A 57,671-nucleotide genomic window follows, 5' to 3' on the forward strand; every position below is an offset into this window, starting at 1 on the left:
AACTCTGAAGGATTTATTTTTATTTAACAACGATATTAACGAGTTTATTAGGGACACTAATCACTTTCACGATGTCCTTGCCATCGATTTCTGCTTTGACTTTTTCGTCAGCTAGAGCCACTTCTTGCAATTCTTCGCGTGAAAGGTCTTTCGCAACCATGAGTTTGGCACGGACTTTACCTTTGATTTGAACGACGATCTCAATTTCGTCTTCAATCAATTTGCTTTCGTCCCATGTTGGCCAAGCCACATAAGAGATAGACTCGCCTGTTGCTGCCACTGTTTGCCAGAGTTCTTCTGCCAAGTGAGGTGCAAATGGAGCGATCAATTGGATAAAACCTTTGGCATAATCCACATAGAGTTTGTCTTCCTTATTCGCCGCATTGACAAATACCATGAGTTGAGCAATGGCTGTGTTGAATTTCATAGACTCGATTTGCTCTGTAACAGCCTTAACAGTTTCGTTGTAAACCTTGTCTAGAGCGCCATTGTTTTCCGCAACGATTTCTTTACTTGTAATCAAACGGTACACACGGTCGAGGAATTTACGGCTTCCTTCCAGACCTTCTTCTGACCAAGCGATAGAAGCATCGAGTGGTCCCATGAACATTTCATAGACACGAAGGGTATCAGCACCGTATTGTTCCACCACATCGTCTGGATTGACAACGTTCTTGAGGGATTTAGACATCTTGGCTGGTGCTTGCTCCAACTCTTCCCCTGTTTCCACATGGAAGAAGGAACCGTCACGTTTTTCAACCTTGTCAGTTGCCACAAGCGCGCCACGGTGGTCACGATAGCTTGTTCCCAAGATCATTCCTTGGTTAAAGAGTTTTTGGAATGGCTCCTTAGTTGGAACAACACCAAGGTCATAGAGGAATTTATGCCAGAAACGAGCGTAGAGCAAGTGAAGCACGGCGTGTTCTGCACCACCTACGTAGATATCTACTGGCAACCATTGTTTAAGGAGATCCTCATCAGCCAATTTCTCAGTATTGTGTGGATCGATATAGCGGAGGTAGTACCAGCTTGAACCTGCCCATTGTGGCATCGTATTCGTCTCACGACGACCTTTGACACCATCCTCACGGGTCACTTCCAGCCAGTCTGTCAAGTTAGCCAATGGGCTTTCCCCAGTACCTGAAGGGCGGATGTCCTTGGTTACTGGCAAGACCAGTGGAAGTTCACTTTCTGGAACAGCTGTCGAAGTTCCATCTTCCCAATGAATGATTGGGATTGGCTCACCCCAGTAACGTTGACGGCTAAAGAGCCAGTCGCGGAGACGGTAGGTAACCTTTTCTTGACCAAAGCCTTTTTCTTCTAGCCAAGACACGATTTTAGCAATCGCTTCTTCTTTGTTGAGACCGTTCAAGAAGTCAGAGTTGACGTGAAGACCATCTTCTGTGTAAGCAGCTTCTGCTACGTTTCCACCTTCCAAGACTTCTACGATTGGAAGGTCAAACTGTTTAGCAAATTCCCAGTCACGCTCATCGTGAGCAGGTACGGCCATAACAGCACCTGTACCGTAGCTAGCAAGAACATAGTCGGCAATCCAGATTGGGATTTCTTTACCATTGACAGGGTTTACGGCATAAGCACCCGTCCAAACCCCTGTCTTTTCCTTGGCAAGGTCTGTACGAGCCAAGTCTGATTTAAGGCTAGCTTGGTGTTTGTAGTCCGCTACAGCCTCAGCTTGTTCAGGACTTGTGATAGCATCTACCAAGTCATGCTCAGGAGCCAAGACAGTGAAAGTTGCACCAAAAAGAGTATCAGGGCGAGTGGTAAAGACGGTGAATTCCTTGTCAGCCCCTTTCACTTTGAAAGTGACATTGGCACCAGTTGATTTTCCAATCCAGTTGCGTTGCATGTCCTTGATAGACTCTGGCCAGTCAAGGTCATCCAAGTCAGTCAGCAAACGTTCCGCATAGGCAGTGATTTTGAGCATCCATTGGCGCATTGGTTTGCGGACAACTGGATAGCCTCCACGCTCAGACGTTCCATCAGGAAGGACTTCTTCGTTGGCGATGGCTGTTCCCAACTCTTCCACCCAGTTTACTGGCACTTCAGCTTCATAGGCCAAACCTTTTTCGTAAAGCTTAGTGAAGATCCATTGTGTCCATTTATAGTAGTTTGGGTCTGTAGTATTAACTTCACGGTCCCAGTCGTAAGAGAATCCAAGGGCATTAATTTGGCGTTTGAAGTTGGCAATGTTTTCCGCTGTGAATTCTGCTGGGTCATTCCCCGTATCCATAGCGTATTGCTCAGCAGGCAAACCAAAGGCATCCCATCCCATTGGGTGAAGGACGTTGTAGCCTTGCGCACGTTTGAAACGGCTAAGGATATCTGTTGCTGTGTAGCCTTCTGGGTGTCCTACGTGAAGACCCGCTCCAGATGGATAAGGGAACATGTCCAATGCATAAAACTTAGGTTTTGAAGCATCCGTTCCTGTCTTAAAGGTGTGATGGTCAGCCCAGTATTTTTGCCACTTAGGCTCAATTTCTTTATGATTGTAAAAACTCATAGCGTCTCTCCAATTTTCGTGATGCTCCTATTATACCATTTTTAGGCGATTTTTAAAGGTTCAGACAAAGAAAAAGACAGGTCCCATACGGGACCTGTCTCTCCTGTTTTCTTCAAGAAAAGTCTATTTCACATGCTTTTCAAGTTCTTCTTGCGCTTTTTTATTGGATTTTTCTTTTTCTTTCTTCCATTGATCACGCGCTTTGTCGTAGTCTTTAGCCGATACGACCTTGTCTTGAACTTCCAAATATTTATAGTTGAAGGATTGACCCTTGTGGCCTGTCCAAGCAAAGGCTGCGGAGTATGGTACAGTCTTACGAACACCTGGAGAAGCTCCATCTGAATGGATCGGAATCAAGAGTGCACTATCGGTCAACCAAGCTTGAGCGGCAGCATATTTTTCGTAACGCTTGTTCACATCTTTGGTTTCATTGTGCGCATCTTCGATCAATTGATCGTATTCATCAAAACCAGCTGCTTTTGCGGCCGCATTATCCGTACCAGCATCGAATCCAAAGTAGGCATTGGCATTTTCGCCAGATTTACCACTAGTGATATCAATGTAAGAAGATGGGTCCGTATAGTCTGGTCCCCAACCCAAGTTATTGTTCAAATCCCAGTCTTGTTGCGATGCATTTTCAGCAAAGTAGGTAACCCGTTGCAGGTCATCATCTGAGATCATTTTCAGATCAATAACAATATTTTCTGCTCCTAAAGTTGACTCGATCGACTGTTTGAAGGATTGGGCTTGTTTGATTCCTTCTGTATAAGTTGAAGAAGTTGGAAGGTCCAAATGAATTGGGAATTCAACTCCTTGAGCCTGCAAATCTGCCTTAGCTTTGGCAAACTCTTCTTTGGCCTTGGTTGGATTGTAGAGGGTATCTTTTCCATCTGCGACAGAGACCCCTTTCCATTCATCCCCATAAGCTTCCAAGTCTTTTTCTACTGCATCCCCAAATTGTTGGCCATTGATTTGGACAAAGTTTGGTGGCGTAAAGGTATTACGGATGACCTTATTGGCAGCAGCTTCCCCGTTAGTTTGCGCTACATAAGCCTTGCGGTTAAAGGCAAACATAATGGCTTGACGGAAGTCCTTATTTAAGATTGCTTTCTTAGTTGAAATCTTTTGAGCATCAGTAGTCTTCTTTGTGATTTCATAGGCCTGACGGTCAATGTTGAAGGAAAGGTTGTAGGTTGAGGAACCTTGGTCAGTATAGACAATGTCGTCTTTATGCTTCTTCTCTACACTCTTATAGTTGGAACCATTTGGGAAAACACGGGCAACTGTATAGTCACCGTTATCAAATCCACGAATCAAGGATTCTGAGTCTTGTCCATCATAATAGGTCAGCTTCACTTTACTGATCTTAACATTATCCGCATCCCAGTATGTTGGGTTCTTTTCCAATATCGCAGAAGATTTAGAAGTGATAGATTTGATCAAATAAGGACCGCAGTATAGGATACTAGATGGAGAAGTTCCTTGACCATAGTCATCTCCTTTAGATTTCAGGAACTCTTCGTTAACCGGCATCAAGATCCCCATCGTAGTCTTAGAATTCCAGAAACTTTCTGGTTGGCTCAAGGTATATTGAACGGTATAATCATCAATAGCCTTTACTCCAACAGTTGAGAAATCAGATGTTTTCCCTGATACATAATCATCCAAGCCTTTGACAGATTTTTGGACCAAGTAAATCGCTTGTGATTTCTTGTCTGCCGCGTGTTTGAGGCCTGTGACAAAGTCTTTGGCCTTGACTTCTCCATATTCTTCCCCTTCAGAAGTCATCCATTTGACCCCTTTACGGAGTTTATAAGTATAGGTCAAGCCATCCTTGGAAACAGTCCAGTCTTTAGCAAGCGATGGGATCAAGTTCCCGTACTTGTCCACTTCCAACAAGCCATCTATCGCATTTCCTGTAAACTCGGAAGTCGATTTTTTATTGGAAATCGAGTAGTCTAAGGTATCCGGATCCTGGGTATAGACATAGCTAAATGTCTGACCACCAGAGCTACTAGATTTCCCTCCTGAGCAGGCTGCCAGTACACCAGCTGATAAAAGCAGAGCGCTGGTAGCTAAGAGTACCTTCCCTTTGTTCATATAAATCACCTCATTGTAAAAAATGTTATACTCAATTTAAATTATAGCACTTTCTAGGGAAATGTAAACGCTTTTACTGCGAAATTATTCTATTTTTCCTTTATTTTTTCAATTTCTACTTTTTCTAAAATTTTTTCAAGTTGAATCCCTGGCCTGTATGATATAATGGAATCTATGAATTATGTGAGACATTTACACAAACGACTAAAACACAGCCTCTTGTCCCTCCTTGTAGGAGTCTTGACATTAGGCCCTATTTCCACTGCCTTTGCGGACGACATCTACCAGCAAGAAGATGTCATGAAAATCGCAGCTGATGCTGGACTGGTATTGGACGATTTTTACAAGCCCAAGGCTGACATCGTCATCGACGCCAATACTGGAGCTATATTGTACGGAGACAATATCGACACGGTCCGGGACTCAGGAAGCATGGCCAAACTCATGAGTGCCTATGTAGTCTTTCGGGCCCTCAAAGAAGGCAAGATCAAATATGATACCGTGGTTACAGCAACAGAGGCAGACCAAGCCATCTCGGAAAACAATCTGTTAAGTAACTCACCTATTGTAGCTGGTGTTGACTACAAAGTATCTGAATTGATCAAGATGCTCTTTGTTCCATCTTCCAGTGCGGCCGTGATTATGCTCGCCAACGCCGTCACTGACAATGATCCCGATAAGTTTTTGGACTTAATGAATCAGTACGCACAAGAAATGGGGATGAGCCATACCAAATGGCACAATCCAAATGGGGCGATGATTTCGGTCCTTCAGGGCTACTACAATCCTCAGCGCTACGATGTCAATGCGAATAACGAAATCACAGCGCGGGACATGTCTATTCTGGCTTATCACATCGTAAACGACCTGCCAGAAATGTTGGAATACACCAAGCAAGCTCACACTACCATCATGGAAGGAACCCCCTACGAGCAAAGCTACGATAACTACAATACTTCGCTCGAAGGTGGAAAATTCGCCCTTAAAGGAACAGATGGACTCAAAACTGGATCTAGCCCGACTGCTGACTATAACTACACCGCGACCACCAAGCGGGGGAAACAACGGATTATCGAAGTGATTTTGGGGGTTGGGAACTACGACGTCGAGATCGCCGAAAGCTACCGCAATCAAATAGGGAATACCCTGGCTGAGAAAATGTTCGCAGACTACCAGTATAAAAAAATCCTTTCTGCAGGCGATCATACCATCGACGGGAAGACCATTCAACTGAAGCAAGACTTCTATGCGACCGTTAAGAAGGGGACGAAGCCAGCCCTTAAACTAGAAGACAACCGCCTAGTCGTCCAGAACGGCTTGCAACAGGTATCTCCAAGTATTAAACCGGGAGTGGCTGTAAGTGAGTCTAAAGCAACGACCTCTAGCAGTAAAAGCAAGGGACTCGATGTCACGTGGCTCTTCTGCTTCCTGCCTGCCGGAATTTTATACCTAATCTTTAAACAAACCGATCCAAAAAGAAGAAAATAGAAAAAGAACTCCCATTACCATAAGGTATGGGAGTTCTTGGTTTGGAAAGGAGTCACGTTCTCGGTGAATGACAGATATTGATTTAGTCTAAACCTTGAACGTAGGCATCTACTGCTACGATGGCTTGGGCAATATCAGAAGCCTTCACCTCAAATGGCATTTGATGGATGGTTTCTCCTTCGATGGTGGCTTGTTGACCAACTTTGAGAAGATCTTCATAACTTGCAGTTTCAAGATGCATTTCTTTCAGAGTTGTTGGCATGCCAATTTGTTGATAGAAACGAATGTATTTATTCAATTCTTCCTTAGGACGGTTTTCCAAGAACAATTGAACGAGCGTTCCGTAGGCTACTTTTTCACCGTGTGTCAAATGGTGGATGTCCCCAGTAAGAGCAGTAAAGCCATTATGGATGGCGTGGGCAGCTGCTAATCCCCCACTTTCAAATCCAATCCCACTGAGAAGGGTATTAGCTTCAATGATGTTTTCAAGAGCAGGCGTTACGACTTTGGCTTTACAAGCAGCCATGGCTTGAAGACCGTCTGCAAATAAGGTTTCTTCACAACGTTGTGCAATCGCAACACCCGCTAAGGTTTGTCGTTGACCCAACATGGTTTTTCCATTGGCTTGCATCACTGCACGCGCTTCTACCCAAGTTGCTAGGCCATCTGCGATACCAGAAGCGAGCAAGCGTTTTGGTGCTTGAGAGATGACTTTGCTATCCACCAAGACCAATTCTGGGTTTTTAGAATAGAAAATATAGCGCTCAAAGGCACCCTCATCTGTATAGATAACAGATAAGGCGGAAACAGGAGCATCTGTAGAGGCAATGGTTGGGGCAATCACAACTGGTGATTTTAGAAGATCAGCAATAGCTTTTGCACTATCGATGGTCTTTCCTCCACCAAGTCCAATGACCAAATCACAGCCATTTTCTTTAGTCAAACTAACCACACGATTGATTTCGTTATCAGAAGCTTCTCCATTAAAGAAGACTGGCAAAACCGTAAGCCCACTTTGACCAAGGTATTCTTCAAAACGTTTCCCTACGATATCATAGACCACTGAATCACATAGCAAAACAGGGTGAGTCCCTAATTCTGAAATAGATTGCGCATTTTCAAATAAGGCATTTTCACCTTGAATGTAACGTGACGGACTTGCAAAATTTCTCATAGTCTGCTCCTTTAAAATTTATTTAGTTCACACCCATAGTAGCATTTATTTCTATGAAATTCAAAGAATTATACAAGGCTCCAATCAATTAAATCTATCTGTTCACGCAGTCATTGGAAACGCTTCATTTTTATTTGATGAATCTTATTATCAAAAATCCCCACAGCTAGTTTCAGTAGGTTGAAACTTGGCTTTGGGGATTTTTTATTCTTTCACGAGCGATCAAGAAAATCAATCAATTGCTTAACTGAAGTCAAGACTACTTCCTTTGGAAAAAAGATAAATCAATTGGCATTCATGGAATGCGGCATTGATTTCCTATTTTTCTGCAGGAAGTTTCGGTAAACCGAATCGTCTCTCCTATCTTAATTTACCAAATAATCACACGATCCTCTGGTGCGCGCCACATGCCGTCGCCTTCTTTGACATCAAAGGTTTCAAAGAATTCGTCAAAGTTTGGTAATTGAACATTGGTACGGAGTTTTCCTGGTGCGTGGACATCGACACTTGCGAGGAGTTGCATGTACTCTGTCCGGGCTTTCATGCGCCAGATGCGAGCAAAGTTAGTGAAGAATTCTTCTGCTGAGAAATCTTCCTCTTTCTTCGCGGCTTCAAGGGCTGCAGCGATACCGCCGAGGTCTGCTACGTTTTCAGAAACAGTCAATTTCCCGTTGATCTTAGCACCGTATGAATCTTGGCCTTCGAACTGATCGATGACTTTTTGAGTCCGAGCGGTAAAGGCTTCGTAATCTTCTGGTTTCCACCAGTCTTTCAAGCTACCGTTCTCGTCAAAGGATGCTCCATTGGTGTCAAAGGCGTGGGAGATTTCATGGGCAATGACCGCACCGATTCCGCCGTAGTTGGCTGATGACGATTGGTGAAGGTCATAGAAAGGTGCTTGCAGAATTGCTGCTGGGAAGACGATTTGGTTCTGTTGCGGATCATAGTAGGCATTGACCAGGTGGGCTGGCATGTGCCATTCGCTCCGATCAACTGGTTGGTTCCACTTGCTCCAAGTATGGGCAATGGAAATTTCGTAAAGGGCTTGAGCATTTTCAACCAAGGTCTTGCTTTCGTCGATGATCTTTTTGGCGTATGTTTCTGGTAATTTTTCAGGGTAGCCGATATGTGGTGTGATGACATTGAGTTTGACAATGGCTTTTTCACGAGTTTCAGGAGCGAGCCAGTCTGCTTTTTCTAAGCGCTCCTTATAGACGTCAATCATGGTCGCTACTTTATGCTCTACGTCTGCTTTTGCTTCTGGCGAGAATTTTTCTCCCGCATACCAGAGTCCAAGTGCTTGGCTATAAGGTCCTTCTGCCAAGGCCAGAGCTGCTTTTTCTTTTGGACGAGGTTCTGGAATCCCCGTGATGATTCGTCCATATTCACCAGACAAGACACGGATTTCTTCCGTCAAGAAAGACGTCCAATCTAAAGCAGCACCAAGTTTCAATTTGGCATGAATGGTTTCCCAGTTGGCTGCCGAGTAGTATTTTGGTGCGAATTCCTTCCAGAAACGCTCTTCTGGCACGATGATTTTATCTGGTGTTTGTCCGATCACTTCAGTAAAGAAGGCATCGAGTGGCAATTCTGGGACCAAGGCCTTGAAATCTGCCCACTCATAAGGATGATAGAGTTTGTTGTACTCGGATCTTTCTTCGTTTGATAAGACATATTTGGCCAATTCTGCATCCGCCGCAATGACCTTATCCAGAATGTCTTTGATTTCTTCCTCTGAGAATTCAAATTTTGGTAAGAGTTTTTCCATCATTTGGCGCCAGATAGCCAGTAATTCTGGACCTTTTTCATTGCCTTCTTCATAGTAGGTCGTATCTGGCAAGATGAGAGCAAGAGACTCTCCCCACAAGACATTCATTTGAGCATTCATAAAGTCTGGTGACACGCTAAACGGCATGAGATTTGGTTTGCCAGCTAGTTCATAGGTCCCCAACTTGCTGGTATAGTCTTCAAAAGAAGTCAGAGCCTTGATTTCATTGATCAAGGGCATGACTGGTGCCACACCAGCTGCTTCTCGCGCATCAAAATCTGCCACCATTTTATGGTATTTGACAAAGTTTTGCAGAATGCTGTCTTCAGGCAACTCTTCTCCTCGTTGCCATTTTCCAGTGATATCCAACATCAAGTTTTCGATGTCTTGGATCAAGTCCATAAAACCACCAGTTGACGGTTTGTCATCAGGAATCACAGCTGTCTCAGCCCATTCCCCATTGACGTAATCATAAAAATCATCTTGTAAACGTACCATGATCTTCTCGCTTTCATTCTTTTCTAATAACCTTATCAAAAATAGGAACTTTTTTCAATGATTACAAGAGATTTAAGCTAAATTATTTTAAAAATTAACTTGACTTAATTTTTTTATTTATGTATATTAATGGTAAAGGAGCAAAATCATGATTCAAATTGAACATCTAAGTGTTGCCTACCAGCAAACACTGGCCTTGGAGGATCTTTCCCTCACCATCCAGGGTCCAACCATCCTAGGAATTCTTGGGCCCAACGGAGCAGGAAAATCAACCCTGATCAAGGCCATGCTAGGACTTCTCCCTCATTCGGGAAGGGTCCAGCTCGATCAACAAGATCTCAGCCAAGTTCTTCAACGGGTGGCCTACGTCGAACAGAAATCCGCTATTGATTTCCACTTCCCCATCACGGTGCGGGAGTGTGTCTCACTGGGCCTCTACCCCCATCTTTCTATCTTCAAGCGAAAAAGTAAAGAAGATCTCCAAAAAGTGGAAAATGCCCTGAAACTTGTCAATCTTCTTGATCTAGCGGATCGCCAGATTGGTCAACTATCCGGAGGGCAATTCCAACGGGTGCTAATCGCCCGCTGCTTGGTCCAAGAAGCAGATGTCATCTTTTTGGATGAGCCCTTCGCAGGGATTGACTCCGTCAGCGAAGACATTATCATGCAGACCCTTCAGACCTTGAAACAAGAAGGCAAGACCATTCTGATCGTCCATCACGATCTCAGCAAGGTCCCAGCTTATTTCGACCAGGTCCTCCTCCTTCACCGCAAGCTGATCGCTTTTGGAAAAACAGAGGAAACCTTTACCAAGGAGAATCTGCATGCAGCCTATGGGCATGAACTCTTTATAGGAGGTGGCGTCGGATGATTACAGAATTTATTGATGGATTACAGCAATTCCACTTCTTACAAAATGCCCTGATCACAGCTATTGCCATCGGGATTGTCGCTGGAGCTGTCGGATGCTTTATCATTTTGCGAGGAATGTCTCTCATGGGAGATGCCATCTCACACGCGGTCCTTCCAGGGGTGGCCCTGTCCTTTATCCTTGGCATCAATTTCTTTATTGGCGCCATTGTCTTTGGGCTTCTAGCTTCCATCCTTATCACCTATATCAAGAGCAACTCCATCATCAAGAGCGACACAGCGATAGGGATTACCTTTTCTTCTTTCCTTGCCTTAGGAGTCATCCTAATTGGAGTCGCAAAAAGTTCCACCGACCTTTTCCACATCCTCTTTGGGAATATCTTGGCCGTGCAAGACCAGGATATGTGGATGACCATCGGTGTTGGGGTGGCGGTCTTGCTGGTAATTGTCCTGCTCTTTCGTCCCCTACTGCTCACTTCTTTTGATCCCGTTCTGGCTCAATCCATGGGCGTTCGGGTCAAGATCTATCACTACCTCCTCATGGTGCTCTTGACTTTGGTTTCTGTCACTGCTATGCAAAGTGTCGGAACCATTCTCATCGTCGCCATGCTCATCACACCTGCTGCGACAGCCTATCTCTATGCCAATAGCCTCTGGTCCATGATGCTCCTGTCCTCTAGCCTAGGCGCTCTTGCATCCGTTCTGGGACTCTTTATTGGCTATAGTTTGAACATCGCCGTTGGGTCTTGTATTGTCCTCACTTCTGCCGTCTTCTTTCTCATCAGCTTTTTTATCGCTCCTAAGCAGAGAAAGAACAAGCACGCTCTTTCATCTCATTAAAGGAGAAACACATGAAAAAAATCGCTTCTGTCCTCGCCCTCTTTGTAGCGCTCTTATTTGGCCTTCTAGCCTGTAGCAAGGGTTCTTCTTCTGGAGCTTCTGGTAAATTGAAAGTGGTCACCACCAATTCGATCCTTGCAGATATGACCAAAAATATTGCTGGGGATAAGATCGAACTGCACAGTATCGTTCCCGTCGGCAAAGATCCCCACGAATACGAACCACTACCAGAAGATGTCAAAAAAACTTCGCAAGCAGACCTGATCTTCTACAACGGGATCAACCTTGAAACCGGTGGCAATGCTTGGTTCACTAAATTGGTCAAAAATGCCAATAAAGTAGAAAACAAGGACTATTTCGCAGTTAGCGAGGGAGTCGATGTCATCTACCTAGAAGGCCAAAACCAAGCTGGAAAAGAAGACCCTCACGCTTGGCTCAATCTCGAAAATGGAATCATCTACGCTAAAAACATTGCCAAACAATTAATCGCAAAAGATCCAAAAAATAAGGACTTCTACGAAAAAAATCTAGCAGCCTACACTGAAAAACTCAACAAGCTAGACCAAGAAGCCAAGCAAGCATTCAATAACATCCCAGCAGACAAGAAGATGATCGTAACCAGCGAAGGCTGCTTCAAGTACTTCTCCAAAGCCTATGGCGTCCCATCTGCCTATATCTGGGAAATCAATACGGAAGAAGAAGGCACACCTGACCAAATCAAAACGCTGGTAGAAAAGCTCCGTCAAACCAAGGTGCCGGCCCTCTTTGTTGAATCCAGTGTCGATGAACGTCCTATGAAAACTGTGTCTAAAGATACCGACATCCCAATCTATGCAAAGATCTTCACTGATTCCATTGCCAAAGAAGGAGAAAAGGGCGATAGCTACTACAGCATGATGAAATGGAACTTAGACAAGATCGCAGAAGGATTGAGTCAGTAGACCCTTTAGATTTCTAAACAAATCAGTGGCCCCTCCTCCGGTATTGCGGTACAATAAAAACAAAAAAAGGAGTCTTTTTATGGCAACATTTTTAGGAAACCCTGTTACCTTTACCGGATCTCAACTTCAAGTAGGGGAAATGGCTCATGATTTTTCATTGATCACTCCAGCTCTTGAAAAGAAATCTTTAGCTGATTTTGCTGGGAAGAAAAAAGTTCTCAGTGTGATCCCTTCTATTGATACAGGTATCTGTTCCACTCAAACACGTCACTTCAACCAGGCCCTCTCTGACATGGAGGACACTGTGGTCTTGACGGTTTCCGTCGACCTTCCTTTCGCCCAAGGCAAATGGTGTGCTGCTGAAGGGATCGAAAATGCCATCATGCTCTCAGACTACTTCGACCATTCCTTCGGGAAAGCCTACGGCCTCTTGATCAATGAATGGCATTTGCTTGCGCGTGCTGTCTTGGTCTTAGATGCAGACAACAAGGTGACTTACGTTGAGTACCTCGACAACATCAACAGCGAACCCAATTACGACGCTGCAATCGAAGCCGTCAAGGCACTTGGGTAAACGAAAAAGAGGTCTGCGACCTCTTTTTTTAATATAAACAAACTACTTTTACGTAAAAGAACCTAAATGATGCAGAAAAAAAAATAAAATGAGGTAGACACTATTAGGCTCATTCAACATATACTGAAACTTTCCGCCGTGAGAAAAGTGCTAGAAACATGATTGTTTCTAGCACTCGGGAGTTTTGAAACTTTAGGTTCAAAACTAAGTCATGGAACTTCGTGGATTGCTGAAATCATCCACTGGATAATTTTACCTAACGTCCATACTCACCTAAGGAAAGTTTCTAAGAGTCCTATTTCTTCAATCCGAAAGAGGACTACTATAAAATCCGGTGGAGTCCATTCTTGAGTAAAAGTCGCCAGCGTAAGCGAGGGATGCCTCTGAGGAAACTTCGCACGCACTTTGCTACTTGTTGCTTGTAGCTCTTACCTCCCTGTGCAAAAACTCCTTTTCGACTCCAATAACCTTGCTCTCCGCGGTCATTCTTCGGAGCTAGATAGCGAACACCTTGCTGATAGAGGATCCGCTTGCGAAAGGCTGGATCCCACGCTTTGACGGGGGCAATATCCAAGTTCTTATGGGTCCGGCCCCTAGCCAACCCGTAGTTAAAACTGGCACCATTGACAATGCCATTTTCAGAAACTTCTACTGGATCGACTTCATTGAGAAAATGCCCAGCTAGATCGAGAATATACTCCGTATGAAAATTTAACAAGACCTTGAAATTGACTTGTCGGGAGGCCCCTGATGGATAATGAAGGTGACCATCTGGCCCTAGGGAGACCTTGTTATGAAGGCGGGCTGCCGCATAGGCATCAATCTTAATTCCTTTTGTCTCCTGTAAGTAAGCTTGTAAGGCCTCCTCGTCAGTCTGTCCAGCTCTCGCATTATGCATTCGAATCCATTGTGCCTGGTAACTTGAAAGTAGGTAGCGCAACTGGTGAACCTGGCGTTTCAAAAGCTGATCTCCTGACTGATTTGCTAAGAGATCTCTTTCAAAGGCGACCTGCACGACGCGTGAAAATGCCTTCCAAAAGTCGGATCCTGGCGGACAATCTGGAGCCATCCTACTCAGAAGAAAGGCTGTTTCTTCACAAGTTCCAGACAAGTCACTCGGCATAAGGAGAATTTTCATGACTCCCCTCAGTAAGTCTTGGGCAGCAGTCTCCGTTAGATCTTTGATCTCTTGAAACCACATGTTTTGAAACAGAGGACTAGCAAAGAAAAAGACAGACTGGTATTGTTTTTGGTAGGCTTGTGGATCTTTAAATCCCTGCAAGTGCCTCTCTAGATAGGCCAAACTATTCTCTCTCCAGCCTAGTCTCGCTAAGTCCTGTCTGTTCATAATGCCGTCCTTTCTATGCTACTATACTACCATCTTTTGGAGCTTGAGACAATTCTCATTACTCCACTAGCGTTTTTGAGGATTTTTTTGATATACTAGAAGTGAGCGAAGAAAAGAGGAAAGCATGACACCAAACAAAGAAGATTACCTCAAGTGCATTTATGAAATTGGCACAGAAGTAGAAAAAATCAGTAATAAGGAAATCGCCAGTCGCATGCAGGTCTCTCCACCCGCTGTAACCGAGATGATTAAGCGCATGATCTCTGAGGGCCTCTTGGTGAAAGATAAGACCCATGGCTATCTACTAACAGATCTGGGCTCGCAATTGGTCTCTGATCTCTACCGCAAGCACCGCTTGATCGAAGTATTTCTGCTGAAAAATCTTGGCTACACAACTGAAGAAGTCCATGAAGAGGCAGAAGTTCTCGAGCATACCGTTTCTGAACATTTCATCGACCGGCTGGATCACATGCTTGGAAATCCTAAGAGTTGCCCTCACGGTGGGACAATTCCAAAGAAAGGCGAAAGGCTTGTCGAAGCCTACCAAGACCGTCTTAGTGAAACGACCCAACCTGGTCTGTATATTCTGCAAAGGGTCTATGACACCTATGAATTGTTAAAATTCTTAGACCAGATCCATCTCCAAATTGGTGATACCATCACGTTTCAACGGTACGATGACTACACAGGCCTCTATCACTTCGTTATCCATGGACAAGAAATTTCTATCAACCAAGTGATCGCCCAACAACTCTATATCGAAAAACATGCAGTCTAACCCGACTGCATGTTTTCTTACTTATGGATTTTTTGTATCTAGCAAAATCGTCACTGGACCATCATTGATCAATTCAATCGCCATATCGGCTCCAAAGATCCCTCGTTTGACAGGGACTTCTTTTTCTAATTGATCATTAAAGGCATCATATAACTGACTGGCCATCTCTGGCTTGGCAGCCCCTATAAAAGCAGGACGGTTGCCTTTTTTTGTCTCCGCAAAGAGGGTAAATTGAGAGATTGACAAGATTTCTCCTTGGATATCTTTGACCGAAAGATTCATCTTATCTTCCTCATCTGAGAAAATACGCATCTGCGATACCTTGCGGACCGCATAATCTAAATCCTTCTGGTCATCCTCAGGTCCTACTCCCACTAAGAGCAGCAAGCCTTGCTGGATCGCATTGTAGACTTGACCATCAATGGAAACCGAGGCACTCTTGACCCGTTGAATCACTAATTTCATTTTATTATCCTATTATATAAATCTATCGAGCATTCACTGCTGACCTTGAATAAACATCGACCTCAGAGACGACGAGCCACCAAGCAATAAAAGATAACTGAGCACGTCCTAGCTTCTTCAAAGAAAATCGACATCAGACAAGGCAGTGAGACGCAGGCATACTATCTGAAAAGTAAAGGCTGTTCAGTTGCTTTTAGTGCGAGGCAGCGAGACGAAGACAGTACTGAAGTACGGCAAGGCGAGCTAACGAAGCAATAAAAGAGTTCTGAGCACATCCTAGCTTCTTCAAAGAAAATCGACATCAGACAAGGCAGTGAGACGCAGGCATACTATCTGAAAAGTAAAGGCTGTTCAGTTGCTTTTAGTGCGAGGCAGCGAGACGAAGACAGTACTGAAGTACGGCAAGGCGAGCTAACGAAGCAATAAAAGAGTTCTGAGCACGTCCTACCTTCTTCAAAGAAAATCGACATCAGACAAGGCAGTGAGACGCAGGCATAACTGTAGTTAGGCCAGTCGAAACTAACGCAGTATGAAGTCGATTTTCGTAGAAGACTAGCCGTTGGTACGCTTAACAGAGTACACCTCCGGCACACTCTTAATCTTATCCACAACCGTTGTCAACATAGACAGGTTTGGAATTCCAAAGGAAATGTGGATATTGGCAAACTTCATATCTTTGGTTGGTTGGGCATTGACGGTTGAGACCATCTTAGCTGTATTGGAGAGGACTTGGAGTACATCGTTCAGAAGTCCGGCACGGTTGAGACCGTAAATATCGATGTGAGCAATGTAGTCCTTGGTCGTGTTGTTATCTTCCCATTCTACATCGATCAAGCGTTGCTCGTAGTTGTCTTGAGCTCGGAGATTCATACAGTCCTGACGGTGAATCGCAACACCGCGTCCTTTGGTGATGTAGCCGACGATTTCATCACCTGGAACTGGATTACAACACTTAGCAATCCGAATCAAGAGTCCAGAAGCACCTTGGATGACCACGCCACCCTCGTGACGGACCTTCAAGGTGTCTTTTTTATTTTCAACCTTGACCTCGCCACCTTTGACTAGCTCTTCTGCTTCTGCGCGTGCCTTAGCCCGTTCTTCTTCCCGGCGTTCATCCTCCGTCAAGCGGTTAAAGATGGTAATAGCCCCAATCTCTCCAAAACCAATCGCCGCAAACAAGGCTTCCTCTGTCTTATAGCTTGATTTTTGTAGCACTTTGTCCATGTGCTTTTTGTCCATGAACTTATTGGCTACCAAGTCATGCTCGTGGAATTGGGCCATCAAGAGGTCCCGACCCCGGTTAATCGATAATTCCTTATCTTGATTTTTAAAGAACTGACGGATCTTGTTACGCGCCTTGCTAGTTTTAACAAGGGTCAGCCAGTCACGGCTCGGACCAAAGGAGTTGGCATTGGTGATAATCTCCACCTGATCTCCCGTCCGAAGTTTGGTATTGAGGGGCACCATCCGGCCGTTGACCTTGGCACCAATCGCTTTTTCCCCAACCTTGGTGTGGATTTCATAGGCAAAATCGATCGGTCCGGAATCTTTCGGAAGCGAGCGTACGGTTCCATCTGGTGTGAAGACGTAAATCTCTTCTGCCAGGATGTCTTCTTTTACATTTTCAACAAATTCTTTGGCATCGCCTGACTGGTCTTGGAGTTCCATCATCTCCTTGATCCAGTTCATCCCAATAGCCGATTCCTTGCTGTTGACCTGACCCTTGATCCCTTTTTTATAGGCCCAGTGAGCCGCAACCCCGTATTCGGCAACCTCGTGCATTTCCTTGGTTCGGATCTGGAATTCAATCGGCCCTTTAGGGCCATATACAGTCGTATGGATGGACTGATAACCATTGGCCTTCCGGTTGGCAATATAGTCCTTAAAACGCCCCGGCATTGGCTTCCAGAGCTCATGAATGTAGCCTAGCATGGCATAAACATCACTTGGAGTATCCAGGATACAGCGAATGGCGATCAAGTCATAGATTTCATCAAATCGTTTCTTTTTATCCTGCATTTTGCGATAGATCGAATAGATATGCTTTGGTCGACCATAAATTTTTCCATGCAAATGGCGTTCCCCAGCATAGGTCTCAATCTTGTGGACAACCTCTTCGACCAACTCTTCTCGCTCGCGACGTTTTTCCTTCATCATATGAGAAATCTTGTAGAATTCTGTCTCATTCAAATAACGGAAAGACAAATCTTCAAGCTCCCACTTGACGCTGGAAATCCCGAGACGGTGGGCGAGTGGTGCATAGATCTCCATGGTCTCACGCGAAATGCGCTCTTGCTTATCCTTGCGCAAATGCTTGAGGGTACGCATATTATGCAAGCGGTCTGCCAATTTGACCAAAATGACACGGATATCTTGAGACATGGCCATAAGCATCTTGCGATGGTTTTCCGCCAACTGCTCTTCATGGGACTTGTACTTGACCTTCCCGAGCTTGGTCACCCCATCGACAATCACGCGCACATCATGACCAAATTCGCGCTCTAAATCATCTAAAGTCGCATCCGTATCTTCTACGACATCATGCAAAAAGCCGCAGGCGACTGTCACAGCATCCAGTTTCAGCTTGGCAAGGATTCCTGCCACTTGAATTGGGTGGATGATATAAGGCTCGCCAGACTGACGGAATTGCCCATTATGGCAATCAACCGCATAGACCAAAGCCTTTTGCACAAAAGCAACATCTTCAGGTGATAAATATTTTTTTGTAAGGGCAACGACTTGGTCCCCTGTTAAATTCTCTTCTTTCGGCATGTATTTTCTCCAGTTTCTTGGATACTATTTTAACACTTTTAGAAGCAGATGGGAACCAATGAAGCTACTTTAATATACGGATACTTCTCGAAGATCATTCTGGGATCCACCTTGCTTTTCATCATTCGTAAAAGTTTTTTGTAAAAAAATTAACGAAGCGATTCCTTCACTTCGTTAGTTCATTAATTCTGTAACAACACTCACGGCACTGAGAGCATAGAGTGGGGCTGTTTCTGCTCGCAGGATGCGAGGTCCAAGTCCTGCTAACACTGCTCCTTTAGCTGTAAAGCTTTCAATTTCTGCAGGGGAGAGGCCTCCCTCTGGCCCAAAGATAAAGAGCAATTTGCTTCCAGCTTCCAATCCGGTCAGAGACTGAAGTAAAGCTGCTGCCTCTCCTTCTTTAGCCGACTCTTCATAAGCCACCACGATCCGATCAAACTGTTCTAACTGATCCAAAAAGTCTGCCTTTTTCTCAAAAAGGGTAATGCTTGGGACCAAATTCCTCTTGCTTTGCTCTGCTGCTCCAAGGGCAATTTTTTCTAGCTTTTCAACCTTTTTGACCAATTTCTTGCCGTCCCACTTGGCAACGGACCAGTCGGCAGGGAAGGCCCAGATCTGGCTAGCTCCGAGTTCTGTTACTTTCTGAGTGATGAACTCTAGCTTATCTCCCTTGGGAAAGCCAGAGGCAATGGTCACTTGGACTGGCAGTTCCACATTGTCAGCTAATTCCTCAACCAGCTCCAATTGACGCGCCTCTACATTTATCACGCGCGCCAAGCGCTTGATCCCATCATCAAAGACTAGAGTCACCTCGTCATCCTCCTTCAGGCGCATGACCTGAAACATATGCTTGCTGGTTTCCTTGTCCTCGATGGTGACAGGCGAGATTGCACTACCATTGACAAAATACTGCTGCATGCTAGCCTCCAATCACACCTGAGACATCCTTGGTCTTCTTGAAGACGCAGGCATTCCATTCCCCTTGGATCATGTGGGTTTCAAGGAAAAATCCAGCTGACTCAGCCGACTCACGTACCATCTCCCACTTGTCCCTGATAATGCCACTCATGATCAGGTAACCTTCGTCCTTGACCAAACGATAAGCATCATCTGTCAGATGAACGAGGATATCTGCCAAGATGTTGGCCACGATGACATCTGCCTCAATCTCCACACCCTTAAGCAAATCACCTGGTGTCACATGGATGTTTCCCATGCCTGGATTGAGCTCAATATTTTCCTGAGCGACCCGAACTGCCACATCATCCAAGTCATAGGCGAAGATTTCCCTGGCACCTAGAAGTGAGCTAGCAATAGAAAGGACGCCTGAACCTGTCCCCACATCCAGCACTGTTTCGCCACCACGAAGAACCTGCTCCAAGGCAAAAAGGCTCATCTTGGTTGTTGGGTGGGTCCCAGTTCCAAAGGCCATACCAGGATCCAGCTTGATAATCTTTTCTCCCGCAGTCGCCTCATAGTCTGTCCATGAAGGTACGATGGTCAAGTCATGAGTGATGCGAGCAGGTTCATAGTATTTCTTCCAGTTGTCGGCCCAGTCTTCCTCAGCCAAGGCAGACGTCCCCATCTTGACTTCTCCTAAGTCCATAAAGTCCGTCAATTCTGCTAAACGAGCCTGCAAATCCGCTTCAACCACTGCTACATCAACCGTATCCGGGTAGTAAGCCGTCACCACGATTTCTTCTTGCTGCTCTACCTCTGGGAAAATCTCACCAAAACGATCCACATTGCCCACATAGTCCATGCTGTCTTCAATCGCGACACCTTGGGCGCCTAACTCGATCAAGAGATTAGAAATCAACTCCTCTCCCTCGCGCTTGACTGTAACTTTTAACTCTTGCCATGTTTCCATCATTAAGATACCAAGCCCGTAAAACACAAAGCCAAAATAGGAAACTCTCTGAAGACGTTTGTGTCTAAGAGAAGTTTATCTTTTTGGCATAGTGTTTAGGGCGGGTTCAGTTTAGAAATTTAACCGAACCGTCCTTTCTATTTGTCAATCAATTTTTTCATGTAGACCATATCCATACCTTCTTTTTCAGGCTCGATATGGGTTTGATGGTAGCCATTCTTCTCGTAGAAGGCGACCATGCCTGCATCCTGTAACACCGTACACAGATCCCACTGTGTGATGGTTGGAAATTCCTCTTCTAGCAAGCGCAATCCTTCAGAACCATACCCTTTTTCCTGATACGGAGGCAAAATCGCTGCCGTTCCCAACCAAGCTTCCGTTAACTCTTCATTGGTATGAATTCGTAAAAAACCAATCTTCTCTTCGTTTTCTTTCACAAAGTAGTAATAGCTATTGGGACGCTCGACTAATTTCCACTTGATTCGTTCGCGGTCCTCGAGATAAGGGTCATATTCATCATGGTATTTTTCATAAACAGCCTTAAAGCTAGCTCTTTGAATCGCAATGACGTCCTCTAAATCCTCTTCTCCTGCTCGTTCAAGTCTTATCATAAACTCTCCTCCAAATAATCCCTCAATCTCCCCTGTAGCTGAGGCACTGCCTGTTTAGACTTCAAAAACTCCTCAATAGGCATCAGTTTATAGGCCTGTCCTTCATCCCCAAAGGTAATATTGTCAAATTGTTCTTGTCTTAGCTGACCAACCATAAAGACCGATTGCTTGTCTTTAAAGATTACGCTAGGATAAATCTTGCTCCAAAGCAGACAGTCTTCATCTAAATGAATTCCCAGTTCCTCATAAACTTCACGCGCTGCGCACTCGAAAGGACTTTCGTTTCCTTCACGACCACCACCTGGCAACTCCCACATGTTGGGACAAGGGATATCGTCCTTGTCATCACGTAAGATAGTCAAGACCTTATCCCCACAAATCAAGGCAATCTTGCAACCTTGGAAATCCATTCTGCTATCCAATAATTCCATGATATTTACTCTTTTCTATGATAACAATTACTCTCTAGGAAAATACGAGCTAGCTTTCTTCGATTACTTTTTGGCACTCTGCATCCCAATAAGCCCGCCATCTACCATGTTTTTTAGCAAAATAAACCGTAAACTCATCATTTACATAATCTGCAACATAGCGAAGATTAGGCGGGTTTTCCTCAAAACTTAATATCCAAGGATGGAAGTAAAAGGTTTTCTCCCACCTCTTCTGAGTATAGCCTAGATCCTTAGCATACTGAGGGATGGGTTGTTGCAACTCGCTTTCCAAATGGGACTGAATGGCATTATCAATACTATTTAAACGAGCTAATAGTTGCTTAAACTGATCTTCCTCCTCAATTTTGAAATCACCTATGAACTCAAATTCTGCAAAGTCTATAGAAAATTCAAATAATGTGATTTTACCATCCTCAACATAGTGCCCATCTTCATCAACACAACAACGAGTTCCTGACTTCAATACTCGCTCGAAATCTAGGTCTGCAAAGCGATTGCGGGGAAGAATATCAACTGACGGCTCAGTTTTAGCTGACCTTCTCCTGAAAAACTGTTTAACTTTTTCTAGCATAGTCTCCCCCTTCTCCTTGAATTCATTATTTCAAAATGTCCACTTAGAATCTTTTCTAATATCTCGGATAGGGATAAAAGGTGCTTTCTTCTAGGCCGACTTTGCCTTCTTCAAAGACTTCTTGGTTCCAGACGATCTCAAAGCTCTCTGCTTCTTCGTCTGCTAAGAAATCCATGAGCTCATCCAAGGCCAACTCAGCTGTATCCCGAAGAAAAGTCGCAAAATAGGCTAGAAATTCACGAGACAAGCCTTTTTTAGGCTCATAAGGAATCGCCGTTAAATAGGCATCTTCGTCCACATGCGACTTGGCTGGATTGTAGAAGATGACGGCTTCTTCAAAGAAGATATCCTCGTCAGATTCTTCGCCAGCTTCATCAACCAGTGCAACCCCTCCCGTATTCTGTGCTTCCAAGAGAAAAGCCACTTCTACCGCATGATTCTTCTTATCCCAATTGATCTCAAAATCAAAAGGAAAAACCTTGTCCATCTCCTCTTCTAAAATATCCAAAAATCCGTATTTAGACATAGCGTCCTCTTTCTAATTTCCCACTCTTAGAGCGGAATATGATACAATAGTTACTACAATCTTACCATAAAAACTGCCTCTTTGAAAGAAGACAAAGCTAGAAAGGAGAAGGAAATGCCCGACAATCTCGCACTCCGTATGCGCCCACAGACGATCGATCAAGTCATCGGTCAACAACACCTGGTCGGAGAAGGCAAAATCATCCGCCGCATGGTCGAGGCCAATCGTCTGTCCTCCATGATTCTCTATGGACCTCCGGGGATCGGAAAGACCAGTATTGCTTCTGCCATCGCAGGAACGACTAAGTATGCCTTTCGGACTTTTAATGCAACGGTTGACAGTAAAAAACGCCTACAAGAAATCGCAGAGGAAGCCAAATTTTCTGGTGGCTTGGTCCTGCTTTTGGACGAAATCCATCGCCTCGATAAAACCAAGCAAGATTTTCTCCTGCCTTTGCTCGAAAGCGGTCTGGTCATCATGATCGGTGCAACGACTGAAAATCCCTTTTTCTCTGTCACACCCGCTATTCGTAGCCGCGTACAAATCTTTGAGCTGGAACCGTTGACGACGGAGGAGGTCAAGCAAGCTCTAAAAACGGCGCTGGATGATCCCGACCGTGGCTTTGATTTTCCAGTCGTGCTCGATGAGGACGCTTTGGATTTCATCGCTACCTCAACCAATGGAGATCTTCGCTCTGCCTTTAATTCTCTCGATCTGGCTGTGCTGTCGACCTCTGAAAATGCAGAAGGCATCCGCCATATTACGCTAGAGATCATGGAAAACAGCCTCCAGCGCAGCTACATCACTATGGACAAAGATGGAGACGGCCACTACGACGTGCTCTCTGCTCTGCAAAAGTCTATCCGTGGTTCGGATGTCGATGCTAGTCTCCACTATGCCGCTCGTTTGATCGAAGCCGGAGATCTACCCAGCCTAGCTCGTCGCTTGACTGTCATTGCTTATGAGGATATCGGTCTGGCCAATCCAGATGCGCAGATTCATACCGTAACAGCCCTTCAAGCAGCTGAGCGCATCGGCTTTCCTGAGGCCCGCATTCTCATCGCCAACATCGTCATCGATCTTGCCCTTTCGCCTAAGTCCAACTCAGCTTACGTTGCCATGGACAAGGCCCTGTCTGATCTGAGGACATCTGGCAACCTTCCCATTCCTCGCCACCTCCGCGATGGTCATTATGCTGGAAGCAAGGAACTGGGAAATGCGCAAAACTATAAATACCCTCACAACTACCCTGGCAACTGGGTCAATCAGGACTACTTGCCAGACAAGCTCAAACACGCTTCCTACTTTATTCCCAATGAAAATGGCAAGTACGAGCGTGCTCTCGGAGCCACCAAGGAGAAGATTGATCAATTTAAGAAAAAGTGACATCGGTTTCAAAAAATTGAGATTTTTCCTTGAAATATTTTCAAAATGTGGTATCATATACATATAGAAACGCTGTGGTGTACGACTTCACACTTAAGTGTTGACCGACTATTTTTTGTATTATTAGGGAAACAAAAGACTTCTGGCAGTATGCAGGCCGTTTCACGCGGAAGCAGCTAAGTCAGAGCGAGTTGCCCACCTGCTTAATTGCGCGGGTTCAATACAAATCGTGAAGTATCGGCACCAATACAGCTTTTTATATTTGCCTCCTTAGCTCAGTTGGTAGAGCAGTAGACTCTTAATCTATGGGTCACAGGTTCGAGCCCTGTAGGGGGCATCTACATACAACAGGAAAAAGCCTTGATTTACAAGGCTTTTTTGTTTGTCTATAACTGATTTGCCCCATCATTTGCCCCACATTTTTTTATGAGCAATCTTTCCAGACATCTCTGATTACGAAAAACAAAAAAGCTATCCTACCTTTGCAAATTTGGATAAGATAGCAGAATATTTTAATGCAACTCCAACCCAACTATTTGGAACTAGTAAAGAGATTGAGTTAGAAAAGAGTGTTCTTGAATCTAATGAATACTCTGATAAAGTAAGTGAGATTTTAAAAGCTGTCAAATATATCGAAGATTTTCTAGAAACTGATGGACAGTACTTAGAGGATTTACTTTACTTAACAAGAGGCAACCAACTATACACAGAAGATGGAGATGAGTTGTATATTGATCCAACTTCTCAGAAAAGAACACTTCATAACCAATATGAACCTGGTTTTATTGAAGCAAGGGATAAATCTCCACTAGAGCTCTTAATTGAAAATAAGGAGCTATTAGATTAAATAAAAAAAGCGAGGATATCCTCGCTTCAGATTGAAGTTAAAATCTTTAGAAGACACTTTTATAAGGACTTTGTCTTAAATCTGTGAAAAGGAGTGAAAACTCCTTTTCTTTTTGTAAGTCAGACTGAAACTTCCAAATTGTTTATTTATTTTATTGACATTTTCTATAAAAATAAGTACAATAGTTTTATTAACAAACTATACTATATAGGGGGTATTGAAATGAAATTTTCTAATCGTTTACTGCTATTCCTTGCAGGAGTTGTTTTTGTCCTTTTAGGACTTTTCCTATTTACAAACCCAGTAGCTAATCTTGTTGCTTACAGCTGGTGGATTTCATTTGGTTTACTGGTTTCTTCTATAGCAACTATTTTAGGCTATTTCTCTGCACCAAAAGAGCTTCGCTCACCTGTTTATCTTTTCCAAGGATTTGTTAGTCTTCTCTTAGCTCTTTACCTCGTTGCTTATGGCTTTGTGACCCTGCCGGTCGTCATTCCGACCATTGTAGGAATTTGGTTAATTGTAGAAGCCATTATTGCTTTCTTTAAAGGCAATCGTCTAAGATTGATTTTCCCTATTATTGGTAGCAATATCACGTGGGTAGCCTTGCTTGAATTTTTACTAGGTCTAGTGATTCTGTTCAATCCAGTGGCTACAGGTGTCTTTGTCGTTTATGTCATTGCCTTTTCATTTTTAGTTACTGGCTTCACCTACATTATTGAGGCCTTTCGTAAATAGTCTAGTTGCTATTTCTATCGCATTCAAAAAAGCTGGGAAATCATATTCTCAGCTTTTTTGTCTCTTTAATTATCACTTTTTCGCATTCCATTCTACGTAGAAATTTGTTTTTCCATTTTATTCTCCAATTTGATCTCGCACTGACATTTATTTATAACAAAACTATATATCTAGAATAGCATAATCATTAGGTATTATAGGTTTTCAAACAAAATACGAGTCATTCGTTTTTGCCCCGCTTTTGCCCCATTTTTAAATCCTGACATTGAAAATACCTAAAAGTATTTCCCTAAAATCAGCTATATTTCAACATTTTTGTTTATTTTCAATATGAAAAGTTCTTACAAATCCATGTAGGGGGCATTTTTTTATGCACAAAAAGCCTTGAAAACCAAGGCTTTTTTGCTTGTCTTAAGAGCATTTGGCTCATATTTTTATATACTATAATGTAGCGTACGAAGTTAAATCATTCTGCACCATTGTTATTCCATTTATAATAAAAAAAGCACCTTTGAACCCTAGCAAACATTTGACAGCTCTTCACCGAATCCGCTATGATAAGGGTACTTGAAATTCCAAGTTTTCGTTGCATCTTAAATGTAAGGAGTCCAAAATGAAAATCTATTATTCAAAATATGTCGGATATGGCTCTCTGGCTTTTGCCTGTGCGCTCTTTATCCACTTAGCTTTTTTATCGATCCTAGGTTTTGAGGGGTTTCCAAAAATCACTTTTATCACTCTCATTCAGATCCTTTTATTGTTGATTGCGATCTATGCAACCATTGCTGGGATCAAAAGACTGACCAGTCGTCAGATCGCCTTTGAGCTGACTTCTGATGGGATCCATGCTTATCAGGGAGTGATTCTGACAAAAGATATCTTTATTCCCAAGGAAGATTTGCTGAGTGCAGCCTATAAAGTGGTTGATGTCAGTGACCCGGATCACCAAAATAGTAAGAGTTATTTCATCGACTTTCAACTGAGGGACAATACTACACTAGAAAATCTCTCAAAATCCAATACCATCATTGATACAGAGCACCATACCGTAAAACTCTTCGTCAATCTTTGTAAATTTAAGGAAGAAGATTGGCAAAACCTATCCAAGTACTTGACGGACGAATACCGAATAACCGTTTTATAGCAAAGAAAAGAGAGTGGGACAGAAATCGGTAATTCGTTAGAATTCGATTTCGTCGTCCCACCTCCGCACAGTTGAGTAGGGCTGTAAAAGCTGATGAAATCAGCGTAGTAGAGCCCACTCAACCACTGCGTCTTGCTCGACAATCCAAAAACAATTGAGAGGCTAGGACTTTTGTCCCAGCCTCTTTTTAACTGCTCTTAGTTCCCCATTTCCCCTTTGGGTACGAGCAGATAGAAAAATAGCAAATTCAATCCAAATACGGCAACAAAGAGCGCTATTTGGGTGGCATCAATCGTTTGTTTCTCAGTCAAATCTTGGATCAGCTTTGTATAATAATAGCCTGGGAAAACCCGTTGTAGCTTGCCAACCAAGTCCATAAATCCTCCACTTGCACCAAGCGCATCAAAGGGAATAATGGTCATGGCTGCTAAAATAATAACTGGAAAGCCAATGGTATCAATCGTCTTGGCATCTACCCTCACCCCAAGTACAAAGCCAATCACACTAAAGTAGATCCCCATCAAAGATAAGAGGAAAAATTGTACCAACAGGCTAGTCGTCACTGGAAAGTGAAAACCTAGGACAGCAACTACTAGCACCGCTAAAAAGATCAGGCTGTTCAGAATCAGTTGTACAATCGATTGATCCCATAAATAGTGCTTGACGCTATAGTTTGTAAAGCGGGATTCAAAAGAATAAAAACCGATATCTGAGGCGATTCGCTTACTAAAAGTTGCAAGGCTATTGCCAATGACCCCGATAAATACAGCAATGCCTAATAAAATACTTGGTGAAATCCCTTTTTGAAGCTGATAAAAGAAGATATACCAGCCTATGGGTAAAATAATGGTGAATAATACAAAGCGCTTATTTCGTAAAACTTGTTTTAATTGAATCTTTTTCATGCTTGTTCCCTTCCTTTATTCATCTCTTCTCGGAAATACTGCTCAATGGTTTGACCAGCCTGGTGAATGTCCTCAACAGCCTTTGTTGCAGCAATTCGACCCTCTTTTAAAATCAGGACTTTTGTAAAAAAGGCATCAATTTGGTTAAAATCATGGGTCACCACAACAGATGTAAACTCTTGCTGCTCCAGCAATTTCCAAAAGTTATCCACTGCTTCCAAGTCCATCCCAGTCGTTGGCTCATCTAAAAAAATCAACTTTGGATGATTCAAAATAGTTAGCAACAAGGACAAGCGTCTCTTTTGACCACCAGAAAGACTTCCCACCATCTGCTCTCTAGATTCTCTCAATTCAACCATCTCTAAGAGTCCATTGATATCAGCCTGCTTCAGCTGATTCATCCGACTTTTTAATTCGACAAATTCAGCAACGGTTAGATCCTCGATGAGCAGATCCCCCTGAGGCATCATCCCAATCTCTCTTTGAAAATCAAGCGAAGTCTTTATCGTCCCCGAATCAGCCTGGAGCTGTCCAGCGATAATGTTGAACAGGGTGCTTTTACCTGCTCCATTATTTCCCAGCAAGGCAATTTTGTCTCCTTCTTCTATCGAAAAAGACACCCCCTTTAATACAGCTTTCTCCTTAAACGATTTTGTAATAGATGCTACCTGAAACATAGGATCCCTCTTTTCTTATTGATCTTGTGTCCATTATACGTCAAAGAGAAAGCCTTGGAGGCTCTCTGTCAGAATCTGTCAAAAAATCGTCGTGAATGGTCAAAAAAGAGGCTGGGACAAAAGTCCTAGCCTCTCAATTATTTTTGGATTGTCGAGCAAGGCGCAGTGGTTGAGTGGGCTCTACTACGCTGATTTCATCAGCTTTTACAGCCCTACTCAACTGTGCGGAGGTGGGACGACGAAATCGAATTCTAACGAATGACCGATTTCTGTCCCACTCTCTCTTCTATTATTCCTTCCAAAAGGTCAGGCTCTGGGTAAATCGGTAGTTTGAACTCTTGGTAGACACTGTCGTTTTGGGATACTTTTCCAGTAATTGTTGGATCTTGTACAAGCCAAGACCGCGGCCATCTCCTTTACTCGAGTAGTCCTTTTCAAAAATTCTCGCTAACTCTATTTTTTCAGCTTTTGTACTATTTTCAACTATTAAAATAAGGGAGTTCGTCTCCTGAAGCATGGCAAGGGTCAGCTGTGGGTCCTCTGATTCGAGACTCGCTTCAATAGCATTGTCACAAAGGATGGATAAGAAGGTGATGAAATCTAAAACCTCGATGAATAAATCTCGAACAGGTTCATCGATCTCGACAGAGATCCCAATCCCTTTATTTTGAGCCTCCAATAATTTTGCGGACAGAACACTTTTTACAGCTGGATTTTCAATGTGACTGAGTTTGGCAATATCAAACTTACTATCGTAAAATTGTTGGCCACTCTCTCGAAGAACGTTCTCATAGACTTCCCTGATCCCCTTGAGATCTTCATGCTCAATACTTAACTTGAGACTGGTTAAAATATTCAGGTAATCATGACGAAAGGCACGAATCTCCCCATAGAGCATTTCGACGTGTTGGCTATAGGTGGCTAACTCCTGCAGTTGCCTATCTTTTTGCTCTAGAATCTCTTGTTTCAATCGTTCTTTGGACACTGCATTGAAATACAAGAGCATCATAAAAAATAAGATCAAATAAATACTATTTAACTGTTCCCGTAAAGCATCTGCATGCGGAATAGCATCCTCAAAAACCACCAGACCTACAACACTGACTAAATACACAAACATAGAAAGATCCATTGGAAGTAAGAAACGATTAAAATACTGCCGTTGAAACCCTACTTTTAAATCTGTAAAATCTAGTTTTAACAATTTAGTGATTCCTATATAAACAGGAAAGACCAGCAATTCAAGTAGAGCATCATACCAGCTGACAGATGCCTCATGAACAAGTACGATCCCTAACATTGGAAAGACATAAAAGGCTAAGAGACGCGCAATGAGACTCTCCATGACAACCGGGTAGAGCCCGTAAAAAATATTCAAAAGGTGTCGTATGTTACGATTTCGGTAGAAACTATAGGCAATAAATACTAAGAAATAGCCAAAAAAGCCTACCGGTGGCACAAGGGTAAAGATAATTGCAAAGAAGAAGGGGCACAAAAAGAGCCAGCGCAAGGTGAACTCTTGTCTACTGATATGACGATAGATCAGCATGCTGACGAAGAACTTTAGGTAAAATATTAGAACATCTAACAGCAATTCTTTCTCCCTCTATTTTTTCAAAGCTTCCAGTAAGCCTCTGTACTTGGTCCGTGAGATCAAGCAATTGTCCCCATTTTCAAAAAAAGCTTTCTTGGCTTCTTTATCAATCTTCGTAATATTTTGCGGATTCACCACAAAGGAGCGGTGGCACCGATACAAGCGGGGATCTGCTTTTTCGATATCGGTAATACTAGCGTAAAATTCCAAGCGCTCTTCCTGGGTGTGTAAAATGACCTTGTGAATGGTTGGAGACGTTTCAACATACAAAATCTTATTAAAAGGAACTTGTACACGCGCCATCGCACTCTCAAACGTAAAGGCATCTTGCGCAATCGTGGTCCCAGCTTGCTCCAAGGTATAATCGATGGCTGAGCTGATTCTCTCTTTGAACTCTTCCTCACCCAGCGTTTTATCGATAAAATCCAAGGCAGCTACTTTGTACTGAAAGGTAATGGGCATGAATTCAGAGTGAGTGGTGACAAAGACAATGGTCGCATGGGGATCTTTCTTACGAATCTCTTTTGCGATCTCCAGTCCTTTTTTCTCCTCACCTTTAATCTCGATATCTAAAAAGAATAGGTGATGGGCGCCTCTCTCTGTGATAGCATCCAGCAACTGACTTGACTTCCCAAACACTTCTGGCGCTTTGCATTGCAAGGATTTTTGACGGATGAGATCCTGCAAGACCACTTCGATACGCGATTGTTGGATCCATTCATCTTCTAACACAAAAATCTTCAACAAAGTCCTCACTCCTTCCCCTCTACGAATATGTTCTATTTTACCATAAATGATGCCTGCTAAGCCACTCTTTCAAAGGAGACTCAAAGGCCTTCTACTTTTTTTCTTAACAAAAAAACTCTCCCGGAGGAATCCGGAAGAGCTTGCGCAAGGGGAATTTGAAAAATATTTTTTAATATGAAAAAGGTCGATAAAATCTACGCTATGTTCAAACTCTCATTTTACTAGCAGCGATATTACGATCAAGTTTTATTGTCAATAGACATGTATGTGGGAAGTTCTCCCCTTGCAACAATGTAGACCTGTGATCTACTCTTACTAGTATACACTAGAATTATTACAAAATCAGTTAATTTGTATTGCAATTTGTTGGCAAATATTCCTCCGCCCGAAAACCCCGCAAACACCGGATTCCCAAGCATCTACGCAAGTCCTCTTTAATTAGTATTTATCATTTCTGTTACAAAATTTAAAATAAAAATATTATTCCACAACACATGAAAATTCCAAAGCACGATAAAAAAGGAGGAACGATATTTTCCTCCCTTTGAGCTAGTAAGACACTTCGGTAAGGCACCATGGTGCTTGCCGTAGTCTAATGAGGTGCTTCAGCACCCATTAGACTAAGTGTCTTACATCATCCCACCCATCATGCTTGGATCCATTCCTGGTCCTGCTGGGGCTGCTGGTTCTGGTTTGTTGGCTACGACTGCTTCGGTCGTCAAGATCAGACTCGCTACGGAAGCGGCGTTTTGAAGGGCTGAACGGCTCACTTTAACTGGGTCGATGATTCCTGCATCAATCATATTCACCCATTCACCTGTTGCAGCATTGAAACCTGTTCCGACTTCGGCATTTTTCAAGCGATCAATCACAATAGATCCTTCGTAACCGGCATTGTGAGCAATTTGGCGCACAGGTTCTTCCAAAGCACGAAGAACGATATTGCGTCCGGTTGCTTCATCTCCTTCTAATTCAAGGGCTGCGACTGCAGAGATAACATTGACAAGAGCTGTACCACCTCCGGCAACGATTCCTTCTTCAACGGCTGCGCGAGTCGCATTAAGGGCATCTTCGATACGGAGTTTCATTTCTTTCAATTCTGTTTCTGTTGCAGCACCAACCTTGATCACGGCAACACCACCAGACAATTTGGCCAAACGTTCTTGTAATTTTTCACGGTCAAATTCAGAGGTTGTGGTTTCGATTTGTGACTTGATGACCGCCACACGGTTAGCGATCGCTTCTGGGTTACCAGAACCTTCGACAATGACGGTACTGTCTTTATCGACTGAAACTTTAGCTGCTTGACCAAGGGCTTCAATGGTTGCATCTTTCAATTCCAAACCAAGATCGTCTGTAATGACTGTACCACCTGTCAAGATGGCAATGTCTTCTAGCATGGCTTTGCGGCGATCACCAAATCCTGGTGCCTTAACAGCTACGACATTAAAGGTACCGCGGATCTTGTTCAAGACAAGTGTTGGAAGAGCTTCGCCATCGACATCATCTGCGATGATCAAGAGTGGACGGTTGCTTTGAAGAATGCTTTCCAACAATGGCAAGATTTCTTGGATATTTGAAATCTTCTTGTCAGTAATCAAAATGTATGGATTTTCAAGGTCTGCCACCATTTTTTCATTATCAGTGACCATGTATTGTGAGAGGTAACCACGGTCAAACTGCATGCCTTCAACGACTTCCAGTTCTGTTTCCATTCCACGAGACTCTTCAATCGTGATGACCCCATCTTTACCAACTTTTTCCATGGCTTCAGAGATGTACTCACCGACTTTTTCAGAACGAGAAGACACAGCAGCTACTTGAGCAATGGCTTCCTTGCTTGATACTGGGATCGCATTGTTTTTCAAAGCTTCTACTGCTGTTGCAACAGCGGTCTCGATCCCACGGCGGATGCCAATTGGGTTAGCACCTGCAGTGACGTTTTTGATCCCTTCACGGACGATAGCTTGAGTCAAGACCGTTGCGGTCGTTGTACCGTCACCTGCGATATCATTGGTCTTAGAAGCCACTTCTGACACCAATTTAGCACCCATATTTTCAAAATGGTCTTCCAATTCAATTTCTTTTGCGATGGTCACCCCATCATTTGTGATCAAGGGTGAACCAAATGATTTTTCAAGAACCACATTGCGCCCTTTAGGGCCCAACGTAACTTTCACTGTATCTGCTAAGACATCGACACCACGGACCATTGCAGAACGTGCATCAGATGAAAATTTAATATCTTTTGCCATTTCTCTTACCTCTTTCTTCTCTTACTCTACAATTGCAAGAATGTTTGCTGTTCCAACGATGGTGTAGGTTTCTTCCCCATCTTTCACTTCAATTCCTGCATGGCTTTCAACCAAAACGTGGTCTCCTGCTTTTACAGCTGGAGCGATGAGTTCACCACTTAGGGTACGCACACCTTCACCAACGGCAACCACTTCAGCTGTTTTTGTATCGGCCTTGCTCGCACCTGCGAGGACAAAACCTCCAACAGTCTGTTCTTTTTCTTCTACTTTTAAGACCACACGGTCTCCTAATGGTTTTAACATGTTCATTCCTCCATACGTGTTTTTAGCACTCTCTATACACAAGTGCTAACTTATGTTTCTATTGTATCACTTGGTCAGAAATAGTCAAGAAAAAAACACCTCAAAAATAAATGAGATGTTTCTAAAATATCAATTTAAAATTGTCAATTTTTGATTGAAATCATCGATCACTTTTTGAAGATTGATCCGACCGCGGTAGATGCCATATCCAAAAACAATCATGCCTAAAATTCCAACCAAGGCTAGTAAAATCCCGAGGATCAAGAGTGGGAGGAAACTTTTGTGAAAGAGATAGATCAATACCACACCAATACTGGCAATGATAAAGAGTAAGCTGAACCAACGACCAAGGTTTTCAAGCATGTGGCGTTGGTACTTGATTTCTGTTTCATATCCATTGACAAGTTCTTGTTTTGTAACCATGGGATTCCTCCTGATAAAAATTGAGAATGAAGTGCAAATAAAGGAGGTCCATTCACTTCATTCTCAAAAACTCCTACTAGCAAATTCGTTTTTTCTTGACCTTAGTATTTAAGATGTGGGTCAAAGATACCAAGGGCAACACCGATCAAAGCCACTACAACGAGAAGTAACATGACTTTGTTTGGTGAAATTTTTTTCTTAGACATCAACCACCAGCAAAGAGTGATGAAGGCTGCTGTCAAGAGACCTGGATAAACACCATCGATCTTTTCTTGGATGTTCAAGAAGACTTTTCCTTCAGAATTCTTGAATTGAAGGGCTGTTGTAACAGATACCCAAGTAGCTGCTACGGCACCGATAACCATACCACCGACAACGCTGATCGCTTTACGAAGAGCTTGTCCTTTTGGTCCTACAAGGAATTCAACGGCTTTATCCCCTAATTGGTAACCTTTGAAGAAGGCAAAGCGCATACCAAAGTAGACTAAGAGGTTCCATACGACGATGTAGAAGAGAGCACCAGCGACGTTACCACCTTTAGAAAGACCAAGGGCAATCCCTAAGAGAACTGGAATCAAGGTACCAACGACCAATGAGTCACCAATACCAGCGATTGGTCCCATCAAACCGGCACGCATACCGTTGATGGTTTCGCCATCTACTGCATCTCCGTTTGCACGCGCTTCTTCCAAACCAGCTGTGATCCCTACAACAAGAGATCCAAGTTGTGGTTCAGTGTTGAAGAAGGCCGTATAGGTTTGCATAGCATCCTTTTGTTCTTCTTTTGTGTCATACATTTCTTCTACGATTGGAAGCATAGAAGTCAAGTACCCGAAGGTTTGCATATGTTCTTGAGAGAAACAAGTCAAATGACCATAATACCAATGATGGAATGCTTTTGCTAATGTTTTCTTTGAAATTTTCTTTCTATCAGCCATTTTAAATATCCTCCTCATCATCGTCTTGGTCCACCACTCCGGCTGGAGCAGCTTTCATCGATTTGATCACTTCAAGTTCATAGTAGATTACTGCAAAGATTAATGAAACAACGGCACTGGATACCAAGTTCAATCCGAGAGATTTTGCCAAGGTAAATCCAACAAAGAATGGAATGAAGTCAGTTGCTTCTGTAACAATTTGTTTCAACAAGATGGCAATACCGACACATGGGAGAAGAGCACCGACTGTAAAGAGGGCTTTCATCCAGTAACCATCCATAGGAAGGTATTGTTTCATCAAATCAACCATGTTTTCACCGTATTTGGTGATAATCATTGTTGGAAGGAAAGAGAAGAGGAAGTGAGAGATCCAAGGGTAAACCCAGTCAACTGCGTAGAGTTTTTTGAAGTTTCCTTCTTCAACGGCTTTCCAACCAATGTGTTGCCAAACCAAGTTCATAGTAGCGGTACCGTAGAAAAGAACTGTACCAATTGTCCCAACGGCTGCACCGATTGGAGCTGCAGCTGCGGCGATTCCTGCTTCATCTGTGATGTTATTAGCATGCACAAACAAGATAGCAAGAGGAACACCGATGTAAGAGATGGCACGCACATCGGCAGATACGGTACCACCAGGTGTTACCAAGGCGATATAAACGACTTGAAGGGCAACCCCGACCATAATACCGGTTGTCACATCTCCAAGAATTAAACCTGAAATCAACCCACCGATCAAAGGACGACCGAGTGTATAGTTCCCGATACTGGAACCTCCCATACCAGGCATTGAAGACAAGCTGGCGAAAATACCAAGCAAGATTGCTTGAATCCATGAAATTGTCATAACAAACGCTCCTTTTGTTTGTAAATTTATTTACCTAACAGATCAGACTGTTAGTTTTAAAAACCAAATTTTGATTTGAAATCATCCCAATACCCGATGGAAACATCTGGCAACAATTGGAATTTCACCTTGTAGCCTGCTGCTTGAATGGCTTGGAAGGCTTCTGCTTCTTCCTGAGTGATGGATTGGTTATTTCCCAATTTTACAGCTCCAGGACGATCATTTGCAGGGCCAACAATGATTTCTTTAACATCACCTGGGACAAACCCTTGGTCGACCAAAATTTCCTTCATATCGATTGGATTTTTGGTAATCAAGAAGTAACGACTATCTGATTCTGTTACTTTTGCTGATTTTTCTTTAAAAGCTTCCTTTGTCCATACAAAGGTTTTCTTGTCTGATGCGCCTTTGTAAGCTTGGATCAAAACCTTGTTTGATGCTGCTGCATCATTTACGGCAATCAAACCATCACATGGTTTTTCCTTTGCCCAGCGTGTGACTGTTTGACCGTGAATCATGCGGTCATCAATCCGTACAAATGTTACTACCATAAGGTACCTCCCTATTAAATATCGTCATCATCTTCTTCAGCACCAGCGGCTGAAATTTCAAAAGGCTGTAGTGCAGATCGTGCTTCTGATAAGATGGTGGCTGACAAATCGTCTCCATCCAACACATCCTTCATCACAACTGCCGTCAAGGCCATGGTGAGGTTCATCCCACCAAGAATCAAGGCTCCATCGAGCTTTCCAGCTTCTTCTAGAACCGTGGCTGCAGTGGTTAATGGACTACCACCTACGATATCTGCCAAGACCAAAACAGAATCATCAGCTGTCAATCCTGAAATGCTCTCTCTGAAATCAACTGCGAAGTCATCAACTGATTTTCCTTCTTTGAGTCCAACTGCGATGACCTGATCCAACTTGTCACCAGCAAACATGGCTAGTGATGTTTTTAGACCTTCTGCCAGTCCGCCATGACTGACCAAAACGAGGTATTTCATTTTTCTACGCCTCCTTTATTTGACTCTATTGTAGATTATTTGAAAGCGTTTTTACATTGTCAAATGTCACATTCCTAATATGACATTTAGCAATAAAAAAATGACATCTGTCACTTGACAAAATGCCATCTTATTTTACTCTAAACTCCTACCTGTAGACTACTCTCAATCTCCCTCTGAATTTGAGGCAAGCGGTTCTCGACATCCTGATCGCGCAAGGCATTACCAATCAAGTAGTCTAGCTTTTCTAACACCTCTTTTGAGACATTTTTCGGACTACTTTCAACAGCTTGTTCCATGATGCGGTTCAAGGTCTGATTGGTCAAGGAATCTGTTCCAAAATCATCCACCTGCAGAAGGTCTTTACTAGAGCGACTCTTGACGACCTGTGGCATGACAGAGATCCCTTGGGATTGAGCAAAGAGGGTTTGTTGAATTTCTGGATCCTCTGTTAAGAGTTGCATCAATTCCCAAGCCAACTTGGAATGAGAACTCCGAGCTGACATAGCAAAAGAAGTCGTCGTGACTAAGGTTGCCTTGGTCGTTTTTGACTTAGCAGGCATCGGGATACAGGTCCAGGTGAAGTTTGAATATTTTGAAACGTGGTAGGGATAAGGTTTATAGGTCCGATATTGGGCCAAGGTCATGGGATAGAAGGCGACTTTCCCCTGGTCAAAATCTTTAGAGCTCACCTTGTAATTTTTATTTAGATCTTCCAATTTTTGCAGAAAAGTCAAAGACTCTTTCACTTCTGGAGCTGTCAGCTTGAGCATGCCACCTTGGAAGAGATGACCTCCATTTGCCGCCAAGGCTTCTTTCCAGGTGTATTCTGTGCTTCCAAATTGGTCCAATTGCCCATCTCCATTGGTATCTTTGGTTAGTTTCTTGCAAATCGTATAGAACTCTTCAAGGGTCCAGCCTTCTTTGGGAACCGCGATACCTTCTTTATCCAAGAGATCTTTATTGACACACATCAAAATCGGATTGCTTTCATAAGGTAAGGCATAGGTTTGCCCCAGATAGACACCGGATTCAAAGGCAACGGGATAAAAGGCAGCTTGATCTTTTCGATCCATATAGCCGTTTAACTTTTCTAATACGCCCCGCGCTGCTAATAAGGAAAGATCTTGCTCAGAGACCATAAAGACATCCGGTGTCTTTCCTGAGACAATCTTTTCAGAGAGCCAGTCTGAATAATCTGACTGCGGAATCCCGTTTTCATACTCTACACGGACGTGGGGATGGGACTTTTCAAATTTTTCAATCGCACGATCCAAGGCATGGGAACGTTGACTGGTCGGCACATCCCAGCTAGAACCTGCATAAACGCCGATATGGAGTACGGTCGGTTGCTGTTTCCACCAATAGAAACCCGCGCTCGTACAGAGCACAACAAGGAGACCGATCCCCCAACAAAGATGCTTTCGCTTCAATTTCATTCTGTATTTCCTTTAGAAAAATCACGTCTCGTCACTCCTGTTTGGACTGACCAGATCGCTAATTGCGTTCGATCTCGTAGGTTTAATTTCGCCAAAATCGTTGATAAGTAATTGCGCACGGTTCCTTCTGATAAGAAAAGTTTGGCCGCAATTTCTTTATTGGACTCCCCATAGCCGACTTCTTGGATAATGCGCCATTCCGTCGTGCTCAAATCCTTGACATTGTCCTCATCCACAGCAATAGAGAAGTTGGTTTTGGCCATTTGTGAGAAAATTTGAAAGACTTTACTAGCGATATTCGGGTTGATCATGGCTCCGCCTTGATACACCACCTTAATCGCTTCATAGAGTTCCTCTGTCGAGGCTCCCTTTAAAAGATAACCTGAAGCACCATACTTGAGTGCACTATAGATAAATTCATCATCGTCAAAGGTCGTTAAAATAATAATTTTGATATCCGGATAGTGCTCTTTGACTTCTTTTGTCGCCAAAACCCCATCCATGCCTGGCATCCGAATATCCATTAAGATCAGGTCAGGATGTGTCTGTGGAATGCTCGACAAGACATGATTCCCATCTTCCACTGTGGCCACCACTTCGATATCGGGGTGGGCTGACAAAATAATTTTCAGAGATTCTCGAATCAAGGCCTGGTCATCTGCCACCATTACTTTTATCACCATCTCTATCTCCCTTCTTTATATTTCGGTAAACTGACGCGCGTGAAAAATCCATCGCGACTTTCAAATTGAAGCTGTCCTCCTAGGATGGAAATGCGCTCCATCATCTGCTTGAGCCCATAGCCATAGGTCAAGGTTTCAAACCCAACCCCATTGTCCTGCAACTCGATCAGGTAATCTTCTTCATTCTCAAAAAAATGAAGGCTCATCTGACTGGCATGACCGTGGCGAACCGCATTGGTCATAGACTCTTGGATCACACGAAAGATCGTATCTTCAATCATGACGTCCATATCGACATCGACCCATTCATAGTGTAAATCAACCTGCAAGTTAGAAAGCGTCTGGTACTCGCGGATCATCTTTTCCAAAGCATCTTTGAGGGTTCGTCCCTCAAGGGCACCTGGACGGAGGCGGTTAAGAGAGCCTCTCACATCTTGAATCCCTTCCCGGACAACTTCTGATACGCTTTTTACCTGCTCTTTTGCCCGATTGGGATCGATATCAATCAAGACTCCGACAGCATCCAGCCCTGCCGAGATCCCTGTTAGAGCATGCCCCAAGGTATCGTGAATCTCCCGAGCAATCCGCTTACGTTCCCGATCTTCTGCAATTTTCTCAGACAAGGCCATATAGTTGTTCAACTCCGTATTGACCTTCGAAACCATGGCCAACTCTTCTTCCACTTCGTGGTTTTCCGCAAGGACATTCATAATATAGAACAAAAGCGAAATAATGAAGAGCACCATATTCAAGGCATAGAGGGAATTCTTCAAGAAAAAGGCCAGAATCCGAATGGAGGCAGGATAAAAATGAATATAGACATCAAGAGAAGGTATCGGAAAGAAAAGCGAAAAGACGTCTGAATTGGTCACAAGGAGCATCAAGAAACTTACTAGGATAAAGGCAAACCAATACTTGCGGTCTCGCTTGGTATTCAACTCTTTGGAACCATAGAAGATATCCGCAAAAACCAATAGAATAAGCCCGTTATAAGCTACATTTTGGACCCACATCAAGAGCAACATCAGGAGGATCTCCAGAATGTTCCACTTATCAAAAATGGACCATCGACTCGTTTGAGACCGGTAACGACTCATGGAGATCAAGGCAATTCCAGCAAATAAGAGCGCAGACAACCAAAAAGTTGTAGAGGGCGCAAAAGGAATACGCTCTAAGCGTTCTACTAATAGAGAAGCTTGCCGTTGGGCAATGATATAGTTGGTTGCTTGAAGATAGATGATACTGTTGAGCATCACAGCGATAAAATTCACGACCATCAGGATGGCCAAACTGTATCTCACACCTCTAAATTTTCTCATTACTGCCACCCATTCACATCAAAGTGATCGATGTTTTCCTTTGTCATCATTTGCACCGGAATGGTTATCTCTTTTTGGTAGCTTTTCCCAGCCGTCATATCTTGGATGACCTCCATCACGCGGTCTCCCATCTTCAACGGAGACTGGGCAACGGTTCCTACGACATCATCTGTCGAGTGTAGCAAGGCTTTCATATCTGGTGAGCCATCAATCCCATAGATCGCAATGGGATGGGTGATTCCTTGCTCCTTGATCGCTGCTAAAGCTCCTATAGCTGAACGGTCATTCAAGGCGACTAGAGTATCGACATTCCCCCCTGACTGCAAAAACTTACGGACAGCGGGCATGGCGATCTCCGTCTGACCCTTGGTTTCTAGTTCCGAGATGATCTGATAAGACCCATGTCCTTTGATGGTATCCTTAAATCCCTGAATCCGCGTATCTGCCGAAACAGTCCCCTTATGCTCCAAGAGAAGGATCCGAGCATTTGAAGAGCGTTTCATCAACTCTTTCGCAATCAAGACTCCTGCTTGGTAGTTGTCGGAGACAATGCTGGCATCCGGCTTAAAATGCTTGAGCTGGGTATCAACTGCAATGATCTTAATTCCTTGTTTTCTAGCTTTTTTAAGAGCCCTTAAAATGGGCTGACTATCCCCTTTGACCGGATTAATCACAATCACATTTACTTTTTGGGCGCAAAAATCATCGATCTGCTGGCTCTGCCTTTTTTCATCCAATTCCGGATCTCGAACAGATACAAGAGCCCCTCTCTCATCGGCAATTCGACTAATTTCCGAATGAATACTTTTATAGAACTCATTGTTCATGGTCATATAGGTGACACCGATCTTGGTCTGATCCTTGATGCTACTGGTTTGACAAACGGCATAGATCCACAAGAGGAGGCAGGCCACTGGAATCACCAGTAGAACCCGTTTTATCAGCCATTTCAACCGTTCATTTCTATCTTCTTTTCCTTTCAAACTCCGTTCCTTTTCTGAAAATTTTGAATATATATTACTTTATTTTACTACTTTTTCAAGATAAATGCTGGCTTTTATTGTACAGATGCATATTTTTGCTTTATTTTTAAAAGACTAGTTTCCGAATGAAATCCCTACCAAGTATCAAAAAAAGCTGGTCTATAAACGAACCAGCTTTCTTTTTTGTTTCTAAAAAGGAAGATCTTCCTCTTCTAAGATGATATCGGCTAAATCTCCCGTTCCACCATTTTCACGCATCGCTCGCTGAGCGCGACTCTCTAGCAACTGAAAACTTTGGCAGAGGACCTCTGTCACATACTGCATGACCCCATTTTTCTCGTAGCGGCGTGTCCGAATCTCTCCATCCAAAGAGATCAAGCTCCCTTTACTGGCATAACTAGCCATGGTTTCAGCCAATTTCCCCCAGACAACCACATTGACAAAATCAGTCTCTCGCTCCCCGTTTTGGTCCTTGTAGCGACGATTGACCGCAACGGTCACTCGGGCAACGGATTTGTCTGTGCTGGTTTTATGCAATTCTGGGGCCGCTACTAGGCGACCGATTAAAATAACTTTATTATACATCATTTACCTCCTATCTATTTATTCGAAAAAATTTCAAAAAATGGAGGTGACAAACCAAAATCAAAAAAATCTAGGATCCAAAACATCCTAGATTCTTCTCTTTATTCGTGCCAGTGACGAGCAGGATCAAAAGGTGTCCCTGCTACTTCTGCATCATCCAATTCAATAATGCCTCGTTTTTGAGGAGCATTTGGCAAGTGCAATTCACGCGGACTGCACATCATGCCATAACTTTTTTCACCACGAAGGGCCCCTGGGAAAATCAAGCTGCCATCCGGCATCATAGCACCTGGAAGAGCGACAATGGTCTTTAGACCCACCCGCGCATTTGGAGCTCCAGCTACGATCTGAACCGTCTTATCTGGTCCAACTGCTACTTGGCAGATATTCAAGTGGTCACTATCTGGATGGGCTACCATTTCAAGGATTTCTCCCACCACAAATTTTGGTTCCCGATCATTGACTAAACGTTCTGCGAAGCCTTCTCTTTCCAATTCTTGGTTCAAACGAGCTACTTGCTCATCTGTCAAAAAGACTTGGCCCTTGCCTTCGATGGCGAAGAAAGATGAGGCATCAAAGATATTCCAGGCAACGGTTTCTTGGTTGTCCTCACGGTAAACACGAGCCACTTTTCCTTTTCTCTCCACCGCGAGCTTGGCTTCCCCACTATTTTTCAGGGTCAACATCAAGACATCGCCGACTTGTTCTTTGTTGTATGTTACAATCATGATTTTCTCCTATTTTAATCCTGCTAAGAATGCTGTAATCTGCGCTTTAGTTTTCCGATCCCGATTGACAAACCGACCGATTTCCTTATCCTTTTCCAGAACCACCAAACTTGGGATCCCATAAACATCCCAGACTTTCGCCAGATCCATATAGGCATCGCGGTCAATCAAGATAAAGGTAAATTCGGGATTTTCAGCCTCAATCTCCGGCAAAAAAGGTTTGAGGTAACGGCAATCCCCACACCAATCTGCTGAAAAGACAAACACTTTCTTGCCCTCTTGCTCTACATAAGAAGCAATTTCTTCTAGAGAATTTGGTGTAATCATAGTTTTTCCTCTTCGTAATGCAAGAGACCATCCTCATAGACAAAGCGGTAATGGCGCTCATCTTCAAAAATGACACCACCTACTAAGCGCTCTTCACTAGACTCGTAGAGTTCCACATACAGAGTCGCAATCGTCCCCATGGCTTCCATTTGCTCCCGTACTTCTGCTACCAACTCTTCTTGGGTACGGAGACGCTTTTGATCTTTGGCAATTTTATAGACACCGGCCGCAAGAGCTCCTGCACTTGCTACAGCCAGACTAGACAAAATAATTTTTTTAGCTTTCATAGTGCCTATTGTAACACAAAATAAGCAGAGGGACAACGGTCTAAGCTGGATCTCTCCCTCCGATTTTAGAGTCTGATTTCCATAATAACGCTACCATCCTTGTAGAAAAAGTGATAAAATAGCATCAGAAAGAAGGTAACCTATGACTGATTTATTTTCTAAAATCAAAGAAGTAACTGAAATCCCTGCTATCTCAGGTCATGAAGCTCCTGTACGGGATTATTTGCGCCAACAATTGACCCCTCATGTGGACGAAATCGTGACAGATGGTCTCGGTGGGATCTTTGGGGTCAAACACTCAACGGCAGCCGATGCTCCTCGTATCTTAGTGGCTGCCCACATGGACGAAGTTGGTTTTATGATCAGCGAGATCAAAGCTGACGGAACTTTCCGTGTTGTCCCAATCGGAGGTTGGAACCCGATGGTCGTCAGCAGCCAACGCTTCAAACTCTTTACACGTGACGGACGTGAATACCCTGCTATTTCAGGATCTGTTCCTCCTCATTTGACACGTGGAACAGGTGGACCAACCGTACCTGCCATTAGCGACATCGTCTTTGATGCAGGCTTTAGCTCTAAAGCCGAAGCTGAAAGCTATGGAGTCCGTCCTGGAGATACCTTGGTCCCAGATAGCTCTGCGATTCTTACTGCTAATGGTAAAAACGTCATCTCTAAAGCATGGGATAACCGCTACGGCGTCTTGATGGTCAGCGAATTGGCCAAGAGCCTTTCCGGACAAGCCTTAAACAATGAACTCTATGTAGGGGCCAACGTTCAAGAAGAAGTGGGACTTCGTGGAGCCCACACTTCAACCACTAAATTTGATCCTGAAATCTTCCTTGCTGTAGACTGTTCGCCAGCAGCCGATGTCTTTGGAGACCAAGGAGCGATTGGGGAAGGAACACTGCTTCGCTTCTATGATCCAGGTCACATCATGCTACCAAATATGAAGGATTTCTTGCTCACTACGGCTGAAGAAGCGGGCATCAAATTCCAATACTATTGTGCCAAAGGTGGTACCGATGCAGGTGCAGCACACTTGAAGAACGGCGGAGTCCCATCAACCACTATTGGTGTCTGTGCACGTTACATCCACTCTCACCAAACCCTCTATGCCATGGATGATTTCTTACAAGCGCAAGCCTTCTTACAAGCATTGGTTAAGAAATTGGATCGCTCTACAGTTGATTTGATCAAACACTATTAAACAACATCGATCTGAAGCCCCGTAAGGGGCTTTCAGATCGAGGATAAAATCCTCTTAAAAACTTTCCTTAGGTGAGTACGGACGTCTGCGAACTTCTCCGAAGTTCCAAGACTAATTATTGAGCCTGAGGTCTCAATAATTCCGAGTGCCTAAAACTGAGTCGTTTCAGGCACTTTTCTCACAGCGGAAAGTTTAAGTGCACCCTGCAATGACCTTAATAGACTACCTCATTTTATTTGTTTAGCATCACTTAGGTCATTTTATGTAAAAAATATGCCTGAACAATCAAATTCTATGATGTCTAACCTCATCTTAGGAAAGTATCTTAGAATATTTTATCTTCCATCTGTTTTCTGATATAATATGAAAGAATGAAATGGTAGGGAACGGAACACTCATCCTTGGATTTGTGTGGCAGACCCTTCCCTTATATACAGGAGTTTTACATGAAAAAACAAGCTTTTAGTTCTGAAAAGTATTTGAACTTGCAACGTGACCACATTATTGAGCGGATCAACCAATTCGATGGCAAGCTCTACCTTGAATTTGGTGGTAAGATGTTAGAAGACTTTCACGCTGCTCGTGTCCTCCCTGGATACGAACCAGACAATAAGATCAAGCTGCTCCAAGAATTGCGCGACCAGGTGGAAATTGTCATTGCCATCAACGCCAACAACATTGAGCACTCAAAAGCCCGTGGGGACCTAGGAATTTCTTATGACCAAGAAGTGCTACGCTTGATCGACAAATTCAATGAATTAGGGATCTTTGTAGGCTCTGTCGTCATCACCCAATATGCTGGACAAGCAGCAGCAGACGCCTTTCGCAAACAACTGGACAAGAGCGGGATCGCCTCTTATCTCCACTATCCGATCAAGGGCTATCCGACTGATATGGACCACATCATCTCTCCTGAAGGGATGGGGAAAAACGACTACATCAAAACTAGCCGCAATTTGGTCGTTGTGACAGCTCCTGGACCTGGTTCTGGTAAGCTGGCAACGTGTATGTCCAATATGTACCATGACCAATTAAATGGGATCAAATCAGGTTATGCCAAGTTTGAAACCTTCCCAGTATGGAATCTTCCTTTGCACCACCCAGTTAACTTGGCTTATGAAGCAGCGACTGCAGATCTAGACGATGTCAATATGATCGATCCCTTCCACCTCCAAACCTATGGAGAAACAACGGTCAACTACAACCGCGATATCGAAATCTTCCCTGTCTTGAAGCGCATGTTGGAACGCATCTTAGGAACCTCCCCTTACGCTTCTCCAACAGACATGGGCGTCAACATGGTTGGCTTTGCCATTGTGGACAATGACGCTGCGATTGAAGCTTCCCAACAAGAAATCATCCGTCGCTATTACCAAACCATCTTGGATGTCAAAGCTGAACGTGTCGGTGAAGGAGCCGTCAAGAAGATTGAGCTCTTGATGAATGATTTGGGCATTACTCCAAATGATCGGAAAGTGACCGTGCTTGCCCGCCAAAAAGAAGAAGAAACAGGTGAGCCAGCCTTGGCCCTTGAATTGCCAAACGGCGAGATGGTAACCGGAAAAACCTCTGATCTCTTTGGTCCAACGGCAGCCCTCTTGATCAATGCGATCAAGAAATTGGCGCATATTGATAAAGAAACCAAATTAATCGAGCCAGAATACGTCCAACCTATCCAAGGCTTGAAGATCAATCATTTGGGTAGCCGTAACCCTCGTCTTCACTCGAACGAGATCCTCATTGCCCTTGCCATTACAGCCATGAGCAACGAAGATGCTAAGCTTGCTATGCAAGAATTAGGCAAGTTGAAAGGCAGCGAAGCCCACTCAACCGTGATGCTAACAGACGAAGACAAGAATGTCCTTCGCAAGCTCGGTATCAACGTCACTATGGACCCTGTCTACCAATACGATCGCTTGTATCGTAAATAAACTCAGACAAACAAAAACAATCCCTGCTCGAGGGATTGTTTTTTTATAATGCAAAGAAGAGAAACTATTTGACAGCCTCCCATAATTGGCGAATGGGCTTTCTTTGAACAGGGTCCACAAAATGAGGAGCAATTTCATTCAAAGATTCTAGGACAAAGGCACGTTCTGCCACATAAGGATGCGGTAAGATCAAGCTCGGACTGTAACAAATGGTGTCCTCCATGTAGAGCAGATCTAGATCAATCACACGTGGCCCCCACTTGACCTCACGAACACGTCCCATTTCCTGCTCAATGGCAAGTAAGGTCTCTAATAAATCCTCTGGGGTCATCCAGGTTTCAACTTCTGCCACCTGATTCAAAAAGGTGTCCTGCTCCACTCCTCCCCAAGGTTCTGTTTCAATCCTTGTGGATGTCTGAAGAAGGCGAATGCCTCGATCCTTGAGTTTTTCTAGCGCCGTCTCTAGTTGCAGTTGTTTATCTCCCATATTGGTGCCAAGCCCAATAAAGGCCCGTTTTTTCTCCCGTTCAATTGTCACAGAACAAGTCTCTAATGGCAAGGGAACAGGAGCCCAGGGCTTTTTCAACTCCAGACGAACTTTTTCTACAAAGGCATAGCTTTCGAAAATCTTTTGCACCAATTGAAAGGCCACCGTTTCAATCAGATCGATTTTTTCTGCCTGCATCCACTCGGTCAATTGTTCCGCTAAGATCCCGTAATGGATCGAAGCTTCCAAATCACCTGTGCGGGCAGCACGGGTCATTTCATAATCCACCCATAGGTCTAGGACAAAGCGTTGTCCCAATTCTTTTTCTGCTGGAAAAACACCATGATAGGCGTATACCTCTAAGTCCTTGATCCGTAATTGATCCACTCTCTTCACCTCTTATAGCCAGCCATTAGTGGCCCATGAGTTTATAGGCTTCATTTTTCAAGTCTTTATCTGTCGCAAGCAATCCACGCGCAGCAGTTGTCACTGTAGCAGTCCCAGGTTTACGGACACCCCGCATGTTCATACACATATGTTCTGCTTCTACCCAGACAAGGGCACCTTGCGCTCCAAGATATTCCATCAAGGCATCTGCGATTTCTACCGTCAATCGTTCCTGAATCTGTGGTTTTTTAGCATAAACTTCGACCGTACGAGCCAGTTTTGAAAGCCCAGCAACACGGCCATTTGGAATGTAGGCAATGTGCACTTTTCCATAAAACGGCAAAAAGTGATGCTCACACATGGAATGGAAGAAAATATCCTTCTCAACCACCATATTGTTATCAATGATTTCAAATGATTTAGACAGGTGCTCTTCTGCCGTCTGTCCTAGTCCTGAAAAGATTTCTTGGTACATCTTTGCAATGCGGGACGGGGTTTCTTGAAGCCCTTCACGGTTCTCATCTTCACCGACTGCCTCGATAATCATTTTTACTGCTTCTTCAATTTTCTTTGTATCCATATCATCTCCTAGTTGGATTTTTCTGTTTTTAATAAATAAGGTCGTACTTGGCTAAGGAAATAGAGCGATCCTGTTACAATGAGGAGCTCATCATCTCCAGCTTGCCAGTTTTGTAAAAATTCTCGCCAGTTGACTTCCTCAAGCTGGTGGTGGTTTGCAGCAGCTGTCATCTCTTCTTGAGAATAGGCTCTTGGATCTTCAAAGGTCGTGAGGATCAAGCGACTATTTTCCAGTTCCTGCCACTGAATGAGCATCTCTTCTAAGGCTTTGGTCCGGATGCAAGTAAAAAGAATGGTCTTTTTTTGACTTGGGAACAGTTCTCGAAGACTTGCGATCAAAGGCGCAACGGCATGGGGGTTATGGGCCCCGTCCAGCAAGATCATGGGTTTTCGAGAGATCACTTCCATCCGACCAGGCCAGACAACCTGACGCAAAGCCTTATCTACCAACTCTTTTGACAAGAGTTCACGCCCTTCTCTTTCAAAAAGCACATCACAGATACTGATAGCAAGAGCTGCATTTCTGGCCTGGTGATGACCTAAGAGTGCTACTTGATAAGAAGCTGTTTCTCTTTTGGAACTGTGATAAGAAAAGGATTGGCCCGATAGATAAGAGGCTTCTAGCTCAACTTGGTAATCTCTGTCATAGGCTGTTATCGGTGCCTGCTCTTGAATCGCAATGCCTTCAATGACTTGGCTAGCTTCTGCTTCTAATTTCCCTAGAACCAGAGGAATTCCTGGCTTAATGATACCTGCCTTTTCACGGGCAATGGAAGCCAGATCTGGCCCAAGAAGAGCAACATGGTCCAAGCCAATCGATGTGATCGCAGTCAGAACGGGCTGGCAGACGTTGGTACTGTCTAGTCGTCCCCCCATACCGACTTCCATAATCACATAATCCAGCTCCTCATGAGCAAAATAATCATAGGCGACCGCCGTCATCACTTCAAATTCCGTCAAACCTTGAAAGATGTCTCTTGATTCTTCAGCTTCCAAGAGCCGTTGGTAGCTATCCAGATAGGTTTGCAGGTCTTGATCTGAAATGGCTTCGCCATTAATGGTGATCTGGTCATTGTAATGGATCAGATAAGGAGAGGTAAAGACTCCAACGCGTAAACCTGCCTGCCTCAAAAGTTGGGACAAGGTAGCAATGGTAGATCCCTTGCCATTAGTCCCCGCAACATGAATGACCCGACAGTCTAGGTGAGGATTTCCTCTCAACGCCAAGAGAGCTTCCATGCGCTCCAAGCCGAAATGTGGATCTTGGGAACGATAGGCTTCTAGCCAACGAAGATCCAACTGATGTTCTTTTGTCTTCATTTACTTGTATTGTTTTAAATTAGTATCTGCTGCCTCTTGGGCTTGGAAAATGGCTTGGCCCAGACTGGCTGCCATCTTGTGTAGGGGAATATCATGCACCCGCACCACTTCGACTCCTTGACTGGCTGCAATACTCGTCAAATGGCTCGAAGCCAGGTCCCGATTCCAAAAACCAGTCTCCGTTGCAGGATCTGTCTCAAATCCAGCTTCCTCAATAATATTGACCACAAAGCGTTTCCGAGAGACTCCAAGAAAGATTGGATAGCCCTTTTGGTGAATCGTCTCTAGCTCTTGCAATAAGAGTAAGTTCTCGCGCTTGGTCAACCCAAATCCGATCCCAGGATCCAACATAATACGATCCATCTGGACACCGGCTGCTTTCGCTACCGCAAGCGAGCGGTCAAAGAAGGTCCACATCAAGTCTTGAATCGGTTCTTGAGCCATCTGTTGAAGTTCTTGCTCTGAAAAGACTGGTTCAAAACCAAAACGTGGAAAGATAGTGGAACTTGGATGATGCGGTCTTGCCATCACTGGATTAAACATGAGAATAGCGCTCGCTTCATGCTCCACAACCACAGCAGCCATCTGAGAATCTCCAAGAAAACCAGTAATATCGTTGACAATATCAGCCCCAGCTTCGAGCGCCGCCGCCGCCACCTGGGACTTCCAGGTATCCACTGAGATCAAGACATCACTTTCTTTCCGAATGGCTTCGATCACTGGAACCACACGGTCAATCTCTTCTTGGATCTCTACATAATGACTACCTGGTCTGGTTGATTCTCCCCCAATATCGAGGATCTGAGCTCCTTCTTGGATCAGTTTTCTCGCCTGCTGCAAGGCTGCATCCACACTCGTATACTTACCGCCATCAGAAAATGAATCCGGAGTGACATTTAAGATCCCACAAAGAAGGGTCCCTTGGCCACTCAGCCATTTTTTATCAATCATTTTCGTTCTCCTTTGATTCCCTTCCTACAGCATGATTGCGAACAAAAGAGGCTAGAACAAGTGTTCTAAACCTCTGAGTCTACTCTCCATACGGATTTCTGACCTTCTGTAGGATGGTTCTGCATCAAAACTCATTGGTACCTACCATTTTATCATAATTTATCATGGAAGAAAACTCTCCATACTGGCAATAAACAAAGGAGTATGACCACCGGATAATAATAAGCCAGCGCGTTCAAGGTCATATGAAGGCAAATACTGTACTCGATCCGCTTGTAGCGATAAGCCACCCAAGTTAAGATCAAGGACATGCCTCCGTAAGCTACCCATTCCCCTAGGGTACTAGGTCCATGCAAGTAAGTAAAAAAGAGAGCACCGGCTAGATAACCGATTGGTTCTGCCCCTCGAAAGATCAAACGAGGGATAATGGCCCGACAGAGCAGCTCTTCTAGAATCGGAGCGACAAGGATCACGACCATACCCATAGCAAGAAAAGGAGCATGAGATTGCAGTTCATTCAGAGCCGCTTGGTTTGCCGTCGTACCACCTGCCTCTTGTTTCAACAAGGGATAGGCGAGCAGGTTATTAGCCATCAATAAGAGAAGAAAAAGAAAATTTCTCCCCAAAGCCGGCCAGGTAATGACCCGAACATCTAAGTTCTCCAGAGGGCTCATCTTGATGACCTTATAAAAAACAAAGAGCACCGCCACTGTCACCAAGAGAGTGAGGATAGTGACCCACCTTGCATCCACTCCTTCTTGAAGGGAATAAACCATGGCGATGAGGGGAAATTGGGAGAGAAAGAATAAGGGCACAAAGAGAAGGAGCCAGAGGGCATTCTTACATAATGGGTGCTCTCGAATAAAAGACTGTATATTTTTCAATGGACAACCTCTTTCTTGTATAAAATAAGAAGACTGGGGCTTTCGCCTCCAGCCTTCTCACTTTATTTCAGTTTACTGATTTTTGAAACGTTCAACGTCACGCGCAATCACCAACTCTTCATCCGTTGGAATCACCAATACCTTCACACGGGAATCATCTGTAGAAATATCTCCGACAACTCCAAAGACGTTCTTTTCAGGGTCGACCTTGCAGCCAAACCAGCTGATTCCATTGATAATAGAAGAACGAACATTTACTGCATTTTCACCGATTCCTGCTGTAAAGATGATGGCATCTGCACCATTCAAGACTGCTAAGTATTGACCGATGTATTTTTGCAAACGATCGATAAAGATATCGTAAGCCAATTTAGCTTTTTCATCTCCATTGTGCATCGCTGTATGGATATCCCGCATGTCACTAGAAGATCCAGAAACACCCAGAAGACCTGATTCACGATTGAGGATACGGCTAATATCTTCAGGCTTATTGAAATCCTCTGTATGTTCCATCAAGTAAGGAATAATCGCTGGATCGAGATCCCCTGTACGGGTTCCCATCATGACTCCACCTAGAGGGGTGAAGCCCATTGAGGTATCCACAGAGATTCCCTTGTCAACCGCTGTAACAGATACACCATTTCCAACGTGGCAGGTGATCAATTTCAATTCTTCTAATGGTTTTCCAAGAAGTTTAGCAGCTTCACCAGCTACATACTGATGACTGGTTCCATGAGCGCCGTACTTACGGACCTTATTTTCTGTGTAATATTTAGTTGGAAGAGGGTAACGATAAGCTTTTTCCGGCATGGTTGTATGGAAAGAAGTATCAAATACCACAACACTGGTAATATTTGGACAAATCTCTCTAAAGGCACGAATTCCGGCTGCATTTGCAGGATTATGAAGAGGTGCTAACAAAGACAATTCTTCTACTTTTCGAAGGACTTCGTCATCTACCAAGGCAGAATCCTTGAAGTATTCTCCACCAGCAACGACACGGTGACCCACACCTGTAATCTCATCGTAGGATTTGATAATATCAAAGCGAATCAAATCATCCAACAAAATTTTTACAGCTTGTGTATGGTCCTGGATATCTAATACTTGTTTTTCAGAGCGTCCATCAAATTTAACGGTTGAAATAGAATCCTTCAAACCGATCCGTTCAATCAACCCTTTTGCAAGAACAGTTTCCTCTGGCATTTGGTACAATTGCCATTTCAAACTAGAGCTTCCTGCATTAATAGAAATTGTTTTCGACATATATTCACCTCATTAAGCGTTTTCACTTCCTCTATTATATCAGATCTTTGATCAAATTTCACTATCCTTTAACCAGTTTTGGAAACTTTCCATAAAGTGAACCACCTGGTCTTGATCCTGGAGATCGGTAAACGGATAGACAAAGGGCTGAACAGACTCTTCTTCTTGTTTTCGTAGGACGAAAATCGTCTTAGCATAGGCGGGATTTGAAAAAAGAGATTCTGGCAAGGTCAGCATGGCAAGGATTTGAGCCTTGTCTGTTAGCCAAGCTTTCAACAGATCACTCTGAGGGCTCGTCAAGAGGTTATTTGGAGCCAAAAAGATGGCTACTCCTTGAGGTTTCAGGTATTTCAGAGCCTGTTCCATCATGAGGTGATGAGCATAGGTATGGCCTTCGGAGCTCGCCACCTGATAGCGCTGTGCAATCGCATCATCTGGATAATAGCCAATCGGTAAGTCGCTAACGATCAAGTCACTTTCTTTCAACACTTGTGGACGCACCGCGTCGCCTTGTGCAAAGACAACGCTAGACTCCATCACATCTGCGATACTAGCAGATAGATCAATCAAGAGATCATCCACTTCCAATCCTAAGTAATCAATCGTGAGGCGGCTATTGTTGACAATGGTCTCAGCGAGATTTCCGGTTCCACTTCCCACTTCTAAGACATCCAATTGGTCGCCTTTGGCCAACTGATCGATCAAAAATGTAATGATAAAACCAATCGCATCTGGTGTGAACTGGTGATTCGCTTGTAAAGGTTCTGTCTGAGCAGCTTTCATAAAAAGGAATTGGTAGGCTCTGCGCCATTCTTCCTTACTTAAACCTAGTTCTTTTAATTTTTTGCTATTGTTTTTAACGATGTCTAGATTCGTCTTGCCATCCAAATACATGGCATTCTGTTCAATTAAGGCGTCATAAAAGTTGGTCGACAATTCATTTTGAATACTTTGAGTGTTTTCTAATAGATAGGTATAGACTTGTTCAATTTTTTCGAAATTCATGATTTCCTCCGCACCCTATCATACCAAAAATTAGTCTTTTTCGCTATTTTCTGATGGTTCCTTGGTCTCGTTTAGCGTCTCTTCAGAAGGCGTTTCGCTCCCTGCCTTCTCCTTATCTTTCTGTGTCTTCTTCTTTTCTTTTTGGCTCTTCTTACTTTCTTTTTCTTCCCTTACTGGAAGGACAAACTCATAGCTTTCGCCATCCATCTCAGCCTGGGCATGAAGAAAACCAGTATCCTTCTTTAGCTGAACAGTTCCAGATTTTAAATGAATCTCTGATGTCTTCTCATCACTCTTTCTCTTTTCAAGAGCCATTTGCACCAAAGCATAGGCCTGAAGGCGATCTTGACTCGTCTTTAAGATTCGTCTTTCCGCAACCTGACGGTGCAGGTAAAACTGAAGCAAGAGACTAAAAATCGCTGCCATCAAGAGAGCGTAAAGCAAGACACCAGCCTTAACTTTTTTCATTTTGTATCGCTGGTACCACATGGTAGACATACTCCCTTTCTAGACCATCTTCAAAATTCAACCGCAGATGAAGCGACTCTCCCTCCTGCCAAATCTGACTAGAGTGAACCCCTGAAATCATAGGCTGATAGCCCCTGCCCTTATCATCTGTTTTTCGGATATCATCCCCTTTCGATTGACCAATGGCAATTGGTTTTTGATCCTGAACCAAGTAGATATGATTGTCCGCTACTTTTTCAAAATGACTCCGATCCAATTCCACCTGCAATTGTTGCTGAAAAAGTATCCATTCTTCCTGCTTTTGATGTGCCTGGTAGTCCAATTCAGCATGCAGGAGCTTGGTCAAGCCTTGAAAGACCAACACTCCCCCACTGAGCACCAAGAGAGCGACCAAGGCTTCGAGCAGGGTAAAGGCCTTGACCTTTCCGTTATTCCACATGCAGTACCACCTTCCCTTGATGATAGACCGTGAGTTGATCGGCATCTTTTTCGACTTGAACCTGAATGCCATTGGCCTCTAGATGATTTTGCCCTGTCTGAAGCGCCATTTGAGCGACAGATAAGACCTCTACCTCTTTGAAATCCGCTAGTCGCTCCTTGCGCGAACGCCGGATCTCCCCTAACAATAAGGTCGTAATCATGGCAAATAAACCCAAGGCTACCAAAGATTCTATGAGAATACTAGCGGGAACGGATGCTTTTTTTAATTTTCCCATTTCCAAGCGAAAGCTGATAGGTCACCACTCCTCTCTGTGTCTGAAAGTGAACATTGGCCAGGGATGAATTGCCACCTGCACGGTCTAAACGAATAGTTTTAGGATCTTGCAAAATGACAGAATCAGGAATCTCCACCGTCTGGTAAGGCGTTTGAATCTTCCTTGCAGTCACTTCAACATCCAATTCCGTTTGCCTTGCCAGCGCTATTTTCTGGCTTTCTTGATAGAGGTGTTCAAACTCTGCAAAAAATACTTTTTCTTCCACCTGCTGAAAGCTCGTCTTGATCGATCCCGATAAGCCCAGATAGATAAAACTGACGATCATCAAGGTCAGAAGAGTCTCCACCAAGGTGAAGGCCTTAATCTGCAACCGCACGAGTTTCTCCACTATTTTTCGCATAATAGGCACGATAAGATTCTGCTTGTTTGTTGGTAATATTTCCATCAGCAATTAGCTTTGATAGAGTGGCTTGGTCATTGGTATGATTGAGCTCGTACAATTCAGCCTGACTTTCGACCACCTTCACAACCGCTGCATTTCCTGTCTCTTTCACGGAGTCTTTTTGCTTGGTCAAATTCGGCACAAAGAGCAATAAGAGCACACTGATGATCAATAAGACCACCAACATTTCAATAAGTGTAAAGGCCTTAACCTTATAGGTTTTTAATTTTTTCATAAACGAACCTCCATATTTTGATAAATCGGCAGCAACATGGCTGCATAGAGTAACACAATCACAAGAGCCACAAAGACAAACACCAAGGGTTGTATTACATTCATGGCCTTGTGAACCCGACGAAAGAAATCTTCCCATGTTTTTTCAGCATAGATCTCTAGCTCACTTCCGAGCTTTGATTTGACTTCACCATATTCAATCATAAGAGGCAATTCTTTTTTGAAAAAAGGATACCCCCTGACCGTCTCTGAAAAGGACTGGCCACGATCTAAAGAAAGAGCTAAGTCCCTTCCAATTTCTTGAAAAAGCTGGGATTTTTGGTCCTGCATCATGGAAAAAATCTGAGTCAATTCCAATCCTTGCCCAATCAGATTGCCCCATTCTCTGGCATAATAGGCTGTCAAATAAGCTTGAATCATGCCTTTTCCGAAAGGCAGATGAGACAAGGTTCTAAAAACCTTGATCTTGCCTGACTGGCGGTAATAGAGAAATCCGAGTAAAAAGAAGGCCACCAGTCCCGCTCCTAAGACCAAAAAGAGTTGGGGGAAGGAACTGATCAATTGCGTCCCAATATTTTGAGCATCCATTTGAGGAAGCAAATAATTGCGCAAGCCTAGCATAATTAGAACTAAAAATCCAAGCAAGATGAGAGGATAGGTGCTCACCTCGATCAACTTTTTCTTGACCTTGCGCATGTTTTCTAGGTAAGCACTGATTTTCTCCAAGCTCAATGCAAGATTGCCATGGAGCTCAGCGAGAGACAGCTGTGTCGTCACTGCATCTGAAAAACCGATCCCTGCCATCATCTCTGAAAAACTCCGCCCCCGCGAGAGATCCTCTCGCATCTGGGAAACCAAACGACTCTCCACTAGGTGAGAGCGATCCAGAAAATCGACAATCTCAGACAGGTGAAAACCACTCGAATAAAGATTCAAAAACAATTCGATGATTTGCTTTTGTTTAGCGGTAGATAATTTTTTCGGCTTGGGCCTGAGCCAGCTGGATATATCCCGATTGAGCCAAGAGATCCATTTGTTGGTTCCAGCGGCTGGCTGAGTGCTCTTGGTAGTTTTCCGTCGCAAAATCGACCACACCTCCTCCTGCAATTAATCGTTGGTAGCAAATTCCTTGTAAAACAATCTTGAGCTCTTCCTCACTCACTCCAAGTTCTAAAAGTCGCTCATAAACACCTCGAACGCTTTTCGCATGAATCGTAGAGAAGACGGTGACTCCTGTCAAACTAGCCCGTACGACTGCACGAGCTGTTTCCTTATCTCGGATCTCTCCAATAATGAGAAGGTCCGGCCGATGGCGTAAGGAGAGTTTGATCAGGTTGTCATAGGTCATGCCAATCTGGTCATTCAGCTGAAGCTGAAGCATATTATCCTGCTTGATCTCGACAGGGTCTTCAATAGACATGACTTGCTGGTCCGCAAAGCGCTCTTGCGCTAAAGCATGCATGAGAGTGGTCTTTCCCGAGCCAACGGGACCCGCAAAAAGATAAAGCCCACGACCAGCCAATTTCTTCTTCAAGTCCGGTAATTGATCAAACCAAAACCGTAATTCGCGTTCCTCATCATGCAAGAGCCGAATAACCAAGCTTTCATAACCACGATAATCCCCCACCGTCGACAAGCGAATCGAGACCACTCCATCCTCTAATGGGTAATCACACGACCCTAGCTGGCTGCGCCTTTTTTCTCCCACATTCATCCCTGCCACGAACTTAAAGTGGCTAATCATAGCCGTCATGTCCTCAAAAGGGAAGGACTGCACAAAGCGCCTCTCGTCTCCCACCCTCATAAAAACCTGGTACTCCTCCTTCCGAGGAATGAAGTAAAGATCCTGAGCCTCTTCCTTCTTTCCCATACGGATCAGTTTTTTTGCAATTTCTTGAACCATAGTTCCTCCTCTCACTTATACTATTCGAAAAAGAAGACAAAAAAAGAAGACTTTCTAGATCGCTCTAAAAAATCTTCCGCATTTCTCTTATGACAGGGTCGTCCCCTTTTTTGAATCGAGTGTATATTGACAAGAACGGTGTTTGCGACTGCCTCTTTCCTTTTCGTAGCCTGGGCGGAGCTTGCTTTTAGGGATCTTATGCTCGTCTTCTAGGAGGACAATCGAATGGAAAAACTGCACATCTTCACTGCAGTCCTCACACCACTCTTGCTCCTTGGTATCCCAAAAGATCGTCATGAGGTCACTCCGACTCTTATAACTTGGAAAGTGCTCATTTAACTCCAACCACTTCTGCTTGTAGTATTTCAAAGCCTGGTAATAGTCTTCAAACTTCCGACTACTCACGATATCTTCTTCCCAACCTTCTAAAAACCACCAGGGTTCACAGTCCCCGTACATTTCAATCACTCGATACATAAACTCTTCCATCCTTTGTATCCTCTATTATATAGAAAATCCTTTGAGAATAAAAGTTTTCTGCTCAGAACATGATTTTTCAGGTAGTTTTCAGGTGATTTTCACAATTATTTTTCAAAAATAGACTGCCTAATTGCTATTGGTTCCTTTTTTCGAGAATCAAAAGAAGAGAGTCCCAACAAAATGGACAGACCATCCTGGGGAACTCTCTCTTCTCAAGTATTTAGAACAATTCAAGTGCAATCATGGTTGTCATGGTTGCATCGTAATAGTTGTTCAGAGGTAGATCTTGTGTAAAGATATACTTGTTCTGTTGCACCAACTTCAAATAGCCTTTTTCATGTTCAGAGGCATAGACAATCGGTGCCAAAAAGCTTGCTGCCTGATGATTGTTCAAGGCCTTCCCTTTCAAGTCATAACCTGCATACAGGTTTCTTTGACTCTTGAAAAAGTTAAGCATCTTTTTCACCAATTGTTGACTGGTTTTGTCCTTACTTTGAACAAGGTTGTATGGAAGGCGACAAGCATTATACGAGTAGGCACCATCATACTTGGATTCAATCGTCTTTGGATCCGCTACGCGCGTTCCTTGCTCATCTACCCAGATGAAATCAGGTAGTAAACCTGTTTTTGTTTGGGAGCTGATCGTTTGGAGTTGTTGCAACATCTTTTCTTTGATGTCCAACCACTTTGAATCTTTTGTCACTTCATAAAAGATCTGGAATTGCGCTGGCAGTGTATCAGACGTCCGCATCAAATGATAAAACTCCGAGTCCTGATTGGCCCAATTCCCCACCGTTAACACACCCGTTTCTTCATTGTAGTTGTGTGCGAGAATATCTTCTAAAATCGCTTTGGCTTGAGCCTGGTAGTCTTTGGCTTGCTTTGGCCATTTCTGAGCGGCTTTTAGAAGAGCATAGGCGATGTAGAGATCTCCATCTGTAGCGTTATGATCCTCATCCTTTGCTTTTCCATTGCTGATGGTTTGTTTCCAAGACATCAATTGGGTACCTTCCAAGCGATGATTTAGATAATAGTGATAGAGTCGGTCAAAGTCTGCTTGTTGGGCTTGTCCTTTTTCGGCAGCTGCAA

At 43.7% G+C, this 57,671-nt stretch carries 60 protein-coding genes, 1 tRNA gene and 1 other RNA gene (1 of these 62 running past the window's edge); 14 read left to right on the forward strand and 48 right to left on the reverse strand.

All coding sequences use genetic code 11. The annotated features are described in order from the left end of the window. Positions 1 to 19: 19 nt before the first annotated feature. Both leuS and WKT08_RS07905 read right to left on the reverse strand, forming a co-directional pair. A complete protein-coding gene (gene leuS, locus WKT08_RS07900) occupies positions 20 to 2,521 on the reverse strand; it encodes a leucine--tRNA ligase (RefSeq protein ID WP_340281260.1) in 2,502 nt (833 codons plus the stop codon). Positions 2,522 to 2,644: 123 nt separating this feature from the next. After that, positions 2,645 to 4,621 carry a peptide ABC transporter substrate-binding protein gene (locus WKT08_RS07905; RefSeq protein WP_340281262.1) on the reverse strand — a complete coding sequence of 659 codons (1,977 nt, stop codon included), beginning with the start codon at positions 4,619 to 4,621 and terminating at the stop codon, positions 2,645 to 2,647. Positions 4,622 to 4,786: 165 nt separating this feature from the next. Between WKT08_RS07905 and WKT08_RS07910 the strand changes: the two genes are divergently transcribed. Beyond that, entirely contained in the window at positions 4,787 to 6,109 is a 1,323-nt protein-coding gene (locus WKT08_RS07910) for a DUF1958 domain-containing protein (protein WP_340281264.1), read from the forward strand. 82 nt (positions 6,110 to 6,191) lie between these two features. Here the strand turns inward: WKT08_RS07910 and WKT08_RS07915 are convergent, their stop codons facing one another. Both WKT08_RS07915 and WKT08_RS07920 read right to left on the reverse strand, forming a co-directional pair. Then, entirely contained in the window at positions 6,192 to 7,283 is a 1,092-nt protein-coding gene (locus tag WKT08_RS07915; RefSeq protein ID WP_340281266.1) for a glycerol dehydrogenase, read from the reverse strand. 370 nt (positions 7,284 to 7,653) lie between these two features. Beyond that, positions 7,654 to 9,549 (reverse strand): M13 family metallopeptidase, encoded by a 1,896-nt coding sequence (locus WKT08_RS07920; protein ID WP_340281268.1) that lies wholly within the window; start codon positions 9,547 to 9,549, stop codon positions 7,654 to 7,656. A gap of 148 nt (positions 9,550 to 9,697) precedes the next feature. On the opposite strand from WKT08_RS07920, the gene WKT08_RS07925 reads away from it, so the two are divergent. The 4 genes from WKT08_RS07925 (at position 9,698) to tpx (ending at position 12,774) form a co-directional block, all read left to right on the forward strand. Continuing rightward, on the forward strand, positions 9,698 to 10,420 hold the full coding sequence (locus tag WKT08_RS07925) for a metal ABC transporter ATP-binding protein (protein WP_340281270.1): 723 nt from the start codon (positions 9,698 to 9,700) through the stop codon (positions 10,418 to 10,420). Continuing rightward, a complete protein-coding gene (locus tag WKT08_RS07930) occupies positions 10,417 to 11,259 on the forward strand; it encodes a metal ABC transporter permease (RefSeq protein WP_003009914.1) in 843 nt (280 codons plus the stop codon). The genes WKT08_RS07925 and WKT08_RS07930 overlap by 4 nt, the downstream gene beginning before the upstream one ends. An 11-nt stretch (positions 11,260 to 11,270) precedes the next feature. After that, positions 11,271 to 12,200, forward strand: coding sequence for a metal ABC transporter substrate-binding lipoprotein/fibrin-binding adhesin FimA (fimA, locus tag WKT08_RS07935; RefSeq protein WP_320909518.1), 930 nt, complete (start codon positions 11,271 to 11,273; stop codon positions 12,198 to 12,200). 79 nt (positions 12,201 to 12,279) lie between these two features. Continuing rightward, positions 12,280 to 12,774 carry a thiol peroxidase gene (gene tpx / locus WKT08_RS07940; protein WP_003014215.1) on the forward strand — a complete coding sequence of 165 codons (495 nt, stop codon included), beginning with the start codon at positions 12,280 to 12,282 and terminating at the stop codon, positions 12,772 to 12,774. A 322-nt stretch (positions 12,775 to 13,096) separates the two neighbouring features. Here the strand turns inward: tpx and WKT08_RS07945 are convergent, their stop codons facing one another. Beyond that, positions 13,097 to 14,122: a DUF3114 domain-containing protein gene (locus WKT08_RS07945; RefSeq protein ID WP_340281274.1), complete on the reverse strand. Its 1,026-nt coding sequence runs from the start codon at positions 14,120 to 14,122 to the stop codon at positions 13,097 to 13,099. A 124-nt stretch (positions 14,123 to 14,246) separates the two neighbouring features. On the opposite strand from WKT08_RS07945, the gene WKT08_RS07950 reads away from it, so the two are divergent. Next, positions 14,247 to 14,900 (forward strand): metal-dependent transcriptional regulator, encoded by a 654-nt coding sequence (locus WKT08_RS07950; protein WP_340281276.1) that lies wholly within the window; start codon positions 14,247 to 14,249, stop codon positions 14,898 to 14,900. A gap of 21 nt (positions 14,901 to 14,921) precedes the next feature. On the opposite strand, the gene dtd is transcribed toward WKT08_RS07950, so the two are convergent. From dtd to WKT08_RS07990, 8 genes are all read right to left on the reverse strand, one after another. After that, positions 14,922 to 15,365, reverse strand: a complete 444-nt coding sequence (gene dtd / locus WKT08_RS07955) for a D-aminoacyl-tRNA deacylase (protein ID WP_195529165.1) — start codon at positions 15,363 to 15,365, stop codon at positions 14,922 to 14,924. A gap of 552 nt (positions 15,366 to 15,917) precedes the next feature. Further along, positions 15,918 to 18,137: a RelA/SpoT family protein gene (locus WKT08_RS07960; RefSeq protein WP_049506398.1), complete on the reverse strand. Its 2,220-nt coding sequence runs from the start codon at positions 18,135 to 18,137 to the stop codon at positions 15,918 to 15,920. A 174-nt stretch (positions 18,138 to 18,311) separates the two neighbouring features. Then, entirely contained in the window at positions 18,312 to 19,055 is a 744-nt protein-coding gene (locus WKT08_RS07965) for a 16S rRNA (uracil(1498)-N(3))-methyltransferase (protein ID WP_340281280.1), read from the reverse strand. Between the two features lies 1 nt (position 19,056). Then, positions 19,057 to 20,007, reverse strand: a complete 951-nt coding sequence (prmA, locus tag WKT08_RS07970) for a 50S ribosomal protein L11 methyltransferase (protein WP_340281371.1) — start codon at positions 20,005 to 20,007, stop codon at positions 19,057 to 19,059. A 137-nt stretch (positions 20,008 to 20,144) separates the two neighbouring features. Next, a complete protein-coding gene (locus WKT08_RS07975) occupies positions 20,145 to 20,618 on the reverse strand; it encodes a GNAT family N-acetyltransferase (protein WP_340281282.1) in 474 nt (157 codons plus the stop codon). After that, entirely contained in the window at positions 20,615 to 21,049 is a 435-nt protein-coding gene (locus WKT08_RS07980; protein ID WP_155200305.1) for an NUDIX hydrolase, read from the reverse strand. Before WKT08_RS07980 ends, WKT08_RS07975 begins: the two co-directional genes overlap by 4 nt. Before the next feature lie 49 nt (positions 21,050 to 21,098). Continuing rightward, positions 21,099 to 21,641, reverse strand: a complete 543-nt coding sequence (locus WKT08_RS07985) for a hypothetical protein (RefSeq protein ID WP_340281285.1) — start codon at positions 21,639 to 21,641, stop codon at positions 21,099 to 21,101. A 55-nt stretch (positions 21,642 to 21,696) separates the two neighbouring features. Next, entirely contained in the window at positions 21,697 to 22,167 is a 471-nt protein-coding gene (locus WKT08_RS07990) for a DUF3013 family protein (protein WP_340281287.1), read from the reverse strand. Between the two features lie 114 nt (positions 22,168 to 22,281). Between WKT08_RS07990 and WKT08_RS07995 the strand changes: the two genes are divergently transcribed. The 6 genes from WKT08_RS07995 (at position 22,282) to WKT08_RS08020 (ending at position 26,282) form a co-directional block, all read left to right on the forward strand. Beyond that, entirely contained in the window at positions 22,282 to 23,553 is a 1,272-nt protein-coding gene (locus WKT08_RS07995; protein WP_340281289.1) for a replication-associated recombination protein A, read from the forward strand. A 66-nt stretch (positions 23,554 to 23,619) separates the two neighbouring features. Next, positions 23,620 to 23,812: non-coding RNA, 6S RNA (gene ssrS / locus WKT08_RS08000), on the forward strand. Positions 23,813 to 23,817: 5 nt separating this feature from the next. Further along, a tRNA-Lys gene (locus WKT08_RS08005) sits at positions 23,818 to 23,890 on the forward strand. A gap of 96 nt (positions 23,891 to 23,986) precedes the next feature. Further along, positions 23,987 to 24,400, forward strand: coding sequence for a helix-turn-helix domain-containing protein (locus tag WKT08_RS08010; RefSeq protein WP_232672988.1), 414 nt, complete (start codon positions 23,987 to 23,989; stop codon positions 24,398 to 24,400). A 222-nt stretch (positions 24,401 to 24,622) separates the two neighbouring features. Beyond that, positions 24,623 to 25,138 carry an HdeD family acid-resistance protein gene (locus WKT08_RS08015; RefSeq protein ID WP_195310556.1) on the forward strand — a complete coding sequence of 172 codons (516 nt, stop codon included), beginning with the start codon at positions 24,623 to 24,625 and terminating at the stop codon, positions 25,136 to 25,138. Positions 25,139 to 25,751: 613 nt separating this feature from the next. After that, a complete protein-coding gene (locus WKT08_RS08020; protein WP_031576222.1) occupies positions 25,752 to 26,282 on the forward strand; it encodes a hypothetical protein in 531 nt (176 codons plus the stop codon). Between the two features lie 197 nt (positions 26,283 to 26,479). On the opposite strand, the gene WKT08_RS08025 is transcribed toward WKT08_RS08020, so the two are convergent. From WKT08_RS08025 to WKT08_RS08115, 19 genes are all read right to left on the reverse strand, one after another. Continuing rightward, on the reverse strand, positions 26,480 to 27,187 hold the full coding sequence (locus tag WKT08_RS08025; protein WP_195189944.1) for an ABC transporter: 708 nt from the start codon (positions 27,185 to 27,187) through the stop codon (positions 26,480 to 26,482). Then, positions 27,184 to 27,864: an ABC transporter ATP-binding protein gene (locus tag WKT08_RS08030; RefSeq protein ID WP_049506162.1), complete on the reverse strand. Its 681-nt coding sequence runs from the start codon at positions 27,862 to 27,864 to the stop codon at positions 27,184 to 27,186. The genes WKT08_RS08025 and WKT08_RS08030 overlap by 4 nt, the downstream gene beginning before the upstream one ends. Before the next feature lie 289 nt (positions 27,865 to 28,153). After that, on the reverse strand, positions 28,154 to 29,458 hold the full coding sequence (locus WKT08_RS08035; RefSeq protein WP_340281295.1) for a sensor histidine kinase: 1,305 nt from the start codon (positions 29,456 to 29,458) through the stop codon (positions 28,154 to 28,156). Positions 29,459 to 29,470: 12 nt separating this feature from the next. Then, positions 29,471 to 30,205 (reverse strand): response regulator transcription factor, encoded by a 735-nt coding sequence (locus WKT08_RS08040; RefSeq protein WP_257738804.1) that lies wholly within the window; start codon positions 30,203 to 30,205, stop codon positions 29,471 to 29,473. Positions 30,206 to 30,834: 629 nt separating this feature from the next. Next, a complete protein-coding gene (groL, locus tag WKT08_RS08045) occupies positions 30,835 to 32,460 on the reverse strand; it encodes a chaperonin GroEL (protein ID WP_003004647.1) in 1,626 nt (541 codons plus the stop codon). 21 nt (positions 32,461 to 32,481) lie between these two features. Beyond that, on the reverse strand, positions 32,482 to 32,763 hold the full coding sequence (gene groES, locus WKT08_RS08050) for a co-chaperone GroES (protein ID WP_024055367.1): 282 nt from the start codon (positions 32,761 to 32,763) through the stop codon (positions 32,482 to 32,484). A 129-nt stretch (positions 32,764 to 32,892) separates the two neighbouring features. After that, positions 32,893 to 33,186: a hypothetical protein gene (locus WKT08_RS08055; RefSeq protein ID WP_003004348.1), complete on the reverse strand. Its 294-nt coding sequence runs from the start codon at positions 33,184 to 33,186 to the stop codon at positions 32,893 to 32,895. A gap of 101 nt (positions 33,187 to 33,287) precedes the next feature. Continuing rightward, positions 33,288 to 34,142 (reverse strand): PTS system mannose/fructose/sorbose family transporter subunit IID, encoded by an 855-nt coding sequence (locus tag WKT08_RS08060; RefSeq protein WP_037585172.1) that lies wholly within the window; start codon positions 34,140 to 34,142, stop codon positions 33,288 to 33,290. Continuing rightward, a complete protein-coding gene (locus WKT08_RS08065; protein WP_003004789.1) occupies positions 34,126 to 34,968 on the reverse strand; it encodes a PTS mannose/fructose/sorbose/N-acetylgalactosamine transporter subunit IIC in 843 nt (280 codons plus the stop codon). The genes WKT08_RS08060 and WKT08_RS08065 overlap by 17 nt, the downstream gene beginning before the upstream one ends. A 56-nt stretch (positions 34,969 to 35,024) precedes the next feature. Beyond that, positions 35,025 to 35,519, reverse strand: a complete 495-nt coding sequence (locus tag WKT08_RS08070; protein ID WP_000261775.1) for a PTS system mannose/fructose/N-acetylgalactosamine-transporter subunit IIB — start codon at positions 35,517 to 35,519, stop codon at positions 35,025 to 35,027. A 14-nt stretch (positions 35,520 to 35,533) separates the two neighbouring features. Continuing rightward, positions 35,534 to 35,971, reverse strand: a complete 438-nt coding sequence (locus tag WKT08_RS08075) for a PTS sugar transporter subunit IIA (protein ID WP_340281301.1) — start codon at positions 35,969 to 35,971, stop codon at positions 35,534 to 35,536. 140 nt (positions 35,972 to 36,111) lie between these two features. Continuing rightward, complete coding sequence (locus tag WKT08_RS08080; protein WP_320909530.1) at positions 36,112 to 37,410, reverse strand: ABC transporter substrate-binding protein; 1,299 nt, start codon at positions 37,408 to 37,410, stop codon at positions 36,112 to 36,114. Then, a complete protein-coding gene (locus WKT08_RS08085; protein ID WP_037585171.1) occupies positions 37,407 to 38,090 on the reverse strand; it encodes a response regulator transcription factor in 684 nt (227 codons plus the stop codon). Before WKT08_RS08085 ends, WKT08_RS08080 begins: the two co-directional genes overlap by 4 nt. Positions 38,091 to 38,095: 5 nt before the next feature. Further along, positions 38,096 to 39,412: a sensor histidine kinase gene (locus WKT08_RS08090; protein WP_314652441.1), complete on the reverse strand. Its 1,317-nt coding sequence runs from the start codon at positions 39,410 to 39,412 to the stop codon at positions 38,096 to 38,098. Next, on the reverse strand, positions 39,412 to 40,395 hold the full coding sequence (locus WKT08_RS08095; RefSeq protein WP_340281309.1) for a substrate-binding domain-containing protein: 984 nt from the start codon (positions 40,393 to 40,395) through the stop codon (positions 39,412 to 39,414). Before WKT08_RS08095 ends, WKT08_RS08090 begins: the two co-directional genes overlap by 1 nt. Before the next feature lie 189 nt (positions 40,396 to 40,584). Further along, positions 40,585 to 40,980 (reverse strand): single-stranded DNA-binding protein, encoded by a 396-nt coding sequence (locus WKT08_RS08100; RefSeq protein ID WP_003004675.1) that lies wholly within the window; start codon positions 40,978 to 40,980, stop codon positions 40,585 to 40,587. Positions 40,981 to 41,081: 101 nt separating this feature from the next. Beyond that, positions 41,082 to 41,708, reverse strand: coding sequence for a YtpR family tRNA-binding protein (gene ytpR / locus WKT08_RS08105; RefSeq protein WP_023919637.1), 627 nt, complete (start codon positions 41,706 to 41,708; stop codon positions 41,082 to 41,084). A 9-nt stretch (positions 41,709 to 41,717) separates the two neighbouring features. Next, positions 41,718 to 42,035: a thioredoxin family protein gene (locus WKT08_RS08110; RefSeq protein WP_013904499.1), complete on the reverse strand. Its 318-nt coding sequence runs from the start codon at positions 42,033 to 42,035 to the stop codon at positions 41,718 to 41,720. After that, positions 42,032 to 42,322, reverse strand: coding sequence for a DUF4651 domain-containing protein (locus WKT08_RS08115; protein WP_003004245.1), 291 nt, complete (start codon positions 42,320 to 42,322; stop codon positions 42,032 to 42,034). The genes WKT08_RS08110 and WKT08_RS08115 overlap by 4 nt, the downstream gene beginning before the upstream one ends. Before the next feature lie 142 nt (positions 42,323 to 42,464). Between WKT08_RS08115 and pepA the strand changes: the two genes are divergently transcribed. Both pepA and WKT08_RS08125 read left to right on the forward strand, forming a co-directional pair. Continuing rightward, positions 42,465 to 43,529, forward strand: a complete 1,065-nt coding sequence (gene pepA, locus WKT08_RS08120; RefSeq protein WP_014712788.1) for a glutamyl aminopeptidase — start codon at positions 42,465 to 42,467, stop codon at positions 43,527 to 43,529. A 446-nt stretch (positions 43,530 to 43,975) separates the two neighbouring features. Then, a complete protein-coding gene (locus tag WKT08_RS08125; RefSeq protein ID WP_003009791.1) occupies positions 43,976 to 45,460 on the forward strand; it encodes a DUF1846 domain-containing protein in 1,485 nt (494 codons plus the stop codon). Between the two features lie 64 nt (positions 45,461 to 45,524). Here WKT08_RS08125 and folK read toward each other — a convergent pair whose 3' ends face one another. From folK to WKT08_RS08205, 16 genes are all read right to left on the reverse strand, one after another. Further along, positions 45,525 to 46,334, reverse strand: coding sequence for a 2-amino-4-hydroxy-6-hydroxymethyldihydropteridine diphosphokinase (folK, locus tag WKT08_RS08130; RefSeq protein WP_031572637.1), 810 nt, complete (start codon positions 46,332 to 46,334; stop codon positions 45,525 to 45,527). Between the two features lie 25 nt (positions 46,335 to 46,359). Next, positions 46,360 to 46,914 carry a GTP cyclohydrolase I FolE gene (gene folE / locus WKT08_RS08135; protein WP_031572633.1) on the reverse strand — a complete coding sequence of 185 codons (555 nt, stop codon included), beginning with the start codon at positions 46,912 to 46,914 and terminating at the stop codon, positions 46,360 to 46,362. 8 nt (positions 46,915 to 46,922) lie between these two features. Continuing rightward, positions 46,923 to 48,233 (reverse strand): bifunctional folylpolyglutamate synthase/dihydrofolate synthase, encoded by a 1,311-nt coding sequence (locus tag WKT08_RS08140; protein ID WP_118397222.1) that lies wholly within the window; start codon positions 48,231 to 48,233, stop codon positions 46,923 to 46,925. Next, on the reverse strand, positions 48,234 to 49,184 hold the full coding sequence (gene folP / locus WKT08_RS08145; RefSeq protein WP_201088970.1) for a dihydropteroate synthase: 951 nt from the start codon (positions 49,182 to 49,184) through the stop codon (positions 48,234 to 48,236). A gap of 152 nt (positions 49,185 to 49,336) precedes the next feature. Beyond that, on the reverse strand, positions 49,337 to 50,068 hold the full coding sequence (locus WKT08_RS08150) for a CPBP family intramembrane glutamic endopeptidase (RefSeq protein WP_340281318.1): 732 nt from the start codon (positions 50,066 to 50,068) through the stop codon (positions 49,337 to 49,339). Between the two features lie 72 nt (positions 50,069 to 50,140). Then, entirely contained in the window at positions 50,141 to 51,334 is a 1,194-nt protein-coding gene (locus WKT08_RS08155) for an acetate kinase (protein ID WP_023919646.1), read from the reverse strand. Between the two features lie 51 nt (positions 51,335 to 51,385). Beyond that, positions 51,386 to 52,339, reverse strand: a complete 954-nt coding sequence (locus tag WKT08_RS08160) for a class I SAM-dependent methyltransferase (protein WP_023919647.1) — start codon at positions 52,337 to 52,339, stop codon at positions 51,386 to 51,388. A 30-nt stretch (positions 52,340 to 52,369) separates the two neighbouring features. Continuing rightward, entirely contained in the window at positions 52,370 to 52,828 is a 459-nt protein-coding gene (gene comGG, locus WKT08_RS08165) for a competence type IV pilus minor pilin ComGG (RefSeq protein WP_023919648.1), read from the reverse strand. After that, entirely contained in the window at positions 52,794 to 53,246 is a 453-nt protein-coding gene (gene comGF / locus WKT08_RS08170; RefSeq protein WP_003004681.1) for a competence type IV pilus minor pilin ComGF, read from the reverse strand. Before comGF ends, comGG begins: the two co-directional genes overlap by 35 nt. After that, positions 53,236 to 53,523: a competence type IV pilus minor pilin ComGE gene (comGE, locus tag WKT08_RS08175; RefSeq protein ID WP_003004353.1), complete on the reverse strand. Its 288-nt coding sequence runs from the start codon at positions 53,521 to 53,523 to the stop codon at positions 53,236 to 53,238. Before comGE ends, comGF begins: the two co-directional genes overlap by 11 nt. After that, positions 53,489 to 53,893, reverse strand: coding sequence for a competence type IV pilus minor pilin ComGD (gene comGD, locus WKT08_RS08180; protein ID WP_003004513.1), 405 nt, complete (start codon positions 53,891 to 53,893; stop codon positions 53,489 to 53,491). The genes comGE and comGD overlap by 35 nt, the downstream gene beginning before the upstream one ends. Further along, positions 53,883 to 54,200, reverse strand: coding sequence for a competence type IV pilus major pilin ComGC (gene comGC, locus WKT08_RS08185; protein WP_023919650.1), 318 nt, complete (start codon positions 54,198 to 54,200; stop codon positions 53,883 to 53,885). Before comGC ends, comGD begins: the two co-directional genes overlap by 11 nt. After that, positions 54,197 to 55,228 (reverse strand): competence type IV pilus assembly protein ComGB, encoded by a 1,032-nt coding sequence (gene comGB, locus WKT08_RS08190; RefSeq protein ID WP_197538456.1) that lies wholly within the window; start codon positions 55,226 to 55,228, stop codon positions 54,197 to 54,199. The genes comGC and comGB overlap by 4 nt, the downstream gene beginning before the upstream one ends. Beyond that, positions 55,161 to 56,102 carry a competence type IV pilus ATPase ComGA gene (gene comGA / locus WKT08_RS08195; RefSeq protein WP_031572599.1) on the reverse strand — a complete coding sequence of 314 codons (942 nt, stop codon included), beginning with the start codon at positions 56,100 to 56,102 and terminating at the stop codon, positions 55,161 to 55,163. Before comGA ends, comGB begins: the two co-directional genes overlap by 68 nt. A gap of 87 nt (positions 56,103 to 56,189) precedes the next feature. Next, the gene (locus WKT08_RS08200) at positions 56,190 to 56,579 is read right to left on the reverse strand and encodes a DUF1033 family protein (protein WP_031572596.1); all 390 of its coding nucleotides are present in this window, start codon (positions 56,577 to 56,579) and stop codon (positions 56,190 to 56,192) included. Between the two features lie 223 nt (positions 56,580 to 56,802). Next, positions 56,803 to 57,671, reverse strand: partial view of a glycosyl hydrolase family 8 gene (locus WKT08_RS08205; protein ID WP_049472876.1) — the 3' portion only. The gene runs 235 nt beyond the window's last position; 869 of the gene's 1,104 nt are visible here — the last part of the coding sequence; its start codon lies beyond the right edge, outside the window; it ends in the stop codon at positions 56,803 to 56,805.

It is taken from the genome of Streptococcus sp. HCA-5024, assembly GCF_037890265.1.
Classification (GTDB): Bacteria; Bacillota; Bacilli; order Lactobacillales; family Streptococcaceae; genus Streptococcus; species Streptococcus lingualis.

Bases quoted from the DNA above. Each gene is read 5' to 3' on its own strand.
- leuS (WP_340281260.1), bottom strand. From the start codon at position 2,521: ATGAGTTTTTACAATCATAAAGAAATTGAGCCTAAGTGGCAAAAATAC.
- WKT08_RS07905 (WP_340281262.1), bottom strand. From the start codon at position 4,621: ATGAACAAAGGGAAGGTACTCTTAGCTACCAGCGCTCTGCTTTTATCA.
- WKT08_RS07910 (WP_340281264.1), top strand. From the start codon at position 4,787: ATGGAATCTATGAATTATGTGAGACATTTACACAAACGACTAAAACAC.
- WKT08_RS07915 (WP_340281266.1), bottom strand. From the start codon at position 7,283: ATGAGAAATTTTGCAAGTCCGTCACGTTACATTCAAGGTGAAAATGCC.
- WKT08_RS07920 (WP_340281268.1), bottom strand. From the start codon at position 9,549: ATGGTACGTTTACAAGATGATTTTTATGATTACGTCAATGGGGAATGG.
- WKT08_RS07925 (WP_340281270.1), top strand. From the start codon at position 9,698: ATGATTCAAATTGAACATCTAAGTGTTGCCTACCAGCAAACACTGGCC.
- WKT08_RS07930 (WP_003009914.1), top strand. From the start codon at position 10,417: ATGATTACAGAATTTATTGATGGATTACAGCAATTCCACTTCTTACAA.
- fimA (WP_320909518.1), top strand. From the start codon at position 11,271: ATGAAAAAAATCGCTTCTGTCCTCGCCCTCTTTGTAGCGCTCTTATTT.
- tpx (WP_003014215.1), top strand. From the start codon at position 12,280: ATGGCAACATTTTTAGGAAACCCTGTTACCTTTACCGGATCTCAACTT.
- WKT08_RS07945 (WP_340281274.1), bottom strand. From the start codon at position 14,122: ATGAACAGACAGGACTTAGCGAGACTAGGCTGGAGAGAGAATAGTTTG.
- WKT08_RS07950 (WP_340281276.1), top strand. From the start codon at position 14,247: ATGACACCAAACAAAGAAGATTACCTCAAGTGCATTTATGAAATTGGC.
- dtd (WP_195529165.1), bottom strand. From the start codon at position 15,365: ATGAAATTAGTGATTCAACGGGTCAAGAGTGCCTCGGTTTCCATTGAT.
- WKT08_RS07960 (WP_049506398.1), bottom strand. From the start codon at position 18,137: ATGCCGAAAGAAGAGAATTTAACAGGGGACCAAGTCGTTGCCCTTACA.
- WKT08_RS07965 (WP_340281280.1), bottom strand. From the start codon at position 19,055: ATGCAGCAGTATTTTGTCAATGGTAGTGCAATCTCGCCTGTCACCATC.
- prmA (WP_340281371.1), bottom strand. From the start codon at position 20,007: ATGGAAACATGGCAAGAGTTAAAAGTTACAGTCAAGCGCGAGGGAGAG.
- WKT08_RS07975 (WP_340281282.1), bottom strand. From the start codon at position 20,618: ATGATAAGACTTGAACGAGCAGGAGAAGAGGATTTAGAGGACGTCATT.
- WKT08_RS07980 (WP_155200305.1), bottom strand. From the start codon at position 21,049: ATGGAATTATTGGATAGCAGAATGGATTTCCAAGGTTGCAAGATTGCC.
- WKT08_RS07985 (WP_340281285.1), bottom strand. From the start codon at position 21,641: ATGCTAGAAAAAGTTAAACAGTTTTTCAGGAGAAGGTCAGCTAAAACT.
- WKT08_RS07990 (WP_340281287.1), bottom strand. From the start codon at position 22,167: ATGTCTAAATACGGATTTTTGGATATTTTAGAAGAGGAGATGGACAAG.
- WKT08_RS07995 (WP_340281289.1), top strand. From the start codon at position 22,282: ATGCCCGACAATCTCGCACTCCGTATGCGCCCACAGACGATCGATCAA.
- WKT08_RS08015 (WP_195310556.1), top strand. From the start codon at position 24,623: ATGAAATTTTCTAATCGTTTACTGCTATTCCTTGCAGGAGTTGTTTTT.
- WKT08_RS08020 (WP_031576222.1), top strand. From the start codon at position 25,752: ATGAAAATCTATTATTCAAAATATGTCGGATATGGCTCTCTGGCTTTT.
- WKT08_RS08025 (WP_195189944.1), bottom strand. From the start codon at position 27,187: ATGAAAAAGATTCAATTAAAACAAGTTTTACGAAATAAGCGCTTTGTA.
- WKT08_RS08030 (WP_049506162.1), bottom strand. From the start codon at position 27,864: ATGTTTCAGGTAGCATCTATTACAAAATCGTTTAAGGAGAAAGCTGTA.
- groL (WP_003004647.1), bottom strand. From the start codon at position 32,460: ATGGCAAAAGATATTAAATTTTCATCTGATGCACGTTCTGCAATGGTC.
- groES (WP_024055367.1), bottom strand. From the start codon at position 32,763: ATGTTAAAACCATTAGGAGACCGTGTGGTCTTAAAAGTAGAAGAAAAA.
- WKT08_RS08055 (WP_003004348.1), bottom strand. From the start codon at position 33,186: ATGGTTACAAAACAAGAACTTGTCAATGGATATGAAACAGAAATCAAG.
- WKT08_RS08060 (WP_037585172.1), bottom strand. From the start codon at position 34,142: ATGAGGAGGATATTTAAAATGGCTGATAGAAAGAAAATTTCAAAGAAA.
- WKT08_RS08065 (WP_003004789.1), bottom strand. From the start codon at position 34,968: ATGACAATTTCATGGATTCAAGCAATCTTGCTTGGTATTTTCGCCAGC.
- WKT08_RS08070 (WP_000261775.1), bottom strand. From the start codon at position 35,519: ATGGTAGTAACATTTGTACGGATTGATGACCGCATGATTCACGGTCAA.
- WKT08_RS08075 (WP_340281301.1), bottom strand. From the start codon at position 35,971: ATGAAATACCTCGTTTTGGTCAGTCATGGCGGACTGGCAGAAGGTCTA.
- WKT08_RS08080 (WP_320909530.1), bottom strand. From the start codon at position 37,410: ATGAAATTGAAGCGAAAGCATCTTTGTTGGGGGATCGGTCTCCTTGTT.
- WKT08_RS08090 (WP_314652441.1), bottom strand. From the start codon at position 39,412: ATGAGAAAATTTAGAGGTGTGAGATACAGTTTGGCCATCCTGATGGTC.
- WKT08_RS08100 (WP_003004675.1), bottom strand. From the start codon at position 40,980: ATGTATAATAAAGTTATTTTAATCGGTCGCCTAGTAGCGGCCCCAGAA.
- ytpR (WP_023919637.1), bottom strand. From the start codon at position 41,708: ATGATTGTAACATACAACAAAGAACAAGTCGGCGATGTCTTGATGTTG.
- WKT08_RS08110 (WP_013904499.1), bottom strand. From the start codon at position 42,035: ATGATTACACCAAATTCTCTAGAAGAAATTGCTTCTTATGTAGAGCAA.
- WKT08_RS08115 (WP_003004245.1), bottom strand. From the start codon at position 42,322: ATGAAAGCTAAAAAAATTATTTTGTCTAGTCTGGCTGTAGCAAGTGCA.
- pepA (WP_014712788.1), top strand. From the start codon at position 42,465: ATGACTGATTTATTTTCTAAAATCAAAGAAGTAACTGAAATCCCTGCT.
- WKT08_RS08125 (WP_003009791.1), top strand. From the start codon at position 43,976: ATGAAAAAACAAGCTTTTAGTTCTGAAAAGTATTTGAACTTGCAACGT.
- folE (WP_031572633.1), bottom strand. From the start codon at position 46,914: ATGGATACAAAGAAAATTGAAGAAGCAGTAAAAATGATTATCGAGGCA.
- WKT08_RS08140 (WP_118397222.1), bottom strand. From the start codon at position 48,233: ATGAAGACAAAAGAACATCAGTTGGATCTTCGTTGGCTAGAAGCCTAT.
- folP (WP_201088970.1), bottom strand. From the start codon at position 49,184: ATGATTGATAAAAAATGGCTGAGTGGCCAAGGGACCCTTCTTTGTGGG.
- WKT08_RS08155 (WP_023919646.1), bottom strand. From the start codon at position 51,334: ATGTCGAAAACAATTTCTATTAATGCAGGAAGCTCTAGTTTGAAATGG.
- WKT08_RS08160 (WP_023919647.1), bottom strand. From the start codon at position 52,339: ATGAATTTCGAAAAAATTGAACAAGTCTATACCTATCTATTAGAAAAC.
- comGG (WP_023919648.1), bottom strand. From the start codon at position 52,828: ATGTGGTACCAGCGATACAAAATGAAAAAAGTTAAGGCTGGTGTCTTG.
- comGF (WP_003004681.1), bottom strand. From the start codon at position 53,246: ATGTGGAATAACGGAAAGGTCAAGGCCTTTACCCTGCTCGAAGCCTTG.
- comGE (WP_003004353.1), bottom strand. From the start codon at position 53,523: ATGGGAAAATTAAAAAAAGCATCCGTTCCCGCTAGTATTCTCATAGAA.
- comGC (WP_023919650.1), bottom strand. From the start codon at position 54,200: ATGAAAAAATTAAAAACCTATAAGGTTAAGGCCTTTACACTTATTGAA.
- comGA (WP_031572599.1), bottom strand. From the start codon at position 56,102: ATGGTTCAAGAAATTGCAAAAAAACTGATCCGTATGGGAAAGAAGGAA.
- WKT08_RS08200 (WP_031572596.1), bottom strand. From the start codon at position 56,579: ATGTATCGAGTGATTGAAATGTACGGGGACTGTGAACCCTGGTGGTTT.